The organism is Salmonella sp. SJTUF15591 (genome assembly GCF_043356435.1).
GTDB lineage: Bacteria > Pseudomonadota > Gammaproteobacteria > Enterobacterales > Enterobacteriaceae > Salmonella > Salmonella enterica.
The window spans coordinates 515,591-571,950 of record NZ_JBEUJO010000001.1 but is presented as its reverse complement, the minus strand read 5'-3'; the positions used below and the strand labels follow the sequence as shown (position 1 = coordinate 571,950).

Below are 56,360 nucleotides of genomic sequence, written 5' to 3'. Positions count from 1 at the left end.
GTGGCGTTGCCCTGAAACTGGATCTGGTGGCGAATCCGGGGCAGCTTGAGCTGGAACGTCATGCCGCCCGATCCGCAGCGTGGTTTTTTGTGACTAAAGGGTGTCTGAAATACTCCGGCGACATGGTACGCGTTACGCAGATAATCAACGGAGGACAGAACGGTATTGGTGATCGGCGGGAGCGCTTTGAGAAAGCAAAATCGGTGCTCGTATGATAGTACTGCTGAAATTGCTTAAAAAATTCTGGAAGCCATTAGCAGAAATACTGCTGGTGGCTTTTTTGTTATGTGCTGGTGCGTACTGGTGTTATTCACGAGGTTATCAGAAGGCAGATTCATCCTGGAAATTCCAGTGGGCGCAACGAGACCTTACCGATGCGACCGCCGCATTGCAGCAAGAAGTAACCGAAAGAGCGAAAGAGCAGCGTCGCCAGCACGCCGCAGATGAAGAACGGAAAAGAGCCGATGAAGAACTGGCAAAAATACAGGCCGATGCTGATGCTGCTGAGCGTGCTCGCGGTGGGCTGCAACAGCAGCTCGCAGCAGTACAACGGCAACTTGCAGGAAGTGAAACCGGCAGGCTTTCCGCTCTTGCCGCAGCAAGCCAGGCAAAAGCCGAGACCGGAATACTGCTCGCCCAGTTGCTTGGCGAAGCTGACGATCTGGCGGAAAAGTTCGCAAAAGAGGCTGATGAGCGTTATGTCGCCGGAAGCACATGCGAACGTACCTGGGACAAAGTGACCGGGCAGAACTGAAACCTGATAACAAGGAAAATTAATGAAGGCAAAATTATTCGTACTGGCCCTGGTATGTGTGTCCCTCGCCGGTTGTACAACGCTTTATTATCGGTAATGACTATGCGCCGTATATTAGCCACCGCTGCCGCACTTTGTCTTGGCGGCTGCATTACTGTGTATGGTCCGGTTAAAACGGGCGGGCAGCAACAGCAGGACAGCCAGGCCGGGCAGCAGCCAGGGATGAGCGAACAGATATCAACCTCATTCATCGGTAACCGTAAACCGGATGAGTTGCTGAATGCCGTGGCGCTGTATTTCAGGGAGAAGGCCATCACAGCCAGTGTTAACGACCATACCACAGGGATTATCGCCGGTACCGGGGATGACCCGGAACTGAGCTCGTTGTATCTGGACTGTTCACTGTTACCGCAGACACAAAATATCCAGGAGCATTACCGTATCGTCGCGCAGGTCTGGAGTGCCGGTGAAGGCAGTAATGTTTCGGTAATGGTGACAGGCACTGTCGGACTGGATACTGCCGACGGTAACGATAAGGTGAAGCCGGTTGAATGTAAAAGTACCGGGATATTTGAGAAGGATTTGCTGGAGCGGTTACGTAAGTAAGAATTACAGCAGGTATTCACTGAGTACCTGTGATAATGCTATATTAATTCGCTTTTGGGAGGGATTGATGAACACTTCAGATACAATAGCTTTATGGACAGCAATAGGAACGTGTTTAGCTGCTATTGCTACAGTAATCACTGCTGTGATTACTGGATGTGCTTTGAGAGTAGCGATTAAGACATTACATTCATGGAAAGATAAAGAAAAATTTATACAGCAGGTTAGATTAAAACGCGCTATTTTGGAATACCGCCAAAAGATAGAAAGTATCAAAAACCTAAATAATGATCACCTTAAAATAAATGAACATGTGATTAATGTACTACAACCAGCTCTGTCCAATGTTTACCATGAGATGAAGTTGGCCGGATTTAAAGAAAATGAATGTATAGAGTTTGAGCTATTTAATATTGTTTGGAGTTCACAGCAAAATTATGAATCAAGCCATATGAATTATAAGGAATTATTGGATAGTGCTGTCGAATTACAGAAAGCAATTAAGATTAATTTTTGACATAGAATTGCAACTAGCTTGATTAGTATGAATTTGCCTTACTTTGTCTTGGGCTTTTTATGGGGATCGTTCGTGCATGTCAAAGAAAGACTTTAAGTAATGAGTCTGGATATGCTGAATTGTTGATCTGGCATACTTAGTTGGTGGATGTTACGCATACATTAATATTATGTTGACAATTAGTGTCGCTTATGGGTCCTTTCCGACAGTTTGGGTCGTTACGGGGCGGCAGCGTCGCAAGATTTCACTCCTTATGAAAATTTTCAGGGAAAAGCCAGATCCGTTCTTCTTATCGTTTATTTCCTGTTTTTAAAGGTTTTTTTAGAAAAAAGAAAGGATCTGCTGGATAACGTTTTTAGTTAAAAACGAAGATCGCAGATCCTTTCCTGTTTCCGGGAGACTTTTCCATGAACGTGAATAAAAAAAAACTGGCTGAAATTTTTGGTTGTGACGTCAGAACTGTCACAGCCTGGCAAAGCCAGGGGCTGCCACTTGTTTCCGGAGGAGGAAAAGGTAACGAAGCAGTGTTCGACACCGCGGCAGCGATTTCATGGTACGCGGAGCGTGATGCGTCTATTGAAAATGAAAAGCTGCGTAAAGAGGTTGATGATTTACGTGCCGCTGCGGAATCAGATCTTAATCCCGGCACCATCGACTATGAGCGCTACCGCCTGACAAAAGCCCAGGCGGATGCGCAGGAACTTAAAAATGCTGAGCGCGAAGGGCTGGTTCTTGAGACCGAATTGTTCACCTACATCCTGCAACGGGTGGCTCAGGAAATAGCAGGGATACTGTCAAGGGTACCGCTGGTATTACAGCGCAAATATCCTGATCTGTGCCAGTCGCACATCGATGTGGTCAGAACGGAAATCGCCAGGGCGTCAGGCAGGGCCGCCACGATAGCGGATGTGGAGAAGTGGACCGATGATTTCCGGAGAGCGCAGGGCGAATAATGCCAACAGAGCCATAACTAACGGGCTGATAGCGCTTCATATTCCCGTACCGCTTACCACCGTGCAGTGGGCTGATGAGTATTACTATCTGCCAAAAGAGTCCTCCTACACCCCCGGCAAATGGGAAACGCTGCCGTTTCAGGTAGCGATAATGAACGCGATGGGGTATGAACTGATCCGCGTTGTAAACCTCATTAAGTCTGCCCGCGTGGGCTATACCAAAATGTTGCTGGGGGTGGAAGGCTATTTCATAGAGCACAAGTCGCGCAACAGCCTGCTGTTCCAGCCGACCGACTCATCCGCTGAGGATTTTATGAAATCCCACGTGGAGCCGACTATCAGGGATGTTCCTGTATTGCTGGAGCTGGCCCCCTGGTTCGGGCGTAAACATCGTGATAACACGCTTACCCTGAAACGCTTTTCTTCCGGTGTCGGGTTCTGGTGCCTCGGCGGTGCAGCAGCCAAAAACTACCGTGAAAAATCGGTGGATGTGGTCTGCTATGACGAATTGTCATCTTTTGAGCCGGATGTCGAGAAAGAAGGTTCGCCGACGCTGCTGGGGGATAAACGTATTGAAGGTTCTGTCTGGCCTAAATCCATTCGGGGCTCCACACCAAAAGTCAAAGGGTCATGCCAGATTGAAAAGGCGGCAAATGAATCGGCGCATTTTATGCGTTTTCATGTACCGTGTCCGCATTGTGGCGAAGAACAGTACCTTAAATTCGGTGATGGCAGTACGCCGTTCGGTCTGAAATGGGAGAAAAGCAAGCCGGAGACGGTGTATTACCTTTGTGAACATAATGGATGCGTGATCCGTCAATCGGAACTTGATCAGAAAGCAGGCCGCTGGATTTGCGATAACACAGGCATGTGGACACGCGATGGACTGGCTTATTTCAGCGCGTCCGGTGAGGAGGTTCCGCCGCCACGATCCATTACCTTTCATATCTGGACGGCTTACAGTCCCTTTACCACCTGGATACAGATTATTTATGACTGGCTGGATGCGCTGAAAGATCCAAATGGTGTGAAAACCTTTATAAACACCACGTTGGGCGAGCCTTATGAAGAGGCGGTGGCCGAAAAACTCAGCCATGAGCTTTTGCTGGAAAAAGTGATTCATTATGCGGCGCCGGTTCCGGAGCGGGTGGTGTATCTGACCGCTGGTATCGACTCCCAGCGTAACCGTTATGAAATGTATGTCTGGGGCTGGGCGCCGGGCGAAGAGGCTTTCCTTATTGATAAGCAAATTATCATGGGACGGCATGATGATGAAGATACCCTGCAGCGTGTGGATGCCGTCATTAATAAAAAATATCGTCATGCTGACGGGACGGATATTTCCATTTCCCGTATCTGCTGGGATATCGGCGGTATCGATGCAGAAATCGTCTATAAACGCTCAAAAAAACACGGCATTTTCCGCGTGCTGCCTGTCAAAGGGGCCTCCATTTACGGAAAACCCGTTATTACCATGCCTAAAAAACGCAACCAGAGCGGGGTATTCCTGTGCGAAATCGGTACTGATACTGCCAAAGAAATGCTTTACGCCAGAATGGGGGCGGTTACTGCGCCTGCCGATGAAGCCACGCCTTATGCGATCCGCTTTCCGGATAATCCGGATGTTTTTACGGAGGTGGAAGCGAAGCAACTGGTAGCCGAAGAGCTGGTGGAGAAACTGGTTAACGGAAAATTCCGGCTGTTATGGGATGCCAAAGGACGTCGTAACGAAGCGCTGGATTGTCTTGTCTATGCCAGTGCAGCGTTACGGGTGTCTGTGCAGCGCTGGCAACTGGATCTGGAGGCGCTGGCGACATCAAGGAAAAGCGAAGAGCAGGATACCCCGACACTTGAACAACTGGCCGCAATGCTGGCAGGAGGAGTTAATGGCAACAATCACTGAGCTACAGGAAGCCCGCGTCGCGCTGCATGACCTGATGACGGGAAAACGGGTGGCGACGGTTCAGAAAGACGGGCGACGGGTTGAATTTACCGCGACATCGGTAGGGGATCTGAAAAAATATGTCGCGGAACTTGAGGCGTCACTGTGCAATGGTCGCCGCCGGGCACCTGTGGGGGTGAGACTGTGAAGCGCACCCCGGTTCTGGTGGATGTTCACGGCACGCCGCTGCGGGAAAGTCTGGGATACACCGGCGGGGGGATCGGTTTCGGCGGACAGATGGCTGACTGGATGCCCCCGGCGGAAAGCGTGGATGCCGCGCTGCTGCCTTCGTTGCGCCTCGGCAATGCGCGGGCTGATGATCTGGTCCGTAATAATGGTATTGCAGCAAATGCGGTGGCTCTGCACAAGGATCATATTGTCGGACACCTGTTTCTTATCAGCTATCGTCCAAACTGGCGCTATCTTGGTATGCGTGAGAGCGCAGCGAAGAGTTTTGTTGATGAGGTTGAAGCTGCATGGACAGAGTATTGCGATGGTATTTTTGGCGAAATGGATGCCGAGGGGAAGCGTACTTTTACAGAGTTCATCCGTGAAGGCGTGGGCGTTCACGCCTTTAATGGTGAAATTTTTCTCCAGCCTGTCTGGGACGCTGAAACCACGCAGGTTTTCCGTACCCGATTCAAGGCTGTCAGTCCGAAACGGGTGGACACACCGGGGTATGCCCGCGGAAACCGCCAGCTTCGCGCAGGAGTGGAAACGGACCGGAATGGAAAAGCCCTCGCCTATCATGTCTGTGATGATGACTGGCCGGTGGCTGGTGGGGAACGCTGGACCCGTATTCCTCGTTTTCTGCCGTCCGGACGACCCGCGATGTTACATATTTTCGAGCCGGTTGAGGACGGACAGACGCGCGGTGCCAATCAGTTTTACAGTGTGATGGAGCGGCTGAAGATGCTTGATACCCTGCAGGCAACGCAGCTTCAGTCCGCGATTGTCAAAGCCATGTACGCCGCCACGATCGAAAGCGAACTCGATTCCGAGAAAGCCTTTGAATACATCACGGCGGCAGATAACAAAGATACGCCCCTTGTTAACATGCTGGCAAATTATGCCCGCTATTACAGTACCAACAGTATCAAACTGGGAGGTGTAAAAATTCCCCACCTGTACCCGGGTGATGAGCTGAATCTGCAGACTGCGCAGGATTCCGATAATGGCTTTTCGGCGCTGGAGCAGGCGCTGCTCCGGTATATTGCCGCCGGGCTGGGGGTCTCTTATGAGCAGCTTTCGCGTGATTATTCTCAGGTCAGCTATTCCAGCGCCCGCGCATCTGCCAATGAGTCCTGGCGCTATTTACTGGGGCGGCGCCGGTTCATTGCCGGACGGCTGGCGACACAAATGTTTTCCTGCTGGCTGGAGGAGGCGCTGATACGGGGAGTTATCCGGGCACCCAGGGCCAGGTTTTCCTTCTGGGAGGCCCGATCCAGCTGGAGCCGCTCGGAGTGGATTGGTGCCGGACGTATGGCGATTGACGGACTCAAGGAGGTTCAGGAATCCGTGATGCGTATTGAGGCCGGGCTGAGTACCTATGAAAAAGAACTCGCCATTATGGGCGAGGATTACCAGGAGATATTCCGCCAGCAGGTCAGGGAATCCGAAGAACGGCGGGCAGCCGGACTTTCGCGTCCGGTATGGATCACTGATACCTATCAACAACAGATCGCGGCGAGCCGTCAGACGGAGGAGGAAAAGCGTGCAACGTAATCTCTCGCACATCATCAGCCAGGCAACCAGTGCTCCGTTGCTGCTTGAACCCGCCTATGCGCGGGTTTTCTTTTGCGCGCTGGGCAGGGAGTCAGGCATTAACAGCCTGCACATTCCCGGTAATAACGAAAGTCTGGATCAGTCGGATATGGCACTGGTCACAGGCGATTTTATGGCGACCGGAAAGCCGCAGGCACGTTTTTATCAGGTAGTGAACGGTATTGCGGTATTACCCGTGACCGGAACACTGGTTCATAAACTCGGCGGAATGCGTCCCTTTTCAGGGATGACCGGATATGACGGTGTCACTGCCCGGCTACAACAGGCGGTTTCAGATCCGGAGGTAAAAGGCATTCTGCTGGATATTGACAGTCCCGGCGGTCAGGCTGCCGGGGCGTTTGACTGTGCTGACATGATTTACCGGATGCGCGAACAGAAACCTGTTTGGGCACTGGCAAATGAAACAGCCTGTTCGGCGGCCATGTTGCTGGCGGCAGCCTGTTCGCACCGCCTTGTGACCCAGACGTCCAGAATGGGATCAATTGGTGTGGTGATGGCGCATACCAGCTACGCCGAAAAACTGAAACAGGAAGGGATCGATATCACCCTTATCTATTCTGGCGCACACAAGGCTGATCTGACGCCCAGCCAGAAATTACCGGAAAGCGTCTATGCCGACTACCAGCAGCGAATGGACGAGGCCAGAAAGATGTTTGCAGAAAAAGTGGCCCGGTACACGGGGTTGTCTGTCGATGCGGTAATGGAGACGGAGGCGGCAGTGTATGACGGGCAGGCCATTATCACTACCGGACTGGCAGATGGAATGGTGAATGCTGCTGACGCCATCGGCGTGATGGCAGAAGCTATCAACAGTAACAAGACAGGAGGCACTATGCCTGAATTAAGTGCAGCTGACGCTGTCACGCAGGAAAACCAGCGCGTAATGGGAATTCTGGGTTGCCCGGAGGCCAGGGGGCATGAGGCACTGGCACAGATGCTGGCCGGGCAGCCGGGAATGAGCGTTGCTCAGGCGAAGTCTATTCTGGCTGCCGCCGCTCCGGCGGACACGACCAGCACCGCTGACCGTATCCTTGCCCTGGAAGAAGCTGGTGGTCGGGAAACACTCGCACAGACACTGGCGGCCATGCCAGAGATGACGGTGGAACAGGCCAGAACCATTCTGGCAGCATCGCCGATCGCTGCGGCAACGTCACTTCATGATGCCGTGATGGCGCTTGATGAGGCGAAAGGCCGTGAAGAGTTGGCGGAAAAACTGGCTGTCATGCCTGGTATGACCACAGATCAGGCCCGTGACCTGCTGGCTGCCGCGCCGGACAAATCCGGTAATGCGGGGCTGAGCATGAACAACGCATTTGATGCTTTCATGCAGTCTCATTCCCCGGGCCCCATATCCGGCGGCAAAGGCCACAGTAATGATACCGAAACGACGTTGTTGATGAGTATTCCCGGTACTTCAGCCACCTGATAAGGAGACAGTATGTCATTTACCACCACTATTGAGAAACGTGCGGATAACCGCATTTTCGCCGGTAACGATCCGGCACATACCGCAACGGGAGTCAGCGGTATAACGGCGGCCACACCGATGCTGACGCCCCTGATGCTGGATGATACCACCGGGAAACTGGTGGTCTGGGACGGGCAGAAGGCCGGAACGGCAGTCGGGGTTCTGGCCCTTGAGCTGGACGGGTCGGAAAACCTGCTGACGTACTGGAAGAGCGGCACCTTTGCCACAGAATCACTGGCATGGCCGAAGAGTGTGGATGCCATTAAGCAGGCAAATGCATTCGCCGGAAGCGCCGTCAGTCACGCCGCTTTACCGTAATAAGAAGGCCGCGAAGCGGCCTTTATCGTATTTAACGTCCGGAGGACACCATTTATGGGATTGTTTACCACCCGCCAGTTGCTGGGTTATACCGAGCAGAAAGTTAAATTTAACCCACTCTTCCTGAGCCTGTTTTTTCGCCGTACTGTGACATTTCCTACCCAGGAAGTCATGCTGGACAAAATTACCGGAAAAACACCGATTGCCGCTTATGTATCTCCGGTGGTTGGAGGGAAGGTTCTGCGTAACCGCGGCGGGGAAACGCGCGTACTGCGTCCGGGGTATGTCAAACCGAAGCATGAAGTTAACTATGCGCAGGTTGTTGAGCGTCTGCCGGGTGAAGACCCGGCCAGGCTTAACGATCCGGCCTACCGTCGTCTGCGCATTCTGACCGATAACCTGAAGCAGGAAGAGAAGGCCATCGTCCAGGTGGAGGAGATGCAGGCCGTCAGTGCGGTGCTGAACGGGAAATACACCATGCAGGGCGAGCAGTTTGACACCGTGGAGGTGGATTTTGGTCGCTCCGCCGGGAATAACATTATTCAGGCCACAGGTAAAAAATGGTCAGAGCAGGACAGGGAAACCTTTGACCCGACTTATGATCTGGATATGTACTGCGACCAGGCATCCGGTCTGATCAATATTGCCGTGATGGACGGGAAAGTCTGGCGTCTGCTGAACGGTTTTAAGCTGTTCCGTGAAAAACTGGATACACGCCGCGGTTCAAATTCTCAGCTGGAAACGGCGGTGAAGGACCTTGGGGCTGTGGTGTCGTTCAAGGGGTATTACGGAGATTTGGCCATTGTGGTGGCTAAAACATCCTATGTTGCTGATAACGGGACCGAAAAGCGTTACCTGCCTGAAGGGACTCTGGTTCTGGGAAATACGGCGGCAGAAGGTATCCGCTGCTATGGTGCCATTCAGGATTCACAGGCGCTCGCGGAGGGTATTGTTGCCGCCACCCGTTATCCCAAACACTGGCTGACGGTGGGGGACCCGGCGAATGAATATACCATGACGCAGTCTGCGCCGCTGATGGTCCTGCCGGACCCGGATGAGTTTGTCATTGTCACTGTCGGTTAAGCATCCCAAAAGGCCTGATTCAGGCCTTTATTGTTACAAATTGCGGGAGGATCTTTTATGGCAACAAAAGAAGAGAATATACAGCGTCTGCGGGAGCTTGCGACGCGGCTTGGTCGTGATCCGGATGTGTCCGGGAGCGCCGCTGAACTCAGCCAGCGTGTCATGGAATGGGAAGAGGAAGCGGAGGCGGAGGCGGAGCATTTGCCTGCTGTGGAAAATGACAGTGATGAATCCATAGTGCCGCCCGGGATCGGGCAAAGATCCGAACGGGTACTTATCAGGGCGCTTCGTACACTACACATCTGCGCCATCGATCCGGACAGTAACCGGGAACTGGATATGGTTATGGCGGGAAACCCGGCGCGTATTTCGCAACACGATGTGGACGAGCTGATTGCTGCAGGACTTATTATTGAACTGTAAGGGTGGCGATATGTCGCAGTCCGAAAACCTGTTTGATACCGCGATTTCTCAGGCTGATGATGCCATCCTCCGGGTGATGGGAACGGTAGCAACAATAACTTCCGGCGTTCTGGCAGGGGCCACGCTTACGGGCGTATTTGACGATCCTGAAAGTGTGTCGTATGCCGCCGGAGGTGTCCGGATTGAGGGGGACAAGCCTACATTTTTTGTCAAAACATCCCTGACAGTCCATCTGAAGCGCCCGGACACACTAACCATTCTCGGTGACACCTTCTGGGTGGATCGCATCACTCCGGCTGGTGGAGACAGCAGTATTATTCTGCTGGGCAGGGGGGAGCCGCCGACGGATAACCGGCGCAGGACGGGAGGAATGTTTGAAAGGGCTTGAAAATGCGATCCGGAATCTGAACAGCCTTGACCGGCAGATGGTTCCCCGGGCCAGTATCTGGGCTGTGAATCGCGTGGCGCAGAAAGCTGTTTCAGTGGCAACCCGTAAGGTGGCGCGGGAGACTGTCGCCGGAGATAACCAGGTAAGAGGACTTCCGCTGAAGCTGGTTCGCCAGAGGGTGAGGTTATTTAAAGCCGGTACAGACGGTAAACGCTCTGCCCGGATACGGATTAACCGGGGAAACCTTCCCGCCATAAAGTTGGGCGCTGCACAGGTCAGGATGAGCAAACGGAGGGGAAAACTGCTGTATCGTGGAAGTGTGCTGAAAATCGGGCCATATCTGTTCCGGGATGCCTTTATTCAGCAACTGGCTAACGGACGCTGGCATGTTATGCGACGCGTTAACGGGAAAAACCGTTATCCAATTGATGTAGTGAAAATTCCTCTTTCCGGACCATTGACTCAGGCATTCGAAAGCGCCACACAAAGCTTGATTGACGAGGAAATACCGAAGCAACTGGGGTATGCCCTGAAACAACAACTGAGGCTTTATCTTTCACGATGAGCAAACACACATTAATCCGCCGGGCCGTTCTGGAAAAGCTGGAATCCGTGACTGGCGCACCTGTCACTCTTTTTGATGGACTTCCTGCTTTCGTAGAACAGGAAGATTTACCCGCAATAGCTGTCTGGCTGACAGACGCACAGTATACAGGCCTTATGACCGATGAGGATGACTGGCAGGCTACTCTCCATACGGCAGTTTTTCTGAGGGCTCAGGCTCCTGATACAGAGCTTGATATCTGGATGGAAGAAAAAATCTTTCCTGCGCTGGAAGAGGTTAGTGTTCTGGAGCGCCTTATCGATACCATGACCCCGCTGGGTTATGACTACCAGCGTGACAGCGAAATGGCAACGTGGGGGATGGCAGAAATTACTTACCGGATCACCTATACCAACTGAGGAGGATATGATGGGAACACCAAACCCACTGGTAAAAACGAAAGGCGCCGGAACCACATTCTGGCTGTATACCGGCAGCGGCGATGCGTTTAAAAATCCACTGGCTGATGATGACTGGCTGCGACTGGCAGGTATTAAGGATCTGCAGCCCGGAGAAATGAGTGCAGATGCGGAAGACGATGACTATCTTGATGATGAAAATGCCGACTGGAAAAGCACTACGCAGGGGCAGAAAAGCGTCGGTGACACCACGGCCACGCTGGCCTGGAAACCCGGTGAGACCGGACAGAAAAAACTGGTTGAGCTGTTTGACACCGGCGAAGTTCGCGCCTTCCGTATCAGGTATCCTAACGGGACGGTTGATGTGTTCCGCGGCTGGCTGAGTTCACTGGGTAAAACCGTGACGTCCAAAGAGGTGATGACACGCAGCGTAAAAATCACCGGCGTCGGGCGTCCTTCTCTTGCGGAGGAGGATACACCTGACGTAGTCAGCGTATCCGGCGTGACCGTTGCGCCGGCCAGTGCCACGGTGGCTGCCGGAGCCACCACCACGCTGACATTTACGGTAAAACCTGATAACGCGTCAGATAAAACGCTGCAGGTTGCGACCGCCGATCCGCTGATCGCCACCGTCACGCTGAAGGATAATGTGGCCACGGTTAAAGGCGTGAAGGCGGGCAGCGTGAATATTGTTGGTATCAGCAGTGACGGCAGTCTTGTCGCGGTGGCAGCAGTGACAGTGACAGCGTCATAACCCTCTCTTATCAGTCCGCCCCGGTTCCGGGGCTTCTATGGAAAATCATCATGTTTCTCAATACAGACACCTTTAACTACGGTGGGCATTCCATCGTGCTCAGTGAGCTTTCTGCCCTGCAACGTGTGGATTATCTGAAGTTTATTCAGCAGCGGACGGCAGACTATGACGCACAGCCTGAAACCCTGACGGAAGCAGAGCGTCAGACAGAATTTATGCAGATGGGGGTGGATATTAATGCATGGCTGGTATCCCGCTCCCTGTGTGAAAGCAAAAAAGAGGAGGAGGCCCGCGCCCTGTATGAGTCCGTCAGACTGGAATGGTCTTATGAGGCGCTGGGACGTGGCGCTGATATGGTTCTGTCCCTGAGTGGTATGCGTCTTCCGGCATCGCAGGAAGACGACAGCGGGAGTGAAAAGGACACGACCACGCCGGAAAAGTCCTGAACCGGGAGCTGGCGTTTGTGATGCGGCTCGCGCGTGAGTTCCGGCGACCAGACTGGCGGCAGATGCTGGCGGAAATGAGTGCGACAGAGCTGGGTGAGTGGGCGGAGCATTTCGGGAAGAACAGCTTCAGTGACATGTTGCTGGATGCGGAGTTTGCAACGCTGAAATCGCTGATTTCCGGACTGGTTACAGGCACGCATCACGATGCAGAAATGTTCAGCCTGATCACTGATCCTGAGTCGTTGCACGAAAAAACGGATGATGAACTGATGATCCTGGGCGAAGGTATTACCGGAGGTGTCCGCTATGGACCAGATAGCGAACCTGGTCATTGATTTAAGTATCGACAGCGCAGAGTTCCGAAACGAAGTTCCGCGCATTAAAAAATTGCTGAACGATGCGGCTGGTGACTCAGAACGTTCAGCGGCCCGGATGCAGCGTTTTCTGGATAAGCAGACGGAGGCGACGCGCCGGACGTCCGCCAGTCTGGAGCAAGTGACTGCCAGCAGTACCGCGTACAGTTCCGCTGTGGAGAAAAGCGCAGCGGCCAGTACGCGTCTGGCGGCGGATGTGGATCAGACGCGACAGCGGGTGGAGGCACTGAGAAGGAAACTGCGTGAGGAACAGGCGCAGTCAGCGGCTGTGGCGGCAGCACAGGACAGGACAAGTGCTGCTTTTTACCGCCAGATTGACAGTGTAAAACAGTTAAGCGGTGGTCTGCAGGAGCTGCAGCGTATCCAGGCGCAGGTACGACAGGCGAAAGGACGCGGAGATATCTCACAGGGCGATTATCTGGCGCTGGTGTCTGAAACCGCCAGGAAGACCCGTGAGCTTACCGATGCCGAAGCGCTGGCCACGCAGAAAAAAGCACAGTTTATACGCCGCCTGAAAGAGCAGACGACGGTACAGGGCCTCTCCCGTACCGAGCTGCTGCGGGTGAAGGCGGCTGAACTGGGTGTCAGCAGCGCCGCAGATATTTATATCCGTAAACTGGAGCGTACCGGAACTGCCACCCATACGCTAGGACTGAAAAGCGCTGCTGCCCGTCGTGAACTGGGCGTGCTGGCTGGTGAGCTGGCCCGCGGGAATTTCGGGGCACTGCGGGGAAGTGGTATTACGCTCGCTAACCGCGCCGGGTGGATCGAGCAACTGATGTCTCCGAAGGGCATGATGCTCGGCGGGCTGGCTGGCGGCGTGGCTGCTGCTGTTTACGGGCTGGGCAAGGCCTACTATGAAGGAGCTAAAGAAAGCGAGACGTTCAATAAACAGCTTATTCTGACCGGGAGTTATGCCGGAAAAACCACAGGCCAGCTTAATGCGATGGCGAAGTCGCTCGCCGGAAATGGCGTCACGCAGCACGATGCTGCAGGCGTGCTGGCACAGGTGGTCGGTAGCGGAGCGTTTACCGGACAGGCAGTGGCAATGGTATCCCGTACCGCGACCAGAATGCAGGAAAACGTTGGACAATCAGTGGATGAAACCATCCGCCAGTTTAAACGCCTGCGGGATGATCCGGTGAATGCGGCGAAAGAACTGGACAGGACACTGCATTTTCTGACAGCCACCCAGCTTGAACAAATCAGGGTACTGGGCGAGCAGGGAAGAGTGGCTGATGCCGCGAAAATTGCCATGTCCGCGTATTCGGAAGAAATGAATAAGCGGATGGGGGACGTACACGACAATCTGGGTTGGATTGAAAGAGCATGGAATGCTGTCGGTGATGCGGCGAAGTGGGCATGGGATCGGATGCTGGATATCGGGCGGGAAGACACGCTCGATGAAAAGATCGCGACACTGCAGGAAAAAATCGCGCGCGACAGAAAAACGCCCTGGACGGTGTCTTCCTCCCAGACTGAATACGATCAGCAGCAGCTGAACGAACTTCAGGAACAGAAACGCCAGAAGGACCTGCTGGATGCGAAGGCGCAGGCAGAGCGTAATTATCAGGAAACGCAGAAACGTCGGAACGAGCAGAACGCCGCGCTGAACCGGGATAATGAAACTGAATCCCTGCGGCACCAACGGGAGGTGGCGCGCATTACCGCCATGCAGTATGCCGATGCTGCTGTACGCAATGCCGCACTGGAGCGCGAAAATGAACGTCATAAAAAGGCGTTGTCACAACAGGCGAAAAAGCCAAAGACTTACCACAACGACGAGGCCAGGCGACTGCTTTTGCAGTACAGCCAGCAACAGGCGCAGACTGAAGGGCAGATTGCCGCCGCGAAGCTTTCCACGACCGAAAAAATGACGGAAGCGCATAAGCAGCTTTTATCATTTCAGCAGCGCATCGCTGATTTTTCCGGTAAAAAACTGACGGCGGATGAACAAAGCGTACTGGCACATAAGGATGAAATTGCGCTTGCGCTACAGAAGCTGGATATCTCACAACAGGATTTGCAACACCAGAATGCCCTTAATGAACTGAAGAAAAAGACGCTCACATTAACCAGCCAGCTCGCTGACGAAGAATCCCGCGTCAGGCAGCAGCACGCAATGGCGCTGGCCACAATGGGTATGGGCGATCAGCAACGAGGTCGGTACGAAGAGCGTCTGAAAATTCAGCAGCGCTACCAGGAACAACTGGAGCAGCTTAAGCGCGACAGTAAGGCAAAGGGGACATACGGTTCTGACGAATATCGTCAGGCTGAGCAGGCGCTGAAGGGCAGTCTCAATCGCCGGCTGGTTGAGTGGGCTGAGTACAATGCGAAAGTGGATGCTGCGCAGGGAGACTGGACTCTGGGGGCGTCGCGTGCGCTGGATAACTTTATGGCGCAGGGCAGCAACGTGGCGGGCGCAACGGAGCAAATGTTCACATCGGCATTCAACAGTATGGGCGACGGGCTGGCGACGTTCGTTACCACTGGAAAACTAAACTTTAAATCTTTCACCGCATCCATCGTGTCAGATCTGGCAAAAATTTCAGCACGTATGGCAATGATGCAGGCTGTAAAGGGAATCGGATCTGCTCTGGGATTTGGTGTGACAGCCAACGCGACTGGTGGAGTTTATCAGTCTTCTGAACTGAGCCGATACAGCGGCAGCATTGTTAATCGCCCGACATTTTTTGCTTTTGCCAAAGGTGCCGGGGTGATGGGCGAGGCAGGACCGGAGGCAATATTACCACTTCGTCGTGGTGCTGACGGTAAGCTGGGTGTCGTGGCAGCCGGTTCGGGAGGGATGGCGATGTTTGCGCCTGAGTACAACATTGAAATCCACAACGACGCCGGCAACGGACAGATTGGTCCGCAGGCATTACAGGCCGTATATAACATTGGAAAAAAAGCCGCCATTGATTTCTGGCAACAGCAGTCGCGTGACGGGGGTATTGCTGGAGGAGGGCGATAACAATGGAAACATTTAACTGGAAGATCCGCCCTGATATGACAGTGGAATCAGAACCAAAAGTCACCTCCATAAAACTGGGTGACGGGTATGAACAACGGCGTCCAGCCGGGCTGAACAACCATCTGGCGAAGTATAACGTAACGGTCCGGATTCGTAAGGGAGAACATCAGAATCTTGAGGCATTTTTATCCCGCCACGGTGGAGTGAAATCCTTTCTCTGGACACCGCCTTATACCTGGACACAAATTCGGGTGATTTGCCGCAAATGGTCGATTAGCGTTGGCTCTCTTTGGGTGACTGTGACCACGACTTTTGAACAGGTTGTTATCTGAGGAGGAGTGATGCAGGACATTTCGCAGGATACGCTGAACGAAGCCGCTAAACTGACGCAGTCCGCCAGGATCACTTTGTGGGAAATCGATCTGACACAGTCTGGCGGTGATCGTTATTTTTTTTGTAACGAGGCGAATGAAAAGGGGGAGGCGGTTACCTGGCAGGGACAGAAATATGATGTTTATCCTGTAGAGGGTAGCGGATTTGAAATGAACGGCAAAGGCGCAGCTGCGCGCCCGTCACTGAAGGTATCCAATCTTTACGGTATGGTGACCGGAATGGTGGAGGATTCGCATAGTCTGGTTGGAGCGACGGTCATCCGCAGGATAGTGTATGCCCGGTTTCTCGATGCCGTTAATTTTCAAAGCGGCAACCAGGAGGCCGACCCGGAGCAGGAGTCTGTAAGCCGCTGGGTGATCGAGCAGTGCAGTGATCTGACGGCGGTAAGTGCGACATTTGTCCTGGCAACACCGACTGAAACAGACGGATGTGTCTTCCCCGGGAGGATTATGCTGGCCAATACCTGTACATGGATATACCGCTCTGACGAATGCGGCTATACGGGACCAGCTGTCGCGGATGAATTTGATAACCCTACCGCCGATCCGGCAAAAGATGCATGCAGCCGCTGCGCCCGGGGATGCGCCCTGCGTAACAATACCGGAAACTTTGGCGGTTTCCTCTCCATTAATAAACTTTCACAGTAAATCTTCATGAAAGAACAGGATATTCTGGCGCACGCCCGACGGTGTGCGCCTGCGGAGTCGTGTGGCTTCGTGGTGAGAACACAGGCGGGAGAACGGTATCTCCCCTGTGTGAATATTTCTGCCGCGCCGGAGGATTATTTCCGTATGGCGCCGGAGGACTGGCTGAGGGCTGAAACGCAGGGGGATATTGTGGCGCTGGTTCACAGCCATCCTGGCGGCCAGCCGTATCTGAGCGATGTGGACCGCAGGCTGCAGGTTCAAAGCGACCTGCCGTGGTGGCTGGTATGCGCCGGCCAGGTACATAAATTCCGCTGTGTGCCACACCTGACCGGACGACAGTTTAAACATGGGGTTTTTGACTGTTACACGCTGTTCCGTGATGCCTATCATCTGGCGGGGATTGATATGCCGGATTTTCACCGGGACGACGACTGGTGGCGGCATGGTGACAATCTCTATCTGGATAATCTGGAGACGACGGGATTTTACCGTGTCAGCGCAGCCAGTGCGCAGCCCGGCGACGTGCTGATTTGCTGCTTTGGCTCCTCCGTTCCGAACCACGCAGCGATTTACTGCGGCGACGGAGAGCTGCTGCACCATATTCCTGAACAACTGAGTAAACGTGAGAGGTATACCGACAAATGGCAACGACGCACGCACTCCATCTGGCGACACCGGGCATGGCGCGAATTTGCCTTTACGGGGATCTGCAACGATTTTGCCGCCGCGTCAGCCTGCAGGTAGCCAGTGGTGCTGAAGCTGTCCGGGCACTGGCGGTACAGTTGCCCGGTCTCCGGCAGAAACTGAACGACGGCTGGTATCAGGTACGCATAGCCGGAGACGATGTTACGGCTGATACCCTGACAACCAGCCTGCATGACCCGCTGCCGCCTGGCGCGGTGATTCATATTGTGCCGCGTCTGGCCGGGGCCAAATCTGGCGGGGTGTTTCAGGCGGTGCTTGGTGCGGCGCTGATTGCCGTTGCCTGGTGGAACCCGGCAGGCTGGCTGGGAGCGGCGGCGGTATCCGGCATGTATATGACCGGGGCGTCGATGATTCTGGGCGGTGTGGCGCAGATGCTGGCACCAAAACCCAAAATGTCCGAAATGAGGCAGACCGATAACGGCAGGCAGAACACGTATTTCTCGTCGCTGGATAATATGGTTGCCAACGGTAACATGTTGCCGGTGCTGTACGGCGAGATGCAGGTGGGGTCACGCGTGATTTCCCAGGAAGTCAGTACCGCTGATGAAGGAGATGGTGGTCAGGTTGTGGTGATTGGCCGCTGACAACAGAACAGATTCAGACAGAACCGCCTCCGGGCGGTTTTGTCGTTTTACGGGGTTAATAAATGGGAAAGGGCGGCGGAAAAGGGCATACGCCCCGCGAGGCACCGGATAACCTGAAATCCACGCAGCTGCTGAGCGTCATCGATGCCATCAGCGAGGGACCGATAGAAGGCCCGGTGAACGGTCTGCACAGTGTTCTGGTAAACCAGACGCCGGTGGTGGACCGCGACGGCAACACGAATATCCACGGCGTGAAGGTGGTATACCGCGTCGGTGAGCAGGAACAGACCCCGCTGGAGGGATTTGAATCGTCCGGCGCCGAGACGGTGCTTGGTGTACAGGTCAAATACGACAATCCGGTGACCAGAACCATCACGGCTGCAAATATTGACCGCCTGCGTTTTACGTTCGGCGTGCAGTCACTGGTGGAGGCCAACAGCAAGGGCGACCGCAATCCGACATCCGTCAGGCTGCAAATCCATCTTGAGCGCTATGGTCAGTGGGTGGTGGAAAAAGAGATTACGATTACCGGGAAAACAACCACACAGTATCTGGCCTCGGTGATAGTGGATAATCTCCCGCCACGACCATTCGGTATCCGGATGGTGCGTGTGACGGCAGACAGTACCACTGACCAGTTACAGAACAATACGATCTGGTCGTCGTATACCGAGATTATTGATGTCCGGCAGCGCTATCCCAACACCGCCGTGATTGGCCTGCAGGTGGAGTCTGAGCAGTTCGGCAGCCAGCAGGTGACAAGAAACTACCATTTTTTCGGGCGGATTATTCAGGTGCCGTCGAATTACGATCCGGTAGCGCGAACCTACAGCGGCATCTGGGACGGCACGTTCAAGCCTGCATACAGCAATAATCCGGCGTGGTGTCTCTGGGATATGCTGACTCATCCCCGTTATGGTATGGGACAGCGAATCGGCGCGGCGGACGTGGACCGGTGGGCGCTGTATGCAATAGGCCAGTACTGCGACCAGATGGTCCCTGACGGCTTTGGCGGAACAGAGCCGCGTATGACCTTTAATGCGTATCTGGCGCAGCAGCGTAAGGCGTGGGATGTGCTTACCGACTTCTGCTCCGCCATGCGTTGTATGCCGGTGTGGAACGGGCAGAGGCTGACCTTCGTGCAGGACAGGCCATCGGATACAGTCTGGACCTATACCCGCAGTAATGTGGTAATGCCGGATGAGGGTACACCATTCCGTTACAGCTTCAGTGCGCGGAAGGACCGCCATAATGCGGTAGAGGTGAACTGGATCGACCCTGATAATGGCTGGCAGACATCCACGGAACTGGTGGAAGACACGGTCGCCATCAGTCACTACGGACGCAATCTGGTAAAAATGGATGCGTTTGGCTGTACCAGTCGCGGGCAGGCGCACCGCGCCGGGCTGTGGCTGATAAAAACGGAGCTGTTGGAAACCCAGACGGTAGATTTTAGTGTGGGGGCGGAGGGGGTGCGCCACGTTCCCGGTGATGTGATTGAGGTTTGCGACGAGGATTATGCCGGCATCAGCCTGGGCGGACGGATTCTGTCCGTTGACCGCGAGCGTCGCATTCTGACCCTTGACAGGGAGATTACCCTGCCGTCGTCCGGCACCACGCTGATAAGCCTGGTGGATGGCGAAGGTTCGCCGGTCAGCGTGGACGTGCAGTCTGTTACCGACGGTGTGCAGGTTCAGGTCAGCCGGATACCGGACGGCGTGGCGGAATACAGCGTCTGGGGGCTGAAACTGCCGTCGCTGCGCCAGCGTCTCTTCCGGTGTGTGGCTGTCCGGGAAAACGACGACGGAACGTATGCCATCACCGCCGTACAGCATGTTCCGGAAAAAGAGTCCATCGTGGACAACGGGGCATCGTTCGACCCGCAGCCCGGAACGATTCACGGCACCGTTCCCCCGGCGATACAGCATCTGACCACAGAAATTCTGGCGGAGGAGGGACAGTATCAGGTACTGGCGCGCTGGGACACACCGCGAGTCGTTAAGGGCGTCTCTTTTTCGTTGCGCCTGAACGTGGCGGCGGAAGATGGCAGTGACCGGCTGGTAAGCAGCGCAGGAACGCCGGATACGCAGTACCGGTTCCGGGGGCTGACGCCGGGGCGCTACACCCTGTCCGTCAGGGCGGTGAACAGCCAGGGACAACAGGGAGACCCGGCCAGCACACAGTTCAGCATCTCCGCGCCGGCGGCACCATCATTTATCGAACTCACCCCTGGCTATTTCCAGATTACAGCCACACCGCGTCAGGCGGTATACGACCCGACGGTGCAGTATGAGTTCTGGTTTTCAGACGCGCAGATTACGGATATCCATCAGGTGGAAAACGCCGCACGATATCTGGGAACAGCGCTGTACTGGATAGCGGCCAGCGTGAATATCAGGCCCGGCAGGGATTACTATTTTTATATCCGGGCGGTAAATCAGGTCGGTAAATCCGCATTCGTGGAGGCGACCGGGCAGGCCAGCAACGATGCCGCAGGCTATCTGGATTTTTTCAAAGGGCAGATAACTGAAAGTCACCTGGGTAAGGAGCTGCTGGAAAAAGTAGATCTGACGGAGGATAACGCCAGCAAACTGCAGCAGTTTTCGAAGGAGTGGAAGGACGCTAACGATAAATGGAACGCCATGTGGGGCGTCAAAATAGAGCAGACCAAAGACGGCAAATATTATGTGGCCGGACTTGGACTGAGCATGGAAGACACGCCTGACGGGAAGATAAGCCAGTTCCTGGTGGCGGCGGATCGCATTGCTTATATTAACCCGGCAAACGGAAACGAGACGCCCGGATTCGTCATGCAGGGCGACCAGATAATCATGAACGAGGCGTTCCTGAAATACCTGAGCGCGCCGACCATTACCAGTGGCGGGAATCCTCCGGCATTTTCCCTGACGCCGGATGGAAAGCTGACTGCGAAAAATGCGGATATCAGCGGCCATATCAACGCTGTATCTGGCTCGTTTACGGGAGAAATCAATGCCACCTCCGGTAAGTTTTCTGGCGTGATAGAAGCAAGAGAGTTTGTCGGTGATATCTGCGGCTCAAAAGTCATGCAGGGCGTGAGCATCAGGGCGACGAACGACGAACGCAGCACCTCAACACGGTATACCGACAGCGCCACCTATCAGATTGGGAAAACCATCACGGTGATGGCTAACTGTGAGCGTAATGGTGGCTCCGGTGCCATCACCGTCACGATAAATATTAACGGTCAGGTGAAAACGGCGGAGGTTATGCCGTATACCGCAGGTATTCCGGCCATGTATCAGACCGTCGTCTTTTCGGTCTACACCACTTCACCTGTCGTGGATATCAGCGTCTCTCTGAGGGTTCGTGGGCAGTACACCACGTCTGCTTCCGTCTGGCCGCTGGTGATGGTTTCCCGGTCGGGGAACAACTTCACAAACTGACCGGATTTCCGGTCCCTTTCGTTTAACAAGGAACAAATATGACTATGTCGCGCGTAATTTCGCTGGCGGCAGGGGTTTCCCTGTCCGTTTTATTCTCCACTGCTGCCGTTGCCGATAACGGAAGAGGAAGCGGCAACAGCAATATTGAAAACCAGACCCGGATTTATACCGGCACCGACCGTGGGCAGAAACAGCACCGCGAGGCAAAGGGAAAAACAATCACGCGGAGCGTCCAGTGTTCTCTGCCGGCATATTTACGTGACCCGGATAATCAGTGCTGAGATGTGAATGAATCTGAAGCCTGCCTGCGGGCGGGCTTTTTTATGGAGGTAATATGCCAGTACTTATTTCCGGCGTACTGAAAGATGCTACGGGAACGCCGGTACAGAACTGCACCATTCAGCTGAAGGCCTGCCGGACCAGTACGACGGTGGTCGTGAATACGGTGGCATCGGAAAATCCGGATGACGCCGGGCGCTACAGCATGGATGTGGAGCAGGGGCAGTACACTGTCACGCTCCTGGTGGAAGGGTATCCCCCGTCACATGCCGGAGTTATTACGGTTTACGATGATTCAAAGCCGGGCACCCTGAATGATTTTCTGGGGGCCATGACGGAAGACGACGTCCGCCCGGAGGCGCTGCGGCGTTTTGAGGCGATGGTGGAAGAAGTTGCCCGCCAGGCATCGGAGGCATCGCGGAATGCCACCGCCGCAGGGCAGGCATCTGAACAGGCGCAGACATCAGCAGGTCAGGCATCGGAAAGCGCCACGGCAGCAGTGAATGCAGCCGGAGCGGCAGAAGCATCAGCCACACAGGCAGCCTCATCCGCAGCATCTGCGGAGAGCAGCGCAGGTACGGCGACCACAAAAGCCGGGGAGGCATCAGCCAGCGCGGCGTCGGCTGACACAGCCAGAACGGCAGCAGCCGCATCGGCAGCCGCAGCGAAAACATCTGAAGCGAATGCTGATGCCTCCCGTACTGCCGCCGGCGATTCAGCTGCTGCCGCAGCCGCCAGCGCGACGGCGGCGCAGACATCAGCAGCGCGCGCCGGAGTATCCGAAACCGCCGCGAAGACGTCAGAAACGCAGGCGGCTTCCAGTGCCGGTGATGCAGGTGCGTCAGCCACTGCGGCGGCAGCGTCGGAAAAGGCGGCAGCCGCATCGGCAGCCGCAGCAAAAATATCTGAGACAAACGCAGCAACGTCAGCAAGTACAGCAGCGGCCAGCGCAACAGCCGCCTCGTCATCAGCATCGGAGGCATCCAATCACGCCGCCGCATCTGATACCAGCGCATCACTGGCGGCGCAAAGCAGTACTGCTGCCGGAGCAGCAGCCACCAGAGCAGAAGATGCCGCAAAACGGGCAGAAGACATCGCGGACGTGATTTCCCTGGAAGATGCCAGCCTGACGAAAAAAGGTATCGTTAAGTTAAGCAGTGCCACGGACAGTGACAGCGAAGCGCTGGCAGCCACACCAAAGGCGGTAAAAACCGTTATGGGTGAGGTGCAGACCAAAGCGCCGCTGGACAGCCCGGCATTCACTGGAACGCCGACCACACCGACGCCGCCAGACGATGCTAAAGGGCTTCAGACAGCAAACGCGGAGTTTGTCCGCAAACTGATTGCCGCGCTGGTTGGTTCCGTACCGGAGTCACTGGACACCCTGCAGGAACTGGCGGACGCGCTGGGTAACGATCCGAGCTTTGCTACCACTGTACTGAATAAACTGGCGGGCAAGCAGCCGCTGGACGATACACTGACGGCGCTGTCAGGAAAAAGCGTTGACGGTCTTATCGAATACGTTGGTTTACGGGAAACCATAAATCACGCCGCCGATGCATTACTAAAATCACAGAACGGCGGCGATATTCCGGAAAAGCCGCTGTTTGTACAAAATATCGGAGCGCTCCCTGCATCAGGTACGGCTGTTGCAGCGAACAGACTGGCATCACGCGGCGCGCTTCCGGCACTGACTGGTACGACAAGAGGCAGTGATAGCGGCCTGATAATGGGCGAGGTTTACAATAACGGTTATCCAACGCAATACGGGAATATTTTGCGTCTGACCGGAACCGGTGATGGAGAGATATTAATCGGATGGAGTGGGGTTAATGGTGCTCCTGCGCCTGCATATATTCGCAGCCATCGAGATACCGCCGACGCTGAGTGGTCAGAATGGGCGATGTTCTACACCTCACTAAATCCGCCACCGGATTCGTATCCAGTAGGTGCGGCGATAGCATGGCCGTCTGATGTTACCCCAGCCGGTTACGCCCTGATGCAGGGGCAGTCCTTCGATAAATCTGCTTACCCGTTACTGGCTATAGCGTATCCGTCCGGCATTATCCCTGATATGCGAGGCTGGACAATCAAAGGTAAACCCGCCAGTGGGCGAGCTGTACTTTCTCAGGAGATGGACGGCAACAAATCGCACTCGCACACCGCGCGGGCGCAGGATACCGACTTAGGGACAAAAACTACCTCATCCTTTGATTATGGCACGAAATCGACCAATACAACGGGCAACCATACTCACCAGTTCGGAGGCTATATCAATTCATACTGGGGGGATTCAAATCACACTTCATTTCAGCCTGGAGGTGGTGCGTGGACACAGGCCGCTGGCGACCATGCGCATACAGTTTATATCGGAGGACACGAGCACACCATGTATATCGGTCCACACGGCCACGTCGTTATTGTGGACGCAGACGGTAATGCGGAAACCACGGTTAAAAATATTGCATTTAACTACATAGTGAGGCTGGCATAATGACTTTTAAAATGAGCGATACCCCGCAGACAATTAAAATTTTTAATCTTCGTTCAGATACAAACGAATTTATTGGTGCAGGTGATGCATATATCCCGCCGCACACGGGATTACCGGCAAATTGTACTGATATAGCCCCTCCTGATATTCCCTCCAGTTATATTGCGGTATTTGACTCTGAAACCCAAACGTGGAATCTGCATGAAGACCACCGCGGTGAGACGGTTTACGACACAACAACCGGCAATCAGGTTTATATCTCCGATCTTGGTCCGCTACCTGAAAACGTCACATCAGTTTCACCAGGTGGTGGATACAAAAAATGGGATAGTAAGGCTCAGGTCTGGGTGAATGATGAAGCTGCGGAGGCCACAGCCAGACTTCGTGAAGCTGAAGGAACGAAAAACAGACTCCTGCAAATAGCGTCTGAAAAAATCGCGCCGTTACAGGATGCAGTGGATCTGGACGAAGCAACCGATAAAGAAAAAGCTTCTCTTCTGGCATGGAGAAAGTACCGGGTACAGGTAAACCGTGTTGATACTTTAAAGCCTGTCTGGCCGGAGAAACCAGCCAGTAGTTTATAATTTGTCAGGAAAGCTCAGGCCTTATTTATAGCAAATATGAAGAAGACCTGTCTGTCATAACTGATATGGTTACTGGTTAGTATATTAAATTTATACTCAATAACCTCTACACATTTTAAACCAATCTTCAGGGAAGGGTATGCCAGCAGGCCAAAGATTACACCACTTTTGAGGCATTGGCTTAATTGTTTCTTCTTTTTTATGATCTTGAGAGTCTGCCGCTATTGTAAGAGCAGAATATAGTGAAGATGGTAATATTAAAATCATTGCTAAAAATACGCTCTTAACGTGTTTAATAATACGTTGCCTGTTAAATTTTGGCACACTATCCTTACGGTTACAGCATCCTTTACTATAGATATTAAACGTTATTCATTACCATCAGGTGAGTAAATAAAAACCATTTATAAAATATTTAACTTAAATAAAAATGATAAGCGCTATTATATTTTCTTTCCAATGTAAATTAATTCATGTGAAAGTGATTTCATGTGCTTTTTAAATCATGGCTGGCTCGCTCCCCCGGAGGAACAGGCCAGTTAACATTATCAGGAGTGTTTGTTATATCAATCAACTTCACTTCATTCTTGTAAGCCAGCCACACTGACAGTTTTGATCCTGTCCGTGTATTGTGGACACAGCCTTAAGCGAGGTTCTGGTTTTCAAATTGCTCCGGACTGAGATCGCCGCAGACCCTGACGGTGCAGGCTGGACGCTATCGTTTTTACATTGTACCTCAGGCCCCAGGTTCACTTCCTCAGCAAGCCGGGGGCGCACCGTAGCGCTGTTTTGCCTGGCTGAAGGCCTCTCTTACGACATTATCGCAGTCCTGCCGGAACTGTTGGTGGGTATTAACGACTGCGCGCCTTGTTTGCCAATGCCGATTCCGAACTCATTCTGACGCCGATCATCATTGCCGTGTTGCTCGCGCCTGGTTTCAGCAAAAGCACCACGCTGGCTATACTGCATTTCTTTTTCCGCAGGGAGAAGTGAGTAAACGAGTATGGAAATGGAGCTTTCCCTATAATGGCGGCTGAAACTATTCATATGTCATGTATTGCAAATATCAAAGTGATAAATAAAGTTTCAACAGTCTATATTTTTTGTGAAAACGACTCGCTAAGGTGCTAACCCTATATGAGGGACTGATTGAACATCAGATATATCCCGGCTTATTTAATACTGTTTACTATGAGGGTAATAATATGTTTTCTCTTATTAAATGTATTAGTCGCGACTTGATCTGACACATGGCCTTGAAAGGTTGAGAGTTACCGGTTTTGATATGGGTGTCGAATCCTTATACAAAACACGAGGTAACTCTCATGCTTCATACTACCAATCCCGTCATCAAACACAAAGCCGGTTTGCTCAATCTGGCTGAAGAGCTCAGCAACGTGTCGAAAGCCTGTAAAATCATGGGCGTCTCGCGCGATACGTTTTACCGTTATCGTGAACTGGCCGATGAAGGCGGCGTTGATGTGCTGATAAATCGTAGTCGCCGCGTACCTAACCTTAAGAACCGTACCGATGAGGCAACTGAGCAAGCTGTTGTTGATTATGCCGTTGCGTTCCCGGCCCATGGTCAGCACCGAACTGCGCAAACAGGACGTTTTTATCTCCGGTAGTGATGTCCATTCCGTCTGGCTGCGCCACAACCTTGAGAACTTCAAAAAACGCCTGAAAGCGCTGGAAGAAAAAGTGGCCCGCGATGGCATTGAACTGACTGCCAGATCGCCGCGCTGGAGCGTAAAGCCAGTGATGATGAAGCCTGTGGTGAGATTGAAACCGTTCATCCGGGATATCTGGGGTCACAGGACACGTTCTACGTGGGCAACCTGAAAGGCGTTGGGCGAATCTATCAGCAGACGTTCGTTGATACATACTCGAAGGTGGCTCACTGCAAGCGCTATATCACCAAAACGCCGATTACAGCGGCTGATTTGCTGAATGATCGTGTACTGCCGTTTTATGAGTCTCAGGGCCTGCCGATGCTAAGGATACTGACAGACAGGGGTACAGAATATTGCGGCAAAGTGGAACATCATGATTATCAGCTTTATCTGGAGATAAATGACATCGAACACACGAAAACGAAGGCGATGTCCCCGCAGACCAATGGCATCTGCGAGCGGTTCCATAAAACGATACTGAACGAATTTTATCAGGTGACGTTCCGCAAAAAGTTATATGGCGATTTTGATACATTACAATCGGATCTTGATGAATGGCTGGTTCACTATAATAATGAGCGAACCCATCAGGGAAAAATGTGCTGTGGCCGGACGCCGATGGAAACGTTACTTGATGGAAAACGCATCTGGTCTGAGAAGAATTTAAGCCAGATGTAATCTGACAGATACCTGTATAAATAACCGGTAACTGTCAGATCAGGTCTGAGCTAATACAACTAATTGTATGTTATTTGTCGTTTATTGCTAAATATATATCGTTAATTGAAGGCTTGATGCGTGTGTCTGCGTTAATCTCTTTTCATTGTGCTGTAAATTAGGCAGTGGAATATGTTTAATATCCGCAATACACAACCTTCTGTAAGTATGCAGACTATTGCTGGTGCAGCGGCACCAGAGGCATCTCCGGAAGAAATTGTATGGGAAAAAATTCAGGTTTTTTTCCCGCAGGAAAATTACGAAGAAGCGCAACAGTGTCTCGCTGAACTTTGCCATCCGGCCCGGGGAATGTTGCCTGATCATATCAGCAGCCAGTTTGCGCGTTTAAAAGCGCTTACCTTCCCCGCGTGGGAGGAGAATATTCAGTGTAACAGGGATGGTATAAATCAGTTTTGTATTCTGGATGCAGGCAGCAAGGAGATATTGTCAATCACTCTTGATGATGCCGGGAACTATACCGTGAATTGTCAGGGGTACAGTGAAGCACATGACTTCATCATGGACACAGAACCGGGAGAGGAATGCACAGAATTCGCGGAGGGGGCATCCGGGACATCCCTCCGCCCTGCCACAACGGTTTCACAGAAGGCAGCAGAGTATGATGCTGTCTGGTCAAAATGGGAAAGGGATGCACCAGCAGGAGAGTCACCCGGCCGCGCAGCAGTGGTACAGGAAATGCGTGATTGCCTGAATAACGGCAATCCAGTGCTTAACGTGGGAGCGTCAGGTCTTACCACCTTACCAGACCGTTTACCACCGCATATTACAACACTGGTTATTCCTGATAATAATCTGACTAGCCTGCCGGAGTTGCCGGAAGGACTACGGGAGCTGGAGGTCTCTGGTAACCTACAACTGACCAGCCTGCCATCGCTGCCGCAGGGACTACAGAAGCTGTGGGCCTATAATAATTGGCTGGCCAGCCTGCCGACGTTGCCGCCAGGACTAGGGGATCTGGCGGTCTCTAATAACCAGCTGACCAGCCTGCCGGAGATGCCGCCAGCACTACGGGAGCTGAGGGTCTCTGGTAACAACCTGACCAGCCTGCCGGCGCTGCCGTCAGGACTACAGAAGCTGTGGGCCTATAATAATCGGCTGACCAGCCTGCCGGAGATGTCGCCAGGACTACAGGAGCTGGATGTCTCTCATAACCAGCTGACCCGCCTGCCGCAAAGCCTCACGGGTCTGTCTTCAGCGGCACGCGTATATCTGGACGGGAATCCACTGTCTGAACGCACTCTGCAGGCGCTGCGGGACATCACCAGCGCACCAGGCTATTCAGGCCCCAGGATACTATTCGATATGGCGGGGGCCTCCGCCCCCCGGGAAGCACGGGCACTGCACCTGGCGGCCGCTGACTGGCTGACGTCTGCACGGGAGGGGGAAGCGGCCCAGGCAGACAGATGGCAGGCGTTCGGACTGGAAGATAACGCCGCCGCCTTCAGCCTCGTCCTGGACAGACTGCGTGAGACGGAAAACTTCAAAAAAGACGCGGGCTTTAAGGCACAGATATCATCCTGGCTGACACAACTGGCTGAAGATGCTGCGCTGAGAGCAAAAACCTTTGCCATGGCAACAGAGGCAACATCAACCTGCGAGGACCGGGTCACACATGCCCTGCACCAGATGAATAACGTACAACTGGTACATAATGCAGAAAAAGGGGAATACGACAACAATCTCCAGGGGCTGGTTTCCACGGGGCGTGAGATGTTCCGTCTGGAAAAACTGGAACAGATTGCCCGGGAAAAGGCCGGAACGCTGGCCTTGGCCGATGATGTTGAAGTCTATCTGGCGTTCCAGAATAAGCTGAAGGAATCACTTGAGCTGACCAGCGTGACGTCAGAAATGCGTTTCTTTGACGTTTCCGGCGTGACGGTTTCAGACCTTCAGGCTGCGGAGCTTCAGGTGAAAACCGCTGAAAACAGCGGGTTCAGTAAATGGATACTGCAGTGGGGGCCGTTACACAGCGTGCTGGAACGCAAAGTGCCGGAACGCTTTAACGCGCTTCGTGAAAAGCAAATATCGGATTATGAAGGCACGTACCGGAAGCTGTATGACGAAGTGCTGAAATCGTCCGGGCTGGTCGACGATACCGATGCAGAACGTACTATCGGAGTAAGTGCGATGGATAGTGCGAAAAAAGAATTTCTGGATGGCCTGCGCGCTCTTGTGGATGAGGTGCTGGGTAGCTATCTGACAGCCCGGTGGCGTCTTAATTGAGCACGATATTCACCGCACCAGGCGAATGTGTGCGGTGAACAAAGATATTCCCGGACAAACAACATCAGACAGCACTGATGATGCACAGGTGAAACAGGGGAGACTTCTTCAGTCAGGGCGTAGTGCAACTCAACCTTTTCGACGATAACGCGCCGCGCGCCGATAGTGCGAAGTTGATGGAAGTACTGGACCATCTTAATGCAAAAGACGGGAAGGGGACGCTGTACTTCGCCGGGCAGGGGATGTCGCAACAGTGGGCTATGAAGCGAGAAATGCTTTCACCTCGGTATACGACCAGATTTTCCGATCTGCCAATAGTCAGGTGACGGGTTTGATCAGCTCTTCCCCTTGATTTTTCACATTGCCAACGGCGCGCTTCACGGCGTGCCAGGTAAATTTATCTGTCGGCACGGCACCATCAGTAATTATCTCCTCTACCTCCTTCCCGCTTATGCCCTGGCGCATCCATTTTCGCGCGGTGCCAGGTGACAGAACGAGAGGACGACGGTCGTGAATGTCTACCAGACCTTTATCAGCTGCGGAGGTAACAATCAGGAATCCCTCTGCGTCATCGCCGCGCTCAAACGGTGTACTGCCAATGGCAGCCATGAATATCGGCTTCCCGTCCTTTCTGTGAATGAAATACGGCTGTTTCTTGTCGCCTTCCTTCTTCCACTCAAACCAACCATCAGCAAACACGATAGCTCGGCCATGTTGCCATAGCGGTTTAAACATTCTGCTGGTGGCCGCAGTCTCAACCCGTGCATTAATCAGCGGTGGTTTATCCCACCATCCGGGCGCAAATCCCCAGAATACCGGATCCAGATGCAGTTGCTCGTCGCGTTCACTGAGCAGCAGAACTTTGGTACCGGGCGCCACGTTGTACCGGCCTATAGGTTCAGGGTCATAAGCGATATCGCGCTCGGCTTCATCGGCCAGATATGCCAGGTATTCTTCGCGGGTCTGTGCTTGTGCAAAGCGTCCACACATATGAAACCTCCAGTCGGTCAGACTGAAAGTATAGAAGAGGATATGCGAGTGGCTGTTCCGGTGTTTCTCCGAGCGACCTCAACCAATGTAGAAGCTTCACTATTGGGGGTTGCCATTAGTAGCATCATGTTGAATGTACTGGCGTGAAAAAATTGGAATCTTGAAGAAAACTCTTCCCCAAAACTAAAATCAACGTTTTGATAATCAATGAGTTGTAAAAGACAGTTACTGGATTTTTTTGATAGTAGGAAGAATGATAATTTCAACTTTATCAAATGGTTGGTATGTTTTTGGCAATGTAATGCTGCGCCACATGCAGTGGTTCGAAGCCGCAGACCTGATTGTTAAAGGTATGGAAGGCGCGATTGCCGCGAAGACCGTGACCTATGACTTTGAACGCCTGATGGAAGGCGCTAAGCTGCTGAAATGTAGTGAGTTTGGCGACGCGATTATCGCGAATATGTAATAACGATAATTGTTAAAAACAAAAACGGGGACTTAACGTCCTCGTTTTTATTATTAGCATTCGAACGGTTATCAAAACTTTATCAAAAAAATTTATCAAAACTCCCTCAATTCAGACCGCAATAGTAGTTCATCCTTTACCCCGATCGTCATGATAACCTGAGACCCCCTGAAAGCTGATAGTTACCGATTTTGATTGTGGTGGTTTTCTTTATGATGTGTGGTTTGGCTATTTTTTGAAAGTGCCTTACCAGATTTATTGTTATTATCAGGGGGTTATTTCAATAAAAGGTGATGATTTATTGCCTGCAATAGTGGGTAGATTAAGCATTTTATGAAATTATTAGTGTCTTTATTTGCACTTCTACAAGGCTGTTAAGAGGTGTTGAAATATCAGCCTGATAAAGAATACGTCAGCGTCAGCGTCAGCGAAAGTGAATGCTATATTAGTCATAAAAATTCAGGAGACATATGCTCAAACCTATCTGCCATAGTGGAAGTGTGAAGGTTCCGGAATATCTGGAAACAGATAAGGAAAAAAATGTCGGACGTACTCCTCTGTCTTCAGACATTCAGCAAATTAAAAATTTTGTTGAAGATGTTCCGCCATTTCCAGAAAGCAGAGCGGCGAGAGGTTCTGTCAGCGCAGCGTACAGGCTTTCTTTTGACGAAGTGTTTTGCGGTCTCAGCAATGAAGAGCGTAAAAAGGTGTATGGTCGCCTTTTTGGAAAACAAGTACTTGCGCATATTCATTCCAGGTGTCAGCGCGACGCTGACATAATAAGAGAAAAAGCGCTCAGGCGGATAAGCCGTGAGTGTGGTGCCGAAATAGATTGCGCTCTCTTGCTAAATAAGATGGTGGATATTTTACAAAATGCCCGGCTGACAATAAATTTTAATGCAGCAAAAATTGACTTTGTCTCTCTCTTAAAAAATAAAGAATATCTGAACTCTTATGCATTAGGTTGCAGACCAGGAGATTTACCCGCTTATAATGTCGGACGTGATTCAGTTGAAACTAAAGCATTTGAACTGGAGAAGCTTGCCGATTCACCTTATGCCCCATATGGTCAGACAGACGGTTTTTCCGTAGCATATACTCCCAACAGTAAAACTTTTAGCCCTACAAGCAGACCAATTTATGCTGCACTGGACTTTCTGAACGGTGAAAACGGAGGTGCCAGCGCCTATGGGAAATCATTTTTTGAATTAAATGATAATGTAAAAACAAATTGTACATTCTCACCTTTTGATATCTACGGCCACAGATTTGGCCTGGATACGAGTAAATTATCTACATTTTGGCATATGGAGAACCTGATTGCATCCTGTCAAAATGATTTTTTTGGTTATAATTGCTTTAAGAGTTTGGTTAAAATGGCTAAGGGCGAAAAATTTTTAGCTCATTCTAATTATGGTAAAGGCTATGAAGGGAATTATATAGAGGCTCATATCCATGGTGATGTGTGCTTATTTAGAGATATAAAACACGTTTATTTGTCTTTGCAAGAAAACTCTTACTCGGAAAGTCAACTATATGATTATGCAAAACAAATAAACCAGGCGCTTAATAGAGACTGCATAATATTATATTGACAAGCTTATTATCAGGCTCTTTAAAAGAGCTTTAAATGATCATGAGTGCATACTCCTTGAGGTAGGCAGTAGCTGCTATCTGTTTATATTTATTAGCTTAGGACCGCTCTGGCAGATACCCGGGTGGCGCTCCAGTATGGCCTGGCAAAATAGAGGAATATGGACCAGCAGAAGCGCCTGCTGGCTACTTTTCACTTAAATCGCTGAACTTCACCGGCGCTACAGATGAAGCTACCTTCACAGTCATCAGATGTCCTGCATTACCACAGGAGTGATTTGCTGGCTATCGATATTCCTGCTCATCAGGTTTTTACGCCATCTACGCACATTTATTCTGCTATAAGTTGAAATACTGCAAAAAATATTAAGGCTTATTATTTTTTCTTTAAGTAAATTTTCGTTCAACAAACTTAATTGTTTATTCAATGATGATGAAGCATGAGTTATGCTGAAAGTGAGGGAAGTTAACAGCAAGGATAATCTTAATATTTACGGGTGATATTATGAGACATCGTGTATTTTTCCCATTGCTTCTGGTGTTGTCGGCTACAGCCTTTTCGGCATCGGCGATGGCTGCCAGTGATTCAAAACCCCCACCAGATAATACAAAACACGCCTCCCGTGGCTGGCCGTCAGGCCCCGAAGCATTTATTCGCCCAAGCTGGTGTGACCATTATCCAGCAGGTGAGGTGACGCCACCGGGGTGGTGTCTGGTTTGTGGTTGTTAGTTTTTTACAGAAAATTATATCAACCATATCAGGATTGAGGGTATATCAGGCTATTATGTTTCATCAGCTCATCCTGAACTGAATATTACCTCAGGCTGGTGTGTTTTATTAACGCCAGCCTGATTTTTCACAACGTTATATTGCTGGCTTACAGGCCTGTCAGGCCAGTCAGGTTTTGATGTGTCCACACGGTTTACCAACACCCTGTATTTTTCCATTCGTCGCTCATCATCTCTTGCCATCAATGACAGTATTGCACTCTTTCCCGTACGTTCCTCTCCCGACCTGTCGCATGGTCCAGTACATGGCAGTCCTCTTCCACCTCGCTACATCTAATTTTTTGTTTTTAAGTTGCTCTGTTTTATTGCGCTGAATTTGTAGCTCAAAACAGTAATTTTAAATACTTATTTGAATATTTTTTTTATGATTTTTTCACGAAATGAGTAAAAAATAAAATGAAGAATGATATACATAATTAACGCAATAAAAAATGATATCACACCAATTGATGGTCCTGTTTTGTATACGAATAGCATGCATAAAAATATAGCAAATAGATCAAGGGAAATATTCGCGATGAAATCAGTAATTATTTTGAAAAAATTCTTCATATTACCTCTTTAAAATATCTATCTTATTCGCCATTTTTAGGTCGGGCAGTGCTCGAAATTCTCACGTACAACGTGTACGCTCCGGTTTCTGCGCGCTGCCCGGCTTTACACTGGCTCCAACAAGTACGCCCGCTGGACCAGGTTCCTGGCGTCACATAACTTCACCTGTTTATCCACAAAAGGCTCAATAAATAAATATTTTGAGTACGAAAAATTACAGTGCCAGAGAATGAAATGGCGATTCGCTGTCTTCAGGCAGTGCTTTAGTACCTGGCACGTGTTCTTTCGCGCTATAATTTTTATCAATGTTTGTATCGCCTACTATTTTTTAAATGTCTGCTGTATTTCGTTCATCTTTTCAGCTGCTTTTTTACGCTGACTTTCAATGTCTTTTCTCGATTGTTCAACAAGTTGCTGTGCTTTTTCGGCTTCTTTTTTGGGGTCGAAAGGTTCTTTGGTCTCATATCCGGCAATAGAACCATCCTTATTTAAGGTCATTACCGCACGTCCTGTATTTTTAGCAGTGATGGTAATGTCATAGACGAATTCGCCATTATGAGCTATCTCTGCTCGTACAACGATATCGCTATCTTCCGTAACGGAAATGATGCCACTGGCGTTAGCGCGTTTAATTGTTTCCTGAATACGCTCTGGTATAATGCTGAAATTGATCGAGTCGAATTTGAATAAAGCTTCTTTTAGTGCTTCTTGTTTTTGCTCCTCTGTTATAGTGCCAAAGATGGTTAAGTTGACAGGCGAAGGTCCCCCCCAGTAGCCGTTGTTAAATTTAAACATCTCTACTTTAGCAGCGGTGTTAACACTCTGTCGAATGAATGAATACCCGCCCTTGAAGAAACGGACTTCAATAATCGCAAGATTGGCTCCACCTTTTGCGTTGATATTGGCAATAGCTTTTTGCATTTCGGCTTTATCGTAAAAGAACATTGATTGCTGGTGCTCTTTTTGCTGGATTTCTTGCATGTATTTCTCTTGATTTTTTTCAGCTTCCGCCATGGCATCTTTATCGTTATCACAGGCGCTAATTAGAGTTGCCGCGATGAAGGTAATCGGAAGTAAGAGATTTTTATATGTAACATGTATTTTATTCATGTGAAGTATTTCCCTTTTTTATATAAAATAGATGCCTTGACTGGTCGAGACTATCCTGGAAACATAGTAATAATGCGTGTGCATATCTGCAGTAAGTTTTAGTTATGCTGGTTTTATTTCGGATTTTTACCTGTTACTTTTTGTTCGTAAATAGGTATTTTACGTATTGATGATAAGTTTAGAACCTATCCCAGTAGGCGTAATCGTTAAAGCCAGTTTGGCGAATAAAAGAGTCTAATGGGATAGGCTCTTAATAAACAAAAAAACCAAACGTACTTTCAGAGTTCAGGCTGGAATGCGCATAGCTGATTGTTGATAAGGGCTACTCATACCGACAGGCCAGTGAAGCGATGAATGTCGGTTCCACATACCGGTCTGAGATATCAACAACAACATGTTCTGAGTGGTGGCGTTTGCGTTATATCGTCACAGACAGCGCCTCAGGGCGCTGTTTTCGATCGGATATGTCGCTTTCGCAGGAGGGGGCGTTATTCGGCGACCAGCCACATATCAGCCTCTTCAAACATCTCTTCCAGCATACGGTGCAGCCGTTCTTTCTCGGTTTTTGTACAGTCACTGTTTAATGCGTTCGCCTGCATTGGCTTAACTTTCACTTGCGCATCGGGAAAAAGTTGATGTACGCGTTTTGTGAGTTCATTGAGGATGATTTCGCGTGCGCCTGGCAAACCTTCAACATTTCGCTTGTCATAAACGAGTTCGACGAACATCGCCATTTCCTTTTTACTGGTTGGATGACCAGTATTTAAGCTGGGTATATAACTGGTGTCAAGGTTTAGCCGCCGTTTTGTCATCCTGACGTTGCGGACGTGACCGCACGTGGAAGTAAAGGTCGCTAACCTGTTGTCGTGTCATGAGGTTAGCGGCTCTCTCTTCACAGCGGTGTCCTGCTACCTGATGGTAAATTCCAGGGCGCGACTAAAATCGCAATCGGCCAACACAACAGGGTCGCCTTTTCTGACAATAATGCTATTTGTGCCCAGGCATTTTCGGCTCTGTTTCCCCTTAATTTTGTTATCATCAGTGAGCCAGCGCTGGTTATCATTACCCGTGCATGAATAAAGAATGATTGGTGTGCCTTCTTTTGTACCTTGTCCTGCGGCATCCAGACATTTCTCACCCTGCGTGATTCTATCTCGGTGAAATGAGAAAAGCTGAGATTGCACATGCTTACACTCCCGCAGCGTCAAACGATTCTGTTGATCTGGGCCTGCATCAAGGCACAGACCATCAGTTGTCCGAATTTGTTCCGCGTCATTTATGTAATAACCACCGGAATTAATCTGGTTTTGTGTAATGACCGGGAACGACAAATTAATACTATAAGGTGCGGGTAAACCGTTCGTCGTACATCCACATAAAATAGAGGAGAGGCAGAGAACCAGTGTGGTTTTTCCTGAAAGCAAAGTCATTCAATTATTACCCTAAAAATAAATAGCGTTACAACTATATTGGCGATTTATACCCACTGAATATGACGTAGCTTTGAGCGGCAATAGAGATAATTCCGATAGAATCACATAAATACTTCGGTTAAATGCGCGCAGCCAGCCACTCCTGTGACGATGGGTATATAACGTTAAATACTTTTGCAATATTAGATGCTATCACAGTGAAAAACGGCTGTACATTTCTTCACGTTAAACAAAGTGAGAAGGGGGGGGACACCCGATATATGATAAAAGAGGTCACGGGAGTCATTAGCAAAATAAATCCTTTAGATCTTCGCCACTGAAAACATTCTGCAGCCTTTCAGGCAAAGCCTCATAGCAGACTGCGGAGGTATACGGGCTCGCTAAATTTTTCTGAAAAAATGCCGAGTGACGAATTATGAAAGATAAACGTTGGCGGCGGTAGGTCCGCGGAGGCCATTAATACGACAAAACTCAACGCGTATACCGGGGATAAGCGCTTCTGTTTCGTGTTGGCGACATGCTGAAATGTGGACCTGAACATCTTTGCGTCCATCGGAGGGGGTGATGAGACCTTTACCGCTCTTACAATCAAAGGTTTTGACAATTCCTGTCATTTTACGAGACAAACAAATTCCTTAATGGGGATAACGAGGCGCACTATACACGTCAGGAAAAATAATGCCAGCTATATTTGATGGCAATCAAGATTTCCGGATGGCTAAAAGTAGTCGTTCGGCACCATTGTAGATAAATAACATTATGTACTGGAGAAAGTATTCCCTTTCCTGGCGTCGTTGGTTGGTGCGGACATCATGGGTTTTGTCGTCGGGCAGGAAGGTGAACTAATCTGCCTGGCTTGCTTTTTATCAGTATTTGTAGGTGGTTGCGGGGTTTTACTACCAAAATCGTAGATAAAAATATCCCATGATGCCTGTTGTAAACCAGAACAATGGCCTGAACTGGCCAAAACATGGAATGAAAAAATAAGTAATGACCAAAGCATAAAAGCATGATGTCTCATAACACCTCCTGTTATATGTAATGACTTGTGAAGTTCATCTAATGAATTATGGAACGTCATTGGCATTTTTTATTCAACGAAGAGTTAACCACTCTTAATAATAATGGGTTTTATAGCGAAATAGACTTTTTTATCGCGTGTTCAATATTTGCGTCCGTTATTATTTTTCTGGAATGTAAATTCTCTCTCAACACAGGTGATATTTATGTTGGAATTGTGGTGTTGATTCTATTCTTATAACAAGAAATGTTGTAACTGATAGACATATTAAAAGATTAAATCGGAGCGGAAATAAATCGTGCTAAGCATCATGGTGAATATGATTACGGTGCCAGCGATGGCATATACGGTATTGTGGCTGGAGCGTCACGTGAGGACTGTGAAGCACAATGCGATATGTTCTGGTTATATGGTGAGTTTGCTTAATGACATGTTTTTAGCCGATCGGCGTCAGGTCTCTTAATGTGGTTGTGAGGTTTTTATTTAAATATCAAATAGTTGTATGGAGAGTTTGTTGTTCTATAGTGGCTAAACACTTTATGGTTTCTGTTAAATATATATGCGTGAGAAAAATTAGCATTCAAATCTATAAAAGTTAGATGACATTGTAGAACCGGTTACCTTAATGAGCGATAGAGCGCTTCGGTAGTAAAAATATCTTTCAGGAAGTAAACGCATCAGGAGCGATAGTGGTGAATTATTCGTGGTTTTGTCGATTCGGCATAGTGGCGATAACTGAATGCCGGATCGGTACTGCAGGTGTTTAAACACACCGTAAATAATAAGTAGTATTAAGGAGTTGTTATGAAAAATATTATTTTATCCACTTTAGTTATTACTACAAGCGTTTTGGTTGTAAATGTTGCACAGGCCGATACTAACGCCTTTTCCGTGGGGTATGCACAAAGTAAAGTTCAGGATTTCAAAAATATTCGAGGGGTAAATGTGAAATACCGTTATGAGGATGACTCTCCGGTAAGTTTTATTTCCTCGCTAAGTTACTTATATGGAGACAGCCAGGCTTCCGGGTCTATTGAGCCTGAAGGTATTCATTACCATGACAAGTTTGAGGTGAAGTACGGTTCTTTAATGGTTGGGCCAGCCTATCGATTGTCTGACAATTTTTCGTTATACGCGCTGGCGGGTGTCGGCACGGTAAAGGCAACATTTAAAGAACATTCCACTCAGGATGGCGATTCTTTTTCTAACAAAATTTCCTCAAGGAAAACGGGATTTGCCTGGGGCGCGGGTGTACAGATGAATCCGCTGGAGAATATCGTCGTCGATGTTGGGTATGAGGGAAGCAACATCTCCTCTACAAAAATAAACGGCTTCAACGTCGGGGTTGGATACCGTTTCTGAAAAGCATAAGCTATGCGGAAGGTTCGCCTTCCGCACCGCCAGTCACACAACAGGGCTTCTTTACCAGTAACACGTACCTGCCTGTCTTTTCTCTCTTCGTCATACTCTCTTCGTCATAGTGACGCTGTACATAACATCTCACCAGCATAAGCACAGATAAAGGATTGTGGTAAGCAATCAAGGTTGCTCAGGTAGGTAATAAGCAGGAAGGAAAATCTGGTGTAAATAACGCCAGATCTCACAAGATTCACTCTGAAAAATTTTCCTGGAATTAATCACAATGTCATCAAGATTTTGTGACCGCCTTCGCATATTGTACCTGCCGTTGAACGACTACTGAAAAGTAGCAAGGTATGTATTTTATCCAGGAGAGCACCTTTTTTGCGCCTGGCAGAAGTCCCCAGCCGCCACTAGCTCAGCTGGATAGAGCATCAACCTCCTAAGTTGATGGTGCGAGGTTCGAGGCCTCGGTGGCGGTCCAATGTGGTTATCGTATAATGTTATTACCTCAGTGTCAGGCTGATGATATGGGTTCGACTCCCACTGACCACTTCAGTTTTGAATAAGTATTGTCTTGCAATCCTGTTACAGAATAATTTCATTTATTACGTGACAAGATAGTCATTTATAAAAAATGCACAAAAATGTTATTGTCTTTTATTACTTGTGAGTTGTAGATTTTTCTTATGCGGTGAATCCCCCTTTGCGGCGGGGCGTCCAGTCAAATAGTTAATGTTCCTCGCGAACCATATTGACTGTGGTATGGTTCACCGGGAGGCACCCGGCACCGCAATTTTTTATAAAATAAAATTCACACCCTATGGTTCAGAGCGGTGTCTTTTTACATCAGGTGGGCAAGCATAATGCAGGTTAACGTGAAAGATACGATCAATAGTAGAAACCAGTGATTTCGTTTATGGTCTGGGGATTTAACCGCGCCAGAGCGTATGCAAGACCCTGGCGCGGTTGGCCGGTGATCGTTCAATAGTGCGAATATGAATGGTTACCAGCCGCTGCGAATTCTACCTGGGCCACTTAATAAAGCAAAACATTTAAACGCTCAACAACGACAATTCAGACAGTTCGAACTTTTCTTTAAAAATAGGATTAACCATGTTCAAAAGTGGTTACTAATTAGCCATTATACTATGGTAGTGATTCACATATTCTTTAACGTTACGTTACAGGAAGGTTGAAGTGGAAATGCCTGATGAGTCTTCAGGCATTTCTTAAGGTTAGTTAGCTAAGGAACAGTTACTGAGAACAGGTTTATCATCACTTTCTACCAGTTCAGCCGTTTTGCCTTTGGTATAAAGTTTATAAGTATAATTTTTGTCTATGGCTTCGTAATTTGCTCCGGAGGCCATTTTCATTAACCGCATCGGGATCATCTCGTTTACCTGACTGATAATCGCATAGGCGTTTCCAGCCTCGGTGTTGACGTAAATCACCTCCATAACCTGGTTATCATTACAGGTGTATATAGATTTAGAAATCTCCTGCGTAGCTGCTATAGAGGTGGTACTGGCGCTAAGCGCAGCGAGAAAGAGGGTAAATGGGATCAATTTACGTTTCATCATTAGTATCCTTTGTGCATAAAATTGTCGTTAATTCCCTGAAGAACGGGAGATAAAGCGGCATCAATACGATGAATGCTGTAGTATTCCTGTTTACTGACGAAAAGTGCGCCAGAAAAGCGTATTATAATTTATCCATCATGACATATGTGATGAGTAGACAAATCTTAAAATCATAAACTATAGGCTGCAAATCATTATGGTGCGATAGAAAATGATTGTCACCACTGCTCAATACTATGGCATAAAAACCGAAGAAAACGGTACTGTTCACTGTCTCGTTTCATACGGTATCTGTCAGTGAAACTATTTCTTCAAATGATGGTCTTTTTATTATCGATCAGATAATGGCATCAACAGGGGTTATTCAGGAGTATATGTGAAAAAGTGGCTTATAGGAGGGATATTGATCGCAAGTTTTCTGACCGGTTGTCTGATGTGGCACAACATTGATAAATGGTTTAATAAAGATATCGAATTTTTCTACGTCGGAGACGATAGCTAAAATTCCAGTCAGTTGGCAACGGGGGTCATATCTTCAGGTATGGCGCCCGGAGTAGCCGGGCGCAAATTGTAGGTGTATAAATGTCATTTCATTAAAATTTTAGCGACAACATGTACAGTCACTACCGCGTGCTAGCGACCCTCTGAAGTCACAAGATGAATAAGCCAGTTTTTTGTTTCAGCGGTGACTGAAACATATTTTGCTCCTGGTGGGCTTACCGCCAGTTGCTGAAAAAGACAACGATGATGTAACTGTTGCAGAGACTGACGAATACGACGACCGTGAATTTTATTTTTGGCGACCATATTTCCTCCCAAAAGGCCGCCCGAAGGCGGCGCTGGGTTTGATAATGGAGAAGGGCGTTGGTCACTGCCATAACCAACCTGTATACACTAATGCAATTGATAATCATTATCAATTGCGATGATGAAGAAAAATTGTAAAGATGAAGGGACAGCGGAAATGGCAATGAACGGGATGAGACTTTTCGTTAACCACTTAAATTCGTGACTAAAAAAAGGCTTTTATAGGCTTGAAAATGTTTTTTCCGTCCCTATGTAGTCAGTGGACAAGCAATGCTTGCCTTGATGTTGAACTTTTGAATAGTGATTCAGGAGGTTAATGATGGCACTCAGAACCTTGTCAGCACTTCCCGTGTTTGCTGATTCTCTTTTCTCTGACCGTTTCAACCGTATTGATAGACTTTTCAGTCAATTAACAGGAGATACGCCAGTCGCTGCGACGCCAGCTTACGATCTGCAAAAGCGCGATGCGAATAACTATCTGCTTACCGTGAGCGTTCCTGGCTGGAAAGAGGAAGAGCTTGAAATTGAAACGGTTGGCGGCAACCTGAATATTACGGGTAAACACACTGAAGAGACGGTAGAGGATCAGACGCACTGGATTTATCGTGGTATCCGTAAGACGGATTTCCAGTTGAGTTTTTCTTTGCCTGAACATGCTAAGGTGAATAATGCAAAACTGGAACAGGGCCTCTTGTTGGTCGAGATTTACCAGGAGATCCCTGAAAGCGAGAAACCGAAAAAAATTGTCATAGAAAGCAAACCAAAGGCGATTGAACACAAATCATAATCGCGTTAATGAAGGCCCGCTTAGACGGGCCTTCATTGCCTGTAGCGAAAAGTATCCCGTCATGCTTGTAGGCACAGATCGCTAAATATTATAGCCCTGACCTCTATATTATCCCGTGCCACTGACCTCGTCGCCATTGGACGGCGGTAAGTTGGAATTATCCGCGAGGTCAGTCCAATTTTTGTCCACTCTCGACATTCTGCCTGTTATGGGCGCGATATCTGAACATAAATTCGTATAGCGGTTCATCGTTTTCACCGCGTTGATGCTATTTCTGCTAACACTACTTTCATACATAAAAAAGCTGATGCTTTTTACCTTATTTAATCGAGGCAGGTATGAAATTAGCGCTCGTCAATCGGCAGGTTATTTTACCGGAAAGCGGAACCGAGTCCTTCCAGTGCCATGCCTCTACGCTTGTTCGCTTACCGTGCGGTACGCTCGTGGCCGCATGGTTCGCGGGGTTGCGCGAAGGAAGCGAAGATACAGCCATCTGGCTATCTCGCTATGAACATAATATCTGGACAACACCGCAGCGAGTGGCGGCACGCGAGGGGGAAGCGCACTGGAATCCGGTGTTATTTTACTTGTCGGATAAATTGTGGTTATTTTATAAAGTAGGCAGCGACGTACACGTGTGGAAAACCTGGTTTATCACCTCCAGCGATCGAGGATTTACCTGGAGTACGCCAGCTCCGTTGGTCAACGGTGATATTTTGCCGCGCGGTCCCGTGAAAAATAAACTCCTGCTGGCATCAAATGGCGCCTGGATTGCGCCAGGGTCGATTGAAAGCCCTGAACGGTGGAGGGCATTTGTGGATCGATCCTCTGACGAAGGAAAACACTGGAATATCTCTTTTGTACCGCTGGAGCCTGATAACGCTATTTCCGGGACAAACGTAGCGTTGTGGGATGGTATAAAAAAGGGGGTGTTGTGGGAATGTTGTCTGGAAAACCTCCTGCGCTGGGATGGCGTTATTCAGCCTACGCTGTGGGAGTCTTCTCCGGGGCATATCCATATGTTGTTACGAAGCACACGCGGGGCAATTTTTCGCAGTGATTCAATCGACTATGGCGCTACCTGGTCTGTTACCCGCGCGACATCTTTACCGAATAATAATAGTGGTATCGATCTGGTTAGTATGCAGGATGGTACGCTGATTCTTGCGTTAAATCCGGTCAACGGCAACTGGGGAAAGCGCTATCCGCTTTCACTGATTGCTTCCCAGGATAATGGCGAATCATGGCTACCGCTACTGGACCTGGAAAGTGACCACGGTGAGTATTCTTATCCCGCTATTATTAGCGAGGGCGGCGTCGTACATATCACCTACACGTGGAACCGGAAAAATATCGTATATTGTCGATTACAAACGGTATAAGGCGCTATCAGTCGAAACCGATAGCGCTGGAATAATAATGCCTTGCCCGGCGTGCTCTCTCACGCCGGGATGGCCGAAATAGTCATGATTTACCGGGTAACATCCTTGAAAATGTATCGTCTTTTTGTATGTAATGGTGAAACAACGCCGCTGCTGCATGCATGGCAATCAGGAAATAGCCGATATTGGCCAGCATTTCATGAATACGCTTTATATCCGATTTTAGGGTGCTATCTGGCGTCAAAAATACCGGTACAGTAAAACCAAAAAAGCTCCAGCTTTTCCCGCCTGACGCCATCATCGCGACGCCCAGCAGCGGTAAGGCGAGAAAAGTGAGATAAAGCGCGATATGCATTAATTTAGCGGCTACGTGCTGCCAGTGAGGAGGGGGAGGCGTAATGACCGGATCCGGGTATTTGTGTTTAAGATATAACCGTAAAAACATCAGCGCCCAGACCAGAACGCCCATATCATAGTGCGTGTCTTTCATAAACAGGTAAACGCTGGAGCCTTTTGGCGCCCACCCCCGTAACTCAATAGCCGCATATGCGATGCCTGTCAGGAGCAGTGTTAACCAGTGAAGCGTTATTTGCAGTCTTGAGAAATGTGCCATTATTATTATCCTTTATTCACAACTGCTTGTAGGGTATGCGTAAAATCTTAACAGAACCTTAAAGCGGGGGCTGAGTCGCAAGGAACAGACAGAGATAGCGGCACGTAAAATGGGATAAAAAGCCGGCGGCATCGCCGGCTTACTGTTGTTATTGTCCTCTTACGACAACACAGGTTTTACCATAAAACGGATATGAGCCTGTAGTTTCATAATCAACACTCGACACTAAAGAAATATCGCCCGCTTTTTTCGCTGAATCAATAGATGCGTCGCCGGTATTTACAATACCCAATACCGTTTGCGCACACGCTTTACCGGTTTTGGTTGCCGGGAGACTCGTGGCAGTAATTGGCCCTTTAACATCCGTATATAAGCCAATCCCTGTCGGTGATGGTCCTGTAGCACACCCCGTTAAAAGAGAACCAATAAAGATAATTGAAAAAATGTGTTTTTTATTTGTCATGGGATTAGTCCATTATAAATTAATAGAAAACTTACCGTCCGAAAATGTCCGGACAGTCATTTAAAAAGTGGTGTATATTAAATATGCGATATTACTCTTTGCACCCTCCTGTTGATGTCGTACCTGATGGACAAATATCCGTTGAAGCCGGATATATTCCCCATGCCGTGTTTTTATAACTTGCGCATCCTGTCAGCAATGAGAACAGTACGGCTAAAAAAATCATCACGAGCCCTGGCGGCGTTAACATTTTTCGGTTGGACTCCATAGCATGTCATTTCATCGGGTTGCCATATGACTGGCGTTCTGCTGGTAAGTTTCATTAACGCCCGGTTCGTTTAATATTGGTTTAGGTTTAAAGCCAGGAAGCGCTAATTACGATACCTTCTTACGTTTCAGTACTGACTAATAACGTTGAGAAAATGAACAGCGTCGGATGGGAAGACGTAATACAGAATAGAAAGGAAATAAGAGAATAAGATGGCGTTAATTAACCCGGTATTCCTGGCGTCATTTCCCTTGCGTTTTATCCCCGTCAAAAGCGGCCTTTAGCCCACGTTGGCGCTCCCGACGTTTGTGCGTATGATGTTTTTAAAAGATCGTCATACTTTCTGTTCTGCATCAATTTTTTCATTACAAATGCTCGCCATAATGCCGTCCTCAGGAGGTCTCCCGACGTTTATGCTGCGCCGGGAGGAACAAAAACAACGTATAATCTGGGATAAATTGATGATTAAAGGCAAACTGGCGCTCGTGACGTGCGCGCTGACTCTGGTATTCACTTCGTCGCTTTTCGCCGCGTCGGACACGGCAGATGGTCGTACCCTGAAGCTGGCCATTGGCCCTGAGCCAACGGAAGGCTTTGATCCTATGCTGGGCTGGAGCCACGGCAGCTACTTATTGCTTCATGCGCCGTTGCTTAAGCAAAACGCCGACATGAGTTGGGGTAATTTACTGACGGAAAAAGTGGATACCAGCCCCGACGGTAAAATCTGGACGCTAACCTTAAAGCCCGGGCTGAAATTCTCCGATGGCTCGCCATTAACTGCCGAAGATGTCGTTTTTACATACAACAAAGCGGCGAAGAGCGGCGGTAAAATTGACATGGGCAACTTTAGTCATGCGCGAGCGCTGGATGCGCGCCGAATTGAGATGACGCTGAGCCATCCGCAGAGCACCTTTGTGAATGTACTCGGGTCGTTAGGGATTGTTCCGGCCAGCCGTTATGATGAAAAAACGTTCGCCCGCGAACCGATAGGCGCCGGTCCATACCGACTGGTCAGCTTTCAGCCGGGTCAGCAACTGATCGTTGAAGCTAATCCCTGGTATGCGGGTAAAAAGAATGACTTTAACCGGCTGGTTTTTGTCTTTCTGGATGAAGATAATGCTTATGCCGCCGCGCGCAGCGGACAGTTAGGTCTGGTGCGCATTGCCCCTTCTATGGCGGTGGTCCCGCAGCAGGATAATCTTAAACTCTGGGTACGCGATAGCGTTGAAAACCGGGGCATTGTCTTCCCGATGGTGCCTGCCGGTAAAAAGGATACTAACGGTTATCCTGTCGGCAACGATGTGACCGCTGATGTCGCTATCAGACGCGCAATTAACTATGCCATTAATCGTAAGCAACTGGCGGAACAGGTGATGGAAGGCCATGCGATACCCGCTTATAGCGCGGTGCAGGGATTGCCGTGGCAAAATCCTTCAGTGGTATTCAGCGATGGCGATATTGCAAAAGCGCGCGCCATCCTGGAAGAGGCTGGCTGGAAGATAAACCGTGCGGGCGTGCGTGAAAAAGCAGGTAAAGAAGCGCGTCTGACCTTATGGTATGCCAGTGGCGACAGCACCCGACGGGATCTGGCCGAGGCGGTGCGCGCCATGTTGCAGCCTTTAGGCATTGTCGTCTCGTTGCAATCGGGAAGCTGGGAAACCGTAGAGCGCCATATGCACGCTAACCCTACGCTGTTTGGCTGGGGAAGTCTGGACCCGATGGAACTCTTCCATCACTACAGCGGGAAAGCCGCTGGTGTGGAATATTATAACCCGGGCTATTACAGCAACCCTGCGGTAGAAGCACATCTGAAACAGGCTATAGATGCGCCTGACTGGCAAAAGGCGATCCCTTTCTGGCAGCAGGTTGAGTGGGATGGGAAGCAGGGCGCGGGCGTCCAGGGCGATGCGGCATGGGCATGGCTGCTTAATATTCAGCATACCTATCTGGCCAACCCCTGTATTGATCTGGGAAAAGGCGCGCCAGAAATCCACGGTAGCTGGTCGGTGTTAAACAATCTTGATGACTGGACCTGGACCTGTCGGTGATGAAATTGTTCTTCAGTCATTTTTTGCGGCTGATTATTCTGTTGGTGCTGGTGGCTGTCGGTACCTTCATTTTGCTTAGCTTTTCGCCCGTTGATCCTATCCGTGCTTATATTGGCAACGATCTGCTCCATGTTCCGCCAGAACAATATGCGCGGATTGCGGCGCGCTGGGGGCTTGACCAGCCGCTGTGGGAGCGCTTCGGTCACTGGTTTTGGCGTCTGCTCCAGGGCGACATGGGGTATTCCATGCTGTTCAACATGCCTGTCGCCAGCGTGATCCGGGAACGTTTTGCGACGTCATTCGCGCTGCTGGCAGGCGCCTGGCTATTGTCTGGTGTGCTGGGCGTGACATTGGGTTTTCTGGCCGGACGTTTTCTCCACCGCTGGCCGGATAAGATGATTTGCCGTATCAGCTACTTATTGTCATCGTTGCCCACCTTCTGGATAGCAATGCTGTTGCTGGCGCTGTTTGCCGTCCGCTGGCCGGTATTACCTGTTTGTTGCGCCTGGGACCCCGGAAATAATGCAGGAACAGCTCTTTTATCGGAACGTTTACGCCATCTTGTGTTGCCGGTATGTGCGTTAAGTCTGTTGGGCATGGGGAAAATTGCGCTGCATACGCGAGAAAAAATAGCCAGCGTAATGAAGAGCGAATTTATTCGTTTTGCGCGCGCTCAGGGGGATAAAGGATGGTCGCTGTTACGTCACCAGGTGTTACGTCATGCGATTACCCCAGCGCTCTGCTTACAGTTTGCTTCTCTGGGCGAACTGATGGGGGGAGCGTTACTGGCAGAAAAAGTCTTTGCGTATCCGGGGCTGGGACAGGCCACTATCGATGCCGGCCTGCGTGGCGATGTCCCGCTACTCATGGGGATCGTTTTATTCTGTACGCTATTAGTGTTTGCCGGAAATACGATTTCAGCCTGGCTTGTGGTGGTGCTTAATCGATCGCTGGAGCGTCCCGATGCTCTATAATCCTGCCCCGACGTTGTTTCGTCTGATCCTCTCCGTTACCTGTCTGCTGTTTATTGCCGGATACGGTTATGCCACGTTGAGCCAGCCGCCAGAGGTTAATCTGCTTGCCCGGCATCTGTCGCCTGATATCCAGCACTGGTTTGGCACCGATAATCTGGGGCGTGATGTATGGCTTCGTTGCTTTCAGGGGGCCTTCACCAGTTTACAAATTGGCGTTGGCGCCGCGCTGTGCAGCGGCGTTATCGCGCTAGTGATGGCGGCAGTGGCGCGCATTCATCCCCGGCTGGATCTCCTGATGCGGCTGATAACCGATGCCATGCTCGCCATGCCGCATTTACTTTTGCTGATCCTTATCTGTTTTACGCTCGGCGGCGGTAAAAGCGGCGTCATTGCGGCCGTGGCGTTAACGCACTGGCCCCGTCTGGCGCTGATTCTGCGCGCCGACGCGGAGCGGGTAGCGCAGAGTGACTACCTGTCATTGACCTATCGTCTGGGGCATGGACACCTTTATTGCTGGCGATATCACTATTTTCCGGCGCTATTGCCGCAATGGTTGACGGGAACGTTATTGATGTTTCCTCATGCGGTATTGCACAGCGCGGCGTTAAGTTTTCTGGGGTTTGGGCTGGCGCCGCATGAGCCTTCGCTGGGGCTGTTGCTGGCGGATGCGTTACGGTTTATTAGCCATGGTAACTGGTGGCTGGTGCTGTTTCCCGGCCTAATGTTATTCACGCTGGTGATGCTCTTCGATCAGTTTGCGCGCGCCATTCAGCGGCTGTGGCTAAGGAGTGACGTATGCTGAGTTTACAACAGGTTACGCTGGAAAGCGCGCGTTATCGCTGGTATGGCGCGAGACGCTGGTCGCCGTTATTACAGAATGTCTCTTTTGATATCGCGCCCGGCGAAATGGTGGCATTGGTTGGCGGCAGCGGGGAGGGCAAAAGTCTGCTGCTGCAATGTCTGCTCGATCTGCTGCCGGAAAATTTACGCTTTCGGGGGGAGATTACGCTTGATGGCAACCGGCTGGACAGACATACCATCAGGCAGCTTAGGGGCAATACGTTTAGCTACGTGCCGCAGGGGGTACAGGCGCTTAATCCCATGCTGAATATCAGAAAACATTTGAACAGAGCATGTCATCTGACCGGACGCGCCTGGGATGAGACGCAAATGGTACAGCTATTACAGCAAAGCGATCTTGCACCGACAGTCCTGGAACGCTTTCCCCGCCAGCTCTCCGGCGGGATGGCTAAACGAATTCTGGCGTGCCACGCCTCGCTCAGCCAGGCACGTTATATCCTCGCGGATGAGATCACCGCCTGGCTTGATACCGCACTGGCAAACCAGTTGCTTGAGCACTTGCGAGGTCTCTGCGAGCGGGGATGCGGCGTGCTGTGGGTGACTCATGACCTGCTGCTGGCGGCGCGGTATGCCGATCGCATTGTGGCGCTGCATCAGGGTTATATCACGGACAATATCCGCTGCGAGCAGTTACAGCCGGAAGAGATGAGTGAGCCGTTAAAACGGCAATGGCAAGCATTGCCTGAACTAAACCCGTTATTTATGCCGACCGGAGAGGGAATAGAATGCTAAGCTGCCGCGACCTCGTTATTCGTCAGGGCGGGAAAGTCTTATGGCAGAACCTGACGTTTACGATTTCTGCCGGTGAACGGGTAGGAATTCATGCGCCAAGCGGAACGGGGAAAACAACGTTGGGGCGCGTCCTGGCCGGATGGCAAAAGCCGACGGCGGGCGATGTTCTGCTGGACGGCAGCCCGCTACCCCTGCATCAGTATTGTCCGGTACAGCTGGTCCCCCAGCATCCTGAACTGACGTTTAACCCCTGGCGAAGCGCCGGAGACGCTGTGCGTGATGCCTGGCAGCCTGACCTGGAAACGATGAGGCGTTTGCATGTGCAGCCCGAGTGGCTGACGCGTCGGCCAATGCAGCTCTCAGGCGGGGAGTTGGCGCGTATTGCGATACTGCGCGCGCTTGACCCACGAACGCGTTTTCTGATTGCCGACGAAATGACGGCGCAACTCGATCCGTCTATTCAAAAAGCGATATGGGGATACGTGCTTGAGGTGTGCCGCAGCCGTTCATTAGGGATGTTGGTGATTAGTCATCAGTCTGCGCTACTTGATCAAGTCTGTACCCGCCATTTACAGGTGGAATAGCCGCAAGTCGTTTCTCCGCATTGCCGTGTCGCCGTTAACGCACCGGGAACCCATGGGTTCCCGGTATTGTCGGCAGAGATTTTACTGCATGACGCGTTTATCTGCGTTTTTTGCATCAGCGGTATTACTGTAGTCCCTGGTCTCTTCAACCTGTACAGGGGCTCTAACGACCAGACTTGGCAGCGCCAGTTCGATATCATTCTCAATGAGTTTTTCAATAATACGGATATTTATCTCTTGCTGAATATCCATGTATTTATTGTAATCCGCGGTATTGACGATATGCACCACCTCATAGGTCAGCCGATCCTGACCAAAGGCCAGTAGATGGGCGCGGTCGAATTGTGTTTCGCCGACATCGGTAATAATCTTTTTCACCATATCGCCGATGAGGCGTAACTTTTCCGGCGGTGTCGCAGTGGCGACGCCAAAAGTAAACACGATACGACGCGTTTGCATCCGCTTATAGTTGTGTATGGTTTGCTGCAACAACTGCGCGTTCGCACAAACGATCTGTTCGCCGCTGAGGCTACGGATGCGGGTGGTTTTCAAACCGATATGTTCAATCGTACCGGCTACATCATTAAAGACGACGAAATCGCCGATCTCGAAGGGCTTATCGAAACCAATCGACAGCGAAGCGAAGACATCGCTCAGAACGGTTTGTACCGCCAGGGCAATAGCAATACCGCCCACGCCGAGGCTGGCTACCAGTGCGGTAATATCCACGCCGACGTTCGCCAGGATGGAGAGCAACATCATAGACCAGACGAGCACGCGCAAAATCATACCAAGAATGACTAACGTCACCGGGTTTTTATTGGAGCCTGGGGCATACAGTAAATGACGCATCCATGACTGTACGCCCTGATCAAGCCAAATCGCCATTTGAATCGCAACCACTAAAAACCAGGCGTGAGAGAGGGTAGAGAATAACCGGTCGGGCAGGGCGACAAAGCGCAGGCTAAAGAGAAATGCGGCAAAAAAGATTAGCATCTTACTGGTCTTTTTCAGCATCTCGAAAACAATAGGCCGCAGCCGCCCATGAGCATCATCCTTTTTATCCGGGCGTTGTAGCGCTTTATAGACCACATTAAGTAGCCAGTTGATGAGCCAGTAAGTAATGAGGGTGACGAAAAAAACGACCGCCAGATTGATCCAGAACGTCGTTGACATCAGCATCGCAACGATATTTAGTCGTGCTAAATACTCCATTTTACCTCCGATGAAAAGCAGATGAACATTACAGTATAGACGTCACATCACGGAGGCCGATTTCCGGCTTTACTATTGCTGTTTTATTCAGCACTTTTGTTCAAAAAGTATGAAAAAGAGGGGTAGCCGTTTGGCTATCCCGGCGTTTCTGTGCAGACTTATCTACTCCTCTTAATAAAATAAGGAGTCATTTATGCAACAAGAACATCGTGAGTGTATTGAGCAGTGTTATGAATGCGCGGCGGCGTGTGATATCTGCGCCTCTTCTTGTCTGCGTGAAGATAACGTCGAAATGATGAAGCACTGCATCCAGTTAGATATGCAATGTGCGGCCATTTGTCGCCTGGCGGCGCAATTTATGGCATTGGAAAGCGAGTACTCACAAAAATTATGCCGCCTGTGCGCGGATATCTGCAAAGCCTGCGCCGAAGAGTGTGCAAGGCACGATCACGACCATTGCCAGAATTGCGCGCGGGCATGCAGCCAATGCGCAGACGCCTGCCTTAAAATGGCCGCGTAATTTTTCTTCCGCCATTAGCTCAACCGGATAGAGCATAGAGCTTCTACCTCTAAGGTTCGGGGTTCAATTCCTCGATGGCGGACCAGTTGATATCAAAAAAGGCCACCAGCGCGGTGGCCGCTGAGTTTCTGTTGAAATAAATGCAATGTTATAATATAACAATCATCTTTCTAAGAAAGATGAGGGTAACGTTTTGGTGATTCATTTAAAAAAACTGACAATGCTTCTGGGAATGCTGTTGGTAAATAGTCCTGCCTTCGCGCATGGTCATCATGCTCATGGCGCGCCGATGACGGAGGTTGAGCAAAAAGCGGCAGCGGGCGTGTTTGATGACGCCAATGTACGCGATCGCGCGCTCACCGACTGGGATGGTATGTGGCAATCCGTCTATCCTTACCTGGTCAGCGGCGAGCTGGACCCTGTCTTCAGACAAAAGGCGAAGAAAGACCCGGAGAAAACGTTTGAGGATATTAAAGCGTATTATCGCAAAGGATACGCGACGAATGTTGAGACTATTGGCATTGAAAATGGCGTTATAGAATTCCATCGCGACAATAACGTTGCATCCTGTAAATACAATTATGCCGGCTATAAAATTCTGACTTACGCATCGGGTAAAAAAGGGGTGCGCTACCTGTTCGAATGTAAAGATGCGAATAGCAAAGCGCCTAAATATGTTCAGTTTAGCGATCATATCATTGCCCCGCGCAAATCGGCGCACTTCCATATCTTTATGGGAAATACCTCGCAGCAGGCATTGTTGCAAGAGATGGAAAACTGGCCTACCTATTATCCTTATCAGTTAAAGGCGAATGAGGTCGTTGACGAAATGCTACATCATTAAGTCTGATTGCAATGTTAAAAGCTCGCTATGAATAGCGAGCTTTTTTTCTGCCGTTATGCCATATTTCTGGCAATCAATATAAAAAATACCTGCGCCCCCGGAGCGATGATGACGCTGTCCATACCGCCCTCGATTCAATGCCAAACGGAAGCGGCATGTCGCCTGATTACTCGTGTCACAGGCGATACGTTGCGTGCTATTCATTTATATGGTTCCGCTGTCGCGGGCGGTCTGAAGCCAAACAGCGACATTGATCTGCTGGTGACAATATGCCAGCCGCTGACGGAGGCCCAACGCGCAACGCTGATGCAGGAATTGCTGGCGCTTTCATCGCCGCCGGGGGCGTCGGCAGAAAAACGCGCTCTGGAGGTCACTGTCGTGCTTTATTCGCAGCTGGTTCCCTGGTGTTTTCCACCTGCCCGGGAAATGCAATTTGGCGAGTGGCTAAGAGAGGACATTTGTCAGGGGATTTATGAACCAGCGCAACAGGACTGGGACATTGTGTTACTGATAACCCAAATTCTGGAAACCAGTATACCGCTAAAGGGAGAACGCGCGGAACGGCTGTTCACGCCAGCCCCTGCGGCGCAGTTGCTGAAGGCCTTGCGTTATCCCCTCGACCTTTGGCAATCCACGGCAGATGTGCAGGGAGATGAGTATCATATCGTTTTAACCCTGGCGCGTATCTGGTACACCCTTTCTACCGGGAGATTTACCTCTAAGGATGCGGCGGCTGACTGGCTGTTACCTCAGTTGCCAGAAGAGTATGCTGCTACGTTGCGTGCGGCGCAGCGTGAATATTTAGGTCTGGAGCAACAGGACTGGCATATTTTGCTGCCTGCGGTCGTACGCTTTGTGGATTTTGCCAAAGCGCACATCCCCACGCAGTTCACATAAGATGCCCCAGGACGTCTGTCAGGTTGCGCAAACGGCGTTCCTCAACTACTACTTAATAGGTTCTCATCGCTGAAGTAAGCAGATGATCTTATGCGGGCCATCGAATGGATATTTCCACATGGCTCTCGTTTTGTTGAGGTGGATATGACTGGTTCCGCATCATCTGTTTTAAAGACAGATACAAAACTATTGAGCGAAAACCTGTTTCTTAATTATGGTCTGGAGTCCTTATTTAAGGACGTCGCAATAATAGCTGGTAACGTAAATTATATTATTTTTGATATCGACGATTACTACACCGTACAGCAGTATATTACTTCCGCATTTAAAACGGTACTCATTGGGATTGTTACCCATAATGAATATAACTTTATTGATGAACATCATGCTATATATCGAATAAAGGTCGATGCCTCTATTGCTGAGTGGCGTGAGTTACTGATTTTGGCCGCTGCTGGTCAATTTTTTCCCAGGTCAGAGAAAGTCAGATTAACGGCGAATGAAAGAAATGTTTTGGCGATGCTTGTTAAAGGAATGGATATCCGACAAATAAGCTGTGAGCTAAATGTACATTTAAAAACTATTTACTCAGTACGCTACCATGTTCTGACTAAATTAGGTTGTAGAACAGTTCTGGATTATCAAATACTGTCCGTCTCTAAAGCCTTTATGCACTGGCTTACAATAAATAATGTTGGTAATGTAATTTCCCGTGTAAATAGTAAGGTCATTGCTTAATAATGATTTGCTTCTGATGGCGTTTAGGTTCACTATGCTTTCTTACATCATCATGAGGCCAGACAGGCATGGCTACTTTTAGTATTAGCGCAATGGCGGCGCAGTGTGGTGTCACAACAGCAAATATCAGGTCCTGGGAACGCTATGGCCTGCTTCAACCTACCAAAGATGAAGCTGGCAATCGTTTTTATTGCATAGAAGATGCTATCAGAATACAGCATATTATCGACGCGTTAAGCAAAGGCTTTTCATTAAAAGAGATTAAACCCGCCCTCTATGGTGAAGAAACGCATTGCCGCTCGGGATGGTTATTCTACCAGGAAGAGATTTTAGCGCAGTGTAGAAAATTCGAACCCGCCAAATTGCGAAAATTACTCTGGCGTTATGGTCGGGAAATTCCGCCGTGTATCGTAATTGAGTCAATACTGCGTCCTTTACGGCTGTGGTTGTCCGCAGGCGATGATGATGCACGCCGATTTGAAAAGGCATTACTGGATACTGCGATTATTGAATACGCCACGTTCCAGCTAAGTAGCGTACGAAAGGCGCCAGCAGGCACAATGCTTATTGCTGCGTTTTCGCTGAACGACCCCATTGAGCTATGGCTGGAAACGATTAAATATTGTAGTGAAGGTATGCGAGTTGAAGTCATCCCCTGGCAGGCGCCGATGCCCGATCTTTTATCAACGTCTTTCGAGCATATTGTTCTGTGGCATGATGAGACATTAACTCCCGCGCAGGAAAATCTTATTCAGGCTTTAAAAGAATCGGGTAAATTTAGTCTTCATGTGAAAAATGGCTCATGCTTAACATTACTGCCAGCCGTATATCGGCAGCATGAGATGCCAGAAAGCATGCAGCATGTTGCACCGCAAATCCATGCAAACGGCTACGAAAAATCAGGCACCGCACGTTGAGGCATCTGCATTATTAACGAACAGGGGAGGAGTAACCCCCTCCCTTGTTTATACCCTTCATACTTCAAGTTGCTTATGTGTTGGCTACGGATTACTCGGCCCATCCATGGGCCTCGCCCTGACGGGCCGTCGCACGCGACGTTCAAATCTGCTCCCGGCAGATTTGTCGTTCACCCCAGTCACATAGTTATCTATGCTCCTGGGAACTCACTCCCTTGCCGCCTTTAAGCAACTCGAATTATTTTGGGTATATATTAGATGTCGTCAGGTGTCTGAAACAAAACGGCTTCTAAGGCATTACGGTAAATATCAAGCTGCACTACGTCTTTTTCTGTTTCCAGTTTTTCAATAAGTTTGGCGATGATATCCTTATTTGAGACATGCTGCTGCGATTGCAATAGTTCGTAAGTAATTTCCTGAATAGCCCGCTGTTCACATAACATATGTGCAGAAAAAGGATTGCCAGTACTATTTTGTTCGTTGACTAGTGTAATGGTAGTCATATTTCACCATATTCGATGTAAATTGAAGCCGATCTCCCTGAGCGGGGGAGAGAAATTAGTGACCTATTAAAATTAGACCTATATCATAAAACTGTAATAAAAAATCATAAAAACGTGACGCGTATCACATTTGTGTAATTTGTTGTATATTTTATACACTTTAAATGAAGGTGAAGATTCCGCAGAATCAACGGCCTGTTCTTTTTATCACTCCAGTTTAAACGAATAAACATTAATACCAATCTGTAATAATTACTTAATGTTATCTTAATAAAGGTAAATTACTGTCAGGCCTCCGTAAAAGGAGGTTGATTAATGATTCGTCATATCGCCATTTTTCTTTGTTCTTTATTGATGTGCAGCACCACTTTTGCCGATTCGGTAACGTCGGTATCGCTTGGCGCACTCTTAACCGCGCTCAATGAACGCATGTTATTAATGAAAGATGTGGCTGCTTATAAAATGAAGCACCATCTGCCGATAGAGGATTTCACGCGTGAACAAAATGTTTTTGCCGAGGCTGAAGAAGAAGCGAAAAATAACGGTCTGGACCCGCATTCGATAACCCCTTTTATTCGTTCGCTAATGGATGCCAGTAAAGCGATACAGTACCGCTATTTAGCGCAGTGGCGAACCGGCCCAGAACCCTCCTTTCCGATACAAACCTTGTCGGTCACCCGGCAACGTATTCGACAACTTGATAATCAAATGTTGATCATCATCAGCCAGCGCTTGATGGTCGGCGCTTTCAGCCACGAGGATATGGTGTGGCTGAGAGCGAAGTTTAATGCGCCGAATCTGAATGAGAGCGATATCAG

At 49.8% G+C, this 56,360-nt stretch carries 59 protein-coding genes, 2 tRNA genes and 6 pseudogenes (2 of these 67 running past the window's edge); 50 read left to right on the top strand and 17 right to left on the bottom strand.

Annotated features, from left to right (window positions below; translation table 11 throughout):
* From ABVM99_RS02870 to ABVM99_RS02740, 27 genes are all read left to right on the top strand, one after another.
* Positions 1 to 215: the 3' portion of a glycoside hydrolase family 19 protein gene (locus ABVM99_RS02870; RefSeq protein WP_023195402.1), read on the top strand. Its footprint begins 400 nt before the window's first position; only the last 215 of its 615 coding nucleotides appear in the window; its start codon lies beyond the left edge, outside the window; its stop codon occupies positions 213 to 215.
* Positions 212 to 754 carry a DUF2514 family protein gene (locus ABVM99_RS02865; RefSeq protein WP_052938202.1) on the top strand — a complete coding sequence of 181 codons (543 nt, stop codon included), beginning with the start codon at positions 212 to 214 and terminating at the stop codon, positions 752 to 754. Before ABVM99_RS02870 ends, ABVM99_RS02865 begins: the two co-directional genes overlap by 4 nt.
* A 102-nt stretch (positions 755 to 856) precedes the next feature.
* Complete coding sequence (locus tag ABVM99_RS02860) at positions 857 to 1,360, top strand: hypothetical protein (protein ID WP_052938201.1); 504 nt, start codon at positions 857 to 859, stop codon at positions 1,358 to 1,360.
* Between the two features lie 67 nt (positions 1,361 to 1,427).
* Positions 1,428 to 1,877 carry a hypothetical protein gene (locus tag ABVM99_RS02855; protein ID WP_052938200.1) on the top strand — a complete coding sequence of 150 codons (450 nt, stop codon included), beginning with the start codon at positions 1,428 to 1,430 and terminating at the stop codon, positions 1,875 to 1,877.
* 407 nt (positions 1,878 to 2,284) lie between these two features.
* Positions 2,285 to 2,830, top strand: a complete 546-nt coding sequence (locus ABVM99_RS02850; RefSeq protein ID WP_001102153.1) for a terminase small subunit — start codon at positions 2,285 to 2,287, stop codon at positions 2,828 to 2,830.
* Positions 2,802 to 4,733, top strand: a complete 1,932-nt coding sequence (locus tag ABVM99_RS02845) for a phage terminase large subunit family protein (RefSeq protein ID WP_058799589.1) — start codon at positions 2,802 to 2,804, stop codon at positions 4,731 to 4,733. Before ABVM99_RS02850 ends, ABVM99_RS02845 begins: the two co-directional genes overlap by 29 nt.
* Positions 4,717 to 4,920 carry a phage head-tail joining protein gene (locus tag ABVM99_RS02840; protein WP_000201415.1) on the top strand — a complete coding sequence of 68 codons (204 nt, stop codon included), beginning with the start codon at positions 4,717 to 4,719 and terminating at the stop codon, positions 4,918 to 4,920. Before ABVM99_RS02845 ends, ABVM99_RS02840 begins: the two co-directional genes overlap by 17 nt.
* Positions 4,917 to 6,497 (top strand): phage portal protein, encoded by a 1,581-nt coding sequence (locus ABVM99_RS02835; protein WP_023194673.1) that lies wholly within the window; start codon positions 4,917 to 4,919, stop codon positions 6,495 to 6,497. The genes ABVM99_RS02840 and ABVM99_RS02835 overlap by 4 nt, the downstream gene beginning before the upstream one ends.
* Positions 6,487 to 7,983, top strand: a complete 1,497-nt coding sequence (locus ABVM99_RS02830; protein ID WP_023194672.1) for a S49 family peptidase — start codon at positions 6,487 to 6,489, stop codon at positions 7,981 to 7,983. Before ABVM99_RS02835 ends, ABVM99_RS02830 begins: the two co-directional genes overlap by 11 nt.
* A 12-nt stretch (positions 7,984 to 7,995) precedes the next feature.
* Positions 7,996 to 8,343 (top strand): head decoration protein, encoded by a 348-nt coding sequence (locus ABVM99_RS02825; RefSeq protein WP_023194671.1) that lies wholly within the window; start codon positions 7,996 to 7,998, stop codon positions 8,341 to 8,343.
* A gap of 54 nt (positions 8,344 to 8,397) precedes the next feature.
* Positions 8,398 to 9,426 carry a major capsid protein gene (locus ABVM99_RS02820; RefSeq protein ID WP_000522566.1) on the top strand — a complete coding sequence of 343 codons (1,029 nt, stop codon included), beginning with the start codon at positions 8,398 to 8,400 and terminating at the stop codon, positions 9,424 to 9,426.
* A 57-nt stretch (positions 9,427 to 9,483) separates the two neighbouring features.
* Complete coding sequence (locus ABVM99_RS02815) at positions 9,484 to 9,849, top strand: DNA-packaging protein FI (protein ID WP_000201485.1); 366 nt, start codon at positions 9,484 to 9,486, stop codon at positions 9,847 to 9,849.
* Between the two features lie 10 nt (positions 9,850 to 9,859).
* Positions 9,860 to 10,237: a head-tail joining protein gene (locus ABVM99_RS02810; protein WP_000083293.1), complete on the top strand. Its 378-nt coding sequence runs from the start codon at positions 9,860 to 9,862 to the stop codon at positions 10,235 to 10,237.
* Entirely contained in the window at positions 10,224 to 10,802 is a 579-nt protein-coding gene (locus ABVM99_RS02805) for a phage tail protein (protein ID WP_000677089.1), read from the top strand. The genes ABVM99_RS02810 and ABVM99_RS02805 overlap by 14 nt, the downstream gene beginning before the upstream one ends.
* Positions 10,799 to 11,200 carry a phage minor tail U family protein gene (locus tag ABVM99_RS02800; RefSeq protein ID WP_023194670.1) on the top strand — a complete coding sequence of 134 codons (402 nt, stop codon included), beginning with the start codon at positions 10,799 to 10,801 and terminating at the stop codon, positions 11,198 to 11,200. The genes ABVM99_RS02805 and ABVM99_RS02800 overlap by 4 nt, the downstream gene beginning before the upstream one ends.
* Before the next feature lie 7 nt (positions 11,201 to 11,207).
* Entirely contained in the window at positions 11,208 to 11,954 is a 747-nt protein-coding gene (locus tag ABVM99_RS02795; RefSeq protein ID WP_000971954.1) for a phage tail tube protein, read from the top strand.
* Positions 11,955 to 12,004: 50 nt separating this feature from the next.
* A complete protein-coding gene (gene gpG / locus ABVM99_RS02790; RefSeq protein WP_000479607.1) occupies positions 12,005 to 12,400 on the top strand; it encodes a phage tail assembly chaperone G in 396 nt (131 codons plus the stop codon).
* Positions 12,397 to 12,735: a phage tail assembly protein T gene (locus tag ABVM99_RS02785; protein WP_010989052.1), complete on the top strand. Its 339-nt coding sequence runs from the start codon at positions 12,397 to 12,399 to the stop codon at positions 12,733 to 12,735. Before gpG ends, ABVM99_RS02785 begins: the two co-directional genes overlap by 4 nt.
* Positions 12,707 to 15,748 (top strand): phage tail tape measure protein, encoded by a 3,042-nt coding sequence (locus ABVM99_RS02780; protein WP_023194669.1) that lies wholly within the window; start codon positions 12,707 to 12,709, stop codon positions 15,746 to 15,748. The genes ABVM99_RS02785 and ABVM99_RS02780 overlap by 29 nt, the downstream gene beginning before the upstream one ends.
* A 2-nt stretch (positions 15,749 to 15,750) precedes the next feature.
* On the top strand, positions 15,751 to 16,080 hold the full coding sequence (locus ABVM99_RS02775) for a phage tail protein (RefSeq protein WP_000447370.1): 330 nt from the start codon (positions 15,751 to 15,753) through the stop codon (positions 16,078 to 16,080).
* 9 nt (positions 16,081 to 16,089) lie between these two features.
* Positions 16,090 to 16,788 carry a phage minor tail protein L gene (locus ABVM99_RS02770; RefSeq protein ID WP_023194668.1) on the top strand — a complete coding sequence of 233 codons (699 nt, stop codon included), beginning with the start codon at positions 16,090 to 16,092 and terminating at the stop codon, positions 16,786 to 16,788.
* Between the two features lie 6 nt (positions 16,789 to 16,794).
* Positions 16,795 to 17,532 (top strand): C40 family peptidase, encoded by a 738-nt coding sequence (locus tag ABVM99_RS02765; RefSeq protein ID WP_000662740.1) that lies wholly within the window; start codon positions 16,795 to 16,797, stop codon positions 17,530 to 17,532.
* Positions 17,430 to 18,077, top strand: coding sequence for a tail assembly protein (locus ABVM99_RS02760; RefSeq protein ID WP_023194667.1), 648 nt, complete (start codon positions 17,430 to 17,432; stop codon positions 18,075 to 18,077). Before ABVM99_RS02765 ends, ABVM99_RS02760 begins: the two co-directional genes overlap by 103 nt.
* A 62-nt stretch (positions 18,078 to 18,139) precedes the next feature.
* Positions 18,140 to 21,502: a host specificity protein J gene (locus tag ABVM99_RS02755; RefSeq protein WP_023194666.1), complete on the top strand. Its 3,363-nt coding sequence runs from the start codon at positions 18,140 to 18,142 to the stop codon at positions 21,500 to 21,502.
* Between the two features lie 38 nt (positions 21,503 to 21,540).
* Positions 21,541 to 21,783, top strand: a complete 243-nt coding sequence (locus ABVM99_RS02750) for a hypothetical protein (protein WP_000178851.1) — start codon at positions 21,541 to 21,543, stop codon at positions 21,781 to 21,783.
* A gap of 53 nt (positions 21,784 to 21,836) precedes the next feature.
* Entirely contained in the window at positions 21,837 to 24,275 is a 2,439-nt protein-coding gene (locus ABVM99_RS02745) for a phage tail protein (RefSeq protein ID WP_023194665.1), read from the top strand.
* Complete coding sequence (locus ABVM99_RS02740; RefSeq protein ID WP_001648742.1) at positions 24,275 to 24,859, top strand: tail fiber assembly protein; 585 nt, start codon at positions 24,275 to 24,277, stop codon at positions 24,857 to 24,859. Before ABVM99_RS02745 ends, ABVM99_RS02740 begins: the two co-directional genes overlap by 1 nt.
* 96 nt (positions 24,860 to 24,955) lie before the next feature.
* On the opposite strand, the gene ABVM99_RS02735 is transcribed toward ABVM99_RS02740, so the two are convergent.
* Positions 24,956 to 25,156 carry a PagK family vesicle-borne virulence factor gene (locus ABVM99_RS02735; RefSeq protein ID WP_014344379.1) on the bottom strand — a complete coding sequence of 67 codons (201 nt, stop codon included), beginning with the start codon at positions 25,154 to 25,156 and terminating at the stop codon, positions 24,956 to 24,958.
* A gap of 377 nt (positions 25,157 to 25,533) precedes the next feature.
* Positions 25,534 to 25,736 (bottom strand): annotated as a pseudogene (locus tag ABVM99_RS02730) (IS3 family transposase); the annotation flags it as partial.
* Here ABVM99_RS02730 and ABVM99_RS02725 point away from each other — a divergent pair.
* The 4 genes and pseudogenes from ABVM99_RS02725 to ABVM99_RS02710 all read left to right on the top strand — a co-directional run.
* Positions 25,727 to 25,852 carry a hypothetical protein gene (locus ABVM99_RS02725; protein WP_000457876.1) on the top strand — a complete coding sequence of 42 codons (126 nt, stop codon included), beginning with the start codon at positions 25,727 to 25,729 and terminating at the stop codon, positions 25,850 to 25,852. The pseudogene ABVM99_RS02730 and the gene ABVM99_RS02725 overlap by 10 nt on opposite strands.
* 332 nt (positions 25,853 to 26,184) lie before the next feature.
* Positions 26,185 to 27,210, top strand: a pseudogene (locus ABVM99_RS02720) (IS481 family transposase).
* Between the two features lie 171 nt (positions 27,211 to 27,381).
* Positions 27,382 to 29,493: a type III secretion system effector E3 ubiquitin transferase SspH1 gene (sspH1, locus tag ABVM99_RS02715; RefSeq protein WP_052938199.1), complete on the top strand. Its 2,112-nt coding sequence runs from the start codon at positions 27,382 to 27,384 to the stop codon at positions 29,491 to 29,493.
* Positions 29,494 to 29,591: 98 nt separating this feature from the next.
* Positions 29,592 to 29,819 (top strand): annotated as a pseudogene (locus ABVM99_RS02710) (DUF4113 domain-containing protein); the annotation flags it as partial.
* On the opposite strand, the gene ABVM99_RS02705 reads toward ABVM99_RS02710, so the two are convergent.
* Positions 29,812 to 30,483: an SOS response-associated peptidase gene (locus ABVM99_RS02705; protein WP_000334551.1), complete on the bottom strand. Its 672-nt coding sequence runs from the start codon at positions 30,481 to 30,483 to the stop codon at positions 29,812 to 29,814. The pseudogene ABVM99_RS02710 and the gene ABVM99_RS02705 overlap by 8 nt on opposite strands.
* 298 nt (positions 30,484 to 30,781) lie before the next feature.
* On the opposite strand from ABVM99_RS02705, the pseudogene ABVM99_RS02700 reads away from it, so the two are divergent.
* Together ABVM99_RS02700 and sopF are read left to right on the top strand one after the other, a co-directional pair.
* Positions 30,782 to 30,949 (top strand): annotated as a pseudogene (locus ABVM99_RS02700) (isocitrate/isopropylmalate family dehydrogenase); the annotation flags it as partial.
* A gap of 470 nt (positions 30,950 to 31,419) precedes the next feature.
* A complete protein-coding gene (gene sopF / locus ABVM99_RS02695; RefSeq protein ID WP_023195441.1) occupies positions 31,420 to 32,544 on the top strand; it encodes a type III secretion system effector SopF in 1,125 nt (374 codons plus the stop codon).
* A 246-nt stretch (positions 32,545 to 32,790) separates the two neighbouring features.
* Here sopF and ABVM99_RS02690 read toward each other — a convergent pair whose 3' ends face one another.
* From ABVM99_RS02690 to pagD, 8 genes and pseudogenes are all read right to left on the bottom strand, one after another.
* A complete protein-coding gene (locus ABVM99_RS02690) occupies positions 32,791 to 32,970 on the bottom strand; it encodes a hypothetical protein (protein WP_071785964.1) in 180 nt (59 codons plus the stop codon).
* 445 nt (positions 32,971 to 33,415) lie between these two features.
* Positions 33,416 to 33,514: pseudogene (locus tag ABVM99_RS02685) on the bottom strand (phage tail protein); the annotation flags it as partial.
* 162 nt (positions 33,515 to 33,676) lie between these two features.
* Positions 33,677 to 33,883, bottom strand: a complete 207-nt coding sequence (locus ABVM99_RS02680) for a hypothetical protein (protein WP_023182055.1) — start codon at positions 33,881 to 33,883, stop codon at positions 33,677 to 33,679.
* Positions 33,884 to 34,204: 321 nt separating this feature from the next.
* Positions 34,205 to 34,993 carry a hypothetical protein gene (locus tag ABVM99_RS02675; protein ID WP_023195339.1) on the bottom strand — a complete coding sequence of 263 codons (789 nt, stop codon included), beginning with the start codon at positions 34,991 to 34,993 and terminating at the stop codon, positions 34,205 to 34,207.
* Positions 34,994 to 35,481: 488 nt separating this feature from the next.
* Positions 35,482 to 35,721 carry a virulence protein MsgA gene (gene msgA, locus ABVM99_RS02670; protein ID WP_000497451.1) on the bottom strand — a complete coding sequence of 80 codons (240 nt, stop codon included), beginning with the start codon at positions 35,719 to 35,721 and terminating at the stop codon, positions 35,482 to 35,484.
* Between the two features lie 180 nt (positions 35,722 to 35,901).
* The gene (locus ABVM99_RS02665) at positions 35,902 to 36,423 is read right to left on the bottom strand and encodes an RICIN domain-containing protein (protein ID WP_023195340.1); all 522 of its coding nucleotides are present in this window, start codon (positions 36,421 to 36,423) and stop codon (positions 35,902 to 35,904) included.
* Between the two features lie 416 nt (positions 36,424 to 36,839).
* The gene (cspF, locus tag ABVM99_RS02660) at positions 36,840 to 37,052 is read right to left on the bottom strand and encodes a cold shock-like protein CspF (RefSeq protein ID WP_001537306.1); all 213 of its coding nucleotides are present in this window, start codon (positions 37,050 to 37,052) and stop codon (positions 36,840 to 36,842) included.
* A gap of 131 nt (positions 37,053 to 37,183) precedes the next feature.
* Entirely contained in the window at positions 37,184 to 37,447 is a 264-nt protein-coding gene (gene pagD, locus ABVM99_RS02655; protein WP_024133154.1) for a virulence protein PagD, read from the bottom strand.
* Between the two features lie 804 nt (positions 37,448 to 38,251).
* Between pagD and pagC the strand changes: the two genes are divergently transcribed.
* Entirely contained in the window at positions 38,252 to 38,809 is a 558-nt protein-coding gene (gene pagC / locus ABVM99_RS02650; protein ID WP_001649802.1) for a virulence membrane protein PagC, read from the top strand.
* A 404-nt stretch (positions 38,810 to 39,213) separates the two neighbouring features.
* Positions 39,214 to 39,290 (top strand) — tRNA-Arg (locus ABVM99_RS02645).
* 754 nt (positions 39,291 to 40,044) lie between these two features.
* Here ABVM99_RS02645 and ABVM99_RS02640 read toward each other — a convergent pair.
* The gene (locus tag ABVM99_RS02640; protein ID WP_023195341.1) at positions 40,045 to 40,389 is read right to left on the bottom strand and encodes a c-type lysozyme inhibitor; all 345 of its coding nucleotides are present in this window, start codon (positions 40,387 to 40,389) and stop codon (positions 40,045 to 40,047) included.
* Between the two features lie 701 nt (positions 40,390 to 41,090).
* Between ABVM99_RS02640 and ABVM99_RS02635 the strand changes: the two genes are divergently transcribed.
* From ABVM99_RS02635 to ABVM99_RS02625, 3 genes are all read left to right on the top strand, one after another.
* On the top strand, positions 41,091 to 41,318 hold the full coding sequence (locus ABVM99_RS02635; RefSeq protein WP_077684031.1) for a hypothetical protein: 228 nt from the start codon (positions 41,091 to 41,093) through the stop codon (positions 41,316 to 41,318).
* A gap of 197 nt (positions 41,319 to 41,515) precedes the next feature.
* Positions 41,516 to 41,983, top strand: coding sequence for an Hsp20 family protein (locus ABVM99_RS02630; protein WP_031623085.1), 468 nt, complete (start codon positions 41,516 to 41,518; stop codon positions 41,981 to 41,983).
* Positions 41,984 to 42,321: 338 nt separating this feature from the next.
* Complete coding sequence (locus tag ABVM99_RS02625; protein WP_023195343.1) at positions 42,322 to 43,365, top strand: exo-alpha-sialidase; 1,044 nt, start codon at positions 42,322 to 42,324, stop codon at positions 43,363 to 43,365.
* Between the two features lie 82 nt (positions 43,366 to 43,447).
* On the opposite strand, the gene ABVM99_RS02620 is transcribed toward ABVM99_RS02625, so the two are convergent.
* Both ABVM99_RS02620 and ABVM99_RS02615 read right to left on the bottom strand, forming a co-directional pair.
* Complete coding sequence (locus tag ABVM99_RS02620) at positions 43,448 to 43,978, bottom strand: cytochrome b (protein WP_000929982.1); 531 nt, start codon at positions 43,976 to 43,978, stop codon at positions 43,448 to 43,450.
* 148 nt (positions 43,979 to 44,126) lie between these two features.
* Positions 44,127 to 44,441, bottom strand: coding sequence for a TRL-like family protein (locus tag ABVM99_RS02615; RefSeq protein WP_000182479.1), 315 nt, complete (start codon positions 44,439 to 44,441; stop codon positions 44,127 to 44,129).
* A 681-nt stretch (positions 44,442 to 45,122) separates the two neighbouring features.
* On the opposite strand from ABVM99_RS02615, the gene ABVM99_RS02610 reads away from it, so the two are divergent.
* From ABVM99_RS02610 to ABVM99_RS02590, 5 genes are read left to right on the top strand one after another with little or no spacing between them, the layout of a single operon-like run.
* Positions 45,123 to 46,757: an ABC transporter substrate-binding protein gene (locus tag ABVM99_RS02610; protein WP_023195344.1), complete on the top strand. Its 1,635-nt coding sequence runs from the start codon at positions 45,123 to 45,125 to the stop codon at positions 46,755 to 46,757.
* The gene (locus tag ABVM99_RS02605; RefSeq protein WP_393926617.1) at positions 46,757 to 47,731 is read left to right on the top strand and encodes an ABC transporter permease; all 975 of its coding nucleotides are present in this window, start codon (positions 46,757 to 46,759) and stop codon (positions 47,729 to 47,731) included. Before ABVM99_RS02610 ends, ABVM99_RS02605 begins: the two co-directional genes overlap by 1 nt.
* Entirely contained in the window at positions 47,721 to 48,533 is an 813-nt protein-coding gene (locus ABVM99_RS02600; RefSeq protein ID WP_023195345.1) for an ABC transporter permease, read from the top strand. Before ABVM99_RS02605 ends, ABVM99_RS02600 begins: the two co-directional genes overlap by 11 nt.
* Positions 48,527 to 49,324: an ATP-binding cassette domain-containing protein gene (locus ABVM99_RS02595; RefSeq protein WP_000950205.1), complete on the top strand. Its 798-nt coding sequence runs from the start codon at positions 48,527 to 48,529 to the stop codon at positions 49,322 to 49,324. Before ABVM99_RS02600 ends, ABVM99_RS02595 begins: the two co-directional genes overlap by 7 nt.
* Positions 49,318 to 49,908, top strand: a complete 591-nt coding sequence (locus ABVM99_RS02590; protein WP_000947454.1) for an ATP-binding cassette domain-containing protein — start codon at positions 49,318 to 49,320, stop codon at positions 49,906 to 49,908. Before ABVM99_RS02595 ends, ABVM99_RS02590 begins: the two co-directional genes overlap by 7 nt.
* Before the next feature lie 81 nt (positions 49,909 to 49,989).
* On the opposite strand, the gene ABVM99_RS02585 is transcribed toward ABVM99_RS02590, so the two are convergent.
* On the bottom strand, positions 49,990 to 51,123 hold the full coding sequence (locus ABVM99_RS02585) for a mechanosensitive ion channel family protein (protein WP_000456065.1): 1,134 nt from the start codon (positions 51,121 to 51,123) through the stop codon (positions 49,990 to 49,992).
* Between the two features lie 193 nt (positions 51,124 to 51,316).
* Between ABVM99_RS02585 and ABVM99_RS02580 the strand changes: the two genes are divergently transcribed.
* The 6 genes from ABVM99_RS02580 (at position 51,317) to ABVM99_RS02555 (ending at position 55,039) form a co-directional block, all read left to right on the top strand.
* Complete coding sequence (locus tag ABVM99_RS02580) at positions 51,317 to 51,643, top strand: four-helix bundle copper-binding protein (RefSeq protein WP_001183699.1); 327 nt, start codon at positions 51,317 to 51,319, stop codon at positions 51,641 to 51,643.
* An 8-nt stretch (positions 51,644 to 51,651) separates the two neighbouring features.
* Positions 51,652 to 51,728: transfer RNA gene (locus tag ABVM99_RS02575), tRNA-Arg, on the top strand.
* A 111-nt stretch (positions 51,729 to 51,839) separates the two neighbouring features.
* Positions 51,840 to 52,487, top strand: a complete 648-nt coding sequence (gene zinT, locus ABVM99_RS02570) for a metal-binding protein ZinT (RefSeq protein ID WP_001537483.1) — start codon at positions 51,840 to 51,842, stop codon at positions 52,485 to 52,487.
* A 108-nt stretch (positions 52,488 to 52,595) separates the two neighbouring features.
* Positions 52,596 to 53,384: a cryptic aminoglycoside nucleotidyltransferase ANT(3'')/ANT(9) gene (aadA, locus tag ABVM99_RS02565; protein WP_023195346.1), complete on the top strand. Its 789-nt coding sequence runs from the start codon at positions 52,596 to 52,598 to the stop codon at positions 53,382 to 53,384.
* Between the two features lie 144 nt (positions 53,385 to 53,528).
* Positions 53,529 to 54,122, top strand: a complete 594-nt coding sequence (locus ABVM99_RS02560; RefSeq protein ID WP_023195347.1) for a helix-turn-helix transcriptional regulator — start codon at positions 53,529 to 53,531, stop codon at positions 54,120 to 54,122.
* A 68-nt stretch (positions 54,123 to 54,190) separates the two neighbouring features.
* Entirely contained in the window at positions 54,191 to 55,039 is an 849-nt protein-coding gene (locus tag ABVM99_RS02555) for a MerR family transcriptional regulator (RefSeq protein ID WP_000190260.1), read from the top strand.
* A 254-nt stretch (positions 55,040 to 55,293) separates the two neighbouring features.
* Here ABVM99_RS02555 and ABVM99_RS02550 read toward each other — a convergent pair whose 3' ends face one another.
* Together ABVM99_RS02550 and ABVM99_RS02545 are read right to left on the bottom strand one after the other, a co-directional pair.
* Complete coding sequence (locus tag ABVM99_RS02550; RefSeq protein ID WP_000208086.1) at positions 55,294 to 55,542, bottom strand: biofilm/acid-resistance regulator YmgB/AriR; 249 nt, start codon at positions 55,540 to 55,542, stop codon at positions 55,294 to 55,296.
* Between the two features lie 78 nt (positions 55,543 to 55,620).
* Positions 55,621 to 55,775, bottom strand: a pseudogene (locus ABVM99_RS02545) (hypothetical protein).
* 82 nt (positions 55,776 to 55,857) lie between these two features.
* On the opposite strand from ABVM99_RS02545, the gene ABVM99_RS02540 reads away from it, so the two are divergent.
* On the top strand, positions 55,858 to 56,360 hold the 5' portion of the coding sequence (locus ABVM99_RS02540; protein WP_000617982.1) for a chorismate mutase. 43 nt of this gene lie beyond the right edge of the window; only the first 503 of its 546 coding nucleotides appear in the window; it begins with the start codon at positions 55,858 to 55,860; its stop codon lies beyond the right edge, outside the window.

Excerpts from the sequence above, each read along its gene's own strand:
- ABVM99_RS02865 (WP_052938202.1), top strand. The coding sequence starts at position 212 with ATGATAGTACTGCTGAAATTGCTTAAAAAATTCTGGAAGCCATTAGCA.
- ABVM99_RS02860 (WP_052938201.1), top strand. The coding sequence starts at position 857 with ATGCGCCGTATATTAGCCACCGCTGCCGCACTTTGTCTTGGCGGCTGC.
- ABVM99_RS02855 (WP_052938200.1), top strand. The coding sequence starts at position 1,428 with ATGAACACTTCAGATACAATAGCTTTATGGACAGCAATAGGAACGTGT.
- ABVM99_RS02850 (WP_001102153.1), top strand. The coding sequence starts at position 2,285 with ATGAACGTGAATAAAAAAAAACTGGCTGAAATTTTTGGTTGTGACGTC.
- ABVM99_RS02845 (WP_058799589.1), top strand. The coding sequence starts at position 2,802 with ATGATTTCCGGAGAGCGCAGGGCGAATAATGCCAACAGAGCCATAACT.
- ABVM99_RS02840 (WP_000201415.1), top strand. The coding sequence starts at position 4,717 with ATGGCAACAATCACTGAGCTACAGGAAGCCCGCGTCGCGCTGCATGAC.
- ABVM99_RS02825 (WP_023194671.1), top strand. The coding sequence starts at position 7,996 with ATGTCATTTACCACCACTATTGAGAAACGTGCGGATAACCGCATTTTC.
- ABVM99_RS02820 (WP_000522566.1), top strand. The coding sequence starts at position 8,398 with ATGGGATTGTTTACCACCCGCCAGTTGCTGGGTTATACCGAGCAGAAA.
- ABVM99_RS02815 (WP_000201485.1), top strand. The coding sequence starts at position 9,484 with ATGGCAACAAAAGAAGAGAATATACAGCGTCTGCGGGAGCTTGCGACG.
- ABVM99_RS02810 (WP_000083293.1), top strand. The coding sequence starts at position 9,860 with ATGTCGCAGTCCGAAAACCTGTTTGATACCGCGATTTCTCAGGCTGAT.
- ABVM99_RS02800 (WP_023194670.1), top strand. The coding sequence starts at position 10,799 with ATGAGCAAACACACATTAATCCGCCGGGCCGTTCTGGAAAAGCTGGAA.
- ABVM99_RS02795 (WP_000971954.1), top strand. The coding sequence starts at position 11,208 with ATGATGGGAACACCAAACCCACTGGTAAAAACGAAAGGCGCCGGAACC.
- gpG (WP_000479607.1), top strand. The coding sequence starts at position 12,005 with ATGTTTCTCAATACAGACACCTTTAACTACGGTGGGCATTCCATCGTG.
- ABVM99_RS02780 (WP_023194669.1), top strand. The coding sequence starts at position 12,707 with ATGGACCAGATAGCGAACCTGGTCATTGATTTAAGTATCGACAGCGCA.
- ABVM99_RS02775 (WP_000447370.1), top strand. The coding sequence starts at position 15,751 with ATGGAAACATTTAACTGGAAGATCCGCCCTGATATGACAGTGGAATCA.
- ABVM99_RS02770 (WP_023194668.1), top strand. The coding sequence starts at position 16,090 with ATGCAGGACATTTCGCAGGATACGCTGAACGAAGCCGCTAAACTGACG.
- ABVM99_RS02765 (WP_000662740.1), top strand. The coding sequence starts at position 16,795 with ATGAAAGAACAGGATATTCTGGCGCACGCCCGACGGTGTGCGCCTGCG.
- ABVM99_RS02760 (WP_023194667.1), top strand. The coding sequence starts at position 17,430 with ATGGCAACGACGCACGCACTCCATCTGGCGACACCGGGCATGGCGCGA.
- ABVM99_RS02755 (WP_023194666.1), top strand. The coding sequence starts at position 18,140 with ATGGGAAAGGGCGGCGGAAAAGGGCATACGCCCCGCGAGGCACCGGAT.
- ABVM99_RS02750 (WP_000178851.1), top strand. The coding sequence starts at position 21,541 with ATGACTATGTCGCGCGTAATTTCGCTGGCGGCAGGGGTTTCCCTGTCC.
- ABVM99_RS02745 (WP_023194665.1), top strand. The coding sequence starts at position 21,837 with ATGCCAGTACTTATTTCCGGCGTACTGAAAGATGCTACGGGAACGCCG.
- ABVM99_RS02740 (WP_001648742.1), top strand. The coding sequence starts at position 24,275 with ATGACTTTTAAAATGAGCGATACCCCGCAGACAATTAAAATTTTTAAT.
- sspH1 (WP_052938199.1), top strand. The coding sequence starts at position 27,382 with ATGTTTAATATCCGCAATACACAACCTTCTGTAAGTATGCAGACTATT.
- ABVM99_RS02705 (WP_000334551.1), bottom strand. The coding sequence starts at position 30,483 with ATGTGTGGACGCTTTGCACAAGCACAGACCCGCGAAGAATACCTGGCA.
- sopF (WP_023195441.1), top strand. The coding sequence starts at position 31,420 with ATGCTCAAACCTATCTGCCATAGTGGAAGTGTGAAGGTTCCGGAATAT.
- ABVM99_RS02680 (WP_023182055.1), bottom strand. The coding sequence starts at position 33,883 with ATGAAGAATTTTTTCAAAATAATTACTGATTTCATCGCGAATATTTCC.
- ABVM99_RS02675 (WP_023195339.1), bottom strand. The coding sequence starts at position 34,993 with ATGAATAAAATACATGTTACATATAAAAATCTCTTACTTCCGATTACC.
- msgA (WP_000497451.1), bottom strand. The coding sequence starts at position 35,721 with ATGTTCGTCGAACTCGTTTATGACAAGCGAAATGTTGAAGGTTTGCCA.
- ABVM99_RS02665 (WP_023195340.1), bottom strand. The coding sequence starts at position 36,423 with ATGACTTTGCTTTCAGGAAAAACCACACTGGTTCTCTGCCTCTCCTCT.
- pagD (WP_024133154.1), bottom strand. The coding sequence starts at position 37,447 with ATGAGACATCATGCTTTTATGCTTTGGTCATTACTTATTTTTTCATTC.
- pagC (WP_001649802.1), top strand. The coding sequence starts at position 38,252 with ATGAAAAATATTATTTTATCCACTTTAGTTATTACTACAAGCGTTTTG.
- ABVM99_RS02640 (WP_023195341.1), bottom strand. The coding sequence starts at position 40,389 with ATGATGAAACGTAAATTGATCCCATTTACCCTCTTTCTCGCTGCGCTT.
- ABVM99_RS02630 (WP_031623085.1), top strand. The coding sequence starts at position 41,516 with ATGGCACTCAGAACCTTGTCAGCACTTCCCGTGTTTGCTGATTCTCTT.
- ABVM99_RS02625 (WP_023195343.1), top strand. The coding sequence starts at position 42,322 with ATGAAATTAGCGCTCGTCAATCGGCAGGTTATTTTACCGGAAAGCGGA.
- ABVM99_RS02620 (WP_000929982.1), bottom strand. The coding sequence starts at position 43,978 with ATGGCACATTTCTCAAGACTGCAAATAACGCTTCACTGGTTAACACTG.
- ABVM99_RS02615 (WP_000182479.1), bottom strand. The coding sequence starts at position 44,441 with ATGACAAATAAAAAACACATTTTTTCAATTATCTTTATTGGTTCTCTT.
- ABVM99_RS02610 (WP_023195344.1), top strand. The coding sequence starts at position 45,123 with ATGCTGCGCCGGGAGGAACAAAAACAACGTATAATCTGGGATAAATTG.
- ABVM99_RS02605 (WP_393926617.1), top strand. The coding sequence starts at position 46,757 with ATGAAATTGTTCTTCAGTCATTTTTTGCGGCTGATTATTCTGTTGGTG.
- ABVM99_RS02600 (WP_023195345.1), top strand. The coding sequence starts at position 47,721 with ATGCTCTATAATCCTGCCCCGACGTTGTTTCGTCTGATCCTCTCCGTT.
- ABVM99_RS02595 (WP_000950205.1), top strand. The coding sequence starts at position 48,527 with ATGCTGAGTTTACAACAGGTTACGCTGGAAAGCGCGCGTTATCGCTGG.
- ABVM99_RS02590 (WP_000947454.1), top strand. The coding sequence starts at position 49,318 with ATGCTAAGCTGCCGCGACCTCGTTATTCGTCAGGGCGGGAAAGTCTTA.
- ABVM99_RS02585 (WP_000456065.1), bottom strand. The coding sequence starts at position 51,123 with ATGGAGTATTTAGCACGACTAAATATCGTTGCGATGCTGATGTCAACG.
- ABVM99_RS02580 (WP_001183699.1), top strand. The coding sequence starts at position 51,317 with ATGCAACAAGAACATCGTGAGTGTATTGAGCAGTGTTATGAATGCGCG.
- aadA (WP_023195346.1), top strand. The coding sequence starts at position 52,596 with ATGACGCTGTCCATACCGCCCTCGATTCAATGCCAAACGGAAGCGGCA.
- ABVM99_RS02560 (WP_023195347.1), top strand. The coding sequence starts at position 53,529 with ATGACTGGTTCCGCATCATCTGTTTTAAAGACAGATACAAAACTATTG.
- ABVM99_RS02555 (WP_000190260.1), top strand. The coding sequence starts at position 54,191 with ATGGCTACTTTTAGTATTAGCGCAATGGCGGCGCAGTGTGGTGTCACA.
- ABVM99_RS02550 (WP_000208086.1), bottom strand. The coding sequence starts at position 55,542 with ATGACTACCATTACACTAGTCAACGAACAAAATAGTACTGGCAATCCT.